Source organism: Candidatus Eisenbacteria bacterium, from assembly GCA_016235265.1.
In the GTDB taxonomy this organism is placed as follows: domain Bacteria; phylum Eisenbacteria; class RBG-16-71-46; order RBG-16-71-46; family JACRLI01; genus JACRLI01.
This window is the reverse complement of sequence record JACRLI010000023.1, coordinates 120,658-177,819: the sequence shown is the minus strand read 5'-3', so window position 1 is coordinate 177,819 and position 57,162 is coordinate 120,658. Positions and strand designations below refer to the sequence as shown.

The 57,162-nt window shown below is 70.3% G+C and carries 50 protein-coding genes (1 of these 50 only partly in view); 23 read left to right on the top strand and 27 right to left on the bottom strand.

What is annotated here, in order from left to right; all coding sequences use genetic code 11:
• Positions 1 to 333 precede the first annotated feature (333 nt).
• Positions 334 to 987 (bottom strand): choice-of-anchor E domain-containing protein, encoded by a 654-nt coding sequence (locus tag HZB25_13165; protein ID MBI5838182.1) that lies wholly within the window; start codon positions 985 to 987, stop codon positions 334 to 336.
• A 367-nt stretch (positions 988 to 1,354) separates the two neighbouring features.
• Between HZB25_13165 and sdhA the strand changes: the two genes are divergently transcribed.
• Complete coding sequence (sdhA, locus tag HZB25_13160) at positions 1,355 to 3,169, top strand: succinate dehydrogenase flavoprotein subunit (protein MBI5838181.1); 1,815 nt, start codon at positions 1,355 to 1,357, stop codon at positions 3,167 to 3,169.
• Positions 3,170 to 3,189: 20 nt separating this feature from the next.
• Positions 3,190 to 3,939 carry a succinate dehydrogenase iron-sulfur subunit gene (gene sdhB, locus HZB25_13155; protein MBI5838180.1) on the top strand — a complete coding sequence of 250 codons (750 nt, stop codon included), beginning with the start codon at positions 3,190 to 3,192 and terminating at the stop codon, positions 3,937 to 3,939.
• On the opposite strand, the gene HZB25_13150 is transcribed toward sdhB, so the two are convergent.
• Positions 3,917 to 4,309: a hypothetical protein gene (locus HZB25_13150; protein MBI5838179.1), complete on the bottom strand. Its 393-nt coding sequence runs from the start codon at positions 4,307 to 4,309 to the stop codon at positions 3,917 to 3,919. The genes sdhB and HZB25_13150 overlap by 23 nt on opposite strands.
• Between HZB25_13150 and HZB25_13145 the strand changes: the two genes are divergently transcribed.
• From HZB25_13145 to HZB25_13125, 5 genes are all read left to right on the top strand, one after another.
• Positions 4,272 to 5,378: a hypothetical protein gene (locus HZB25_13145; GenBank protein MBI5838178.1), complete on the top strand. Its 1,107-nt coding sequence runs from the start codon at positions 4,272 to 4,274 to the stop codon at positions 5,376 to 5,378. The two genes, HZB25_13150 and HZB25_13145, sit on opposite strands and share 38 nt — an antisense overlap.
• Positions 5,375 to 6,436 (top strand): A/G-specific adenine glycosylase, encoded by a 1,062-nt coding sequence (locus HZB25_13140; GenBank protein ID MBI5838177.1) that lies wholly within the window; start codon positions 5,375 to 5,377, stop codon positions 6,434 to 6,436. Before HZB25_13145 ends, HZB25_13140 begins: the two co-directional genes overlap by 4 nt.
• A 360-nt stretch (positions 6,437 to 6,796) precedes the next feature.
• Positions 6,797 to 8,104 (top strand): hypothetical protein, encoded by a 1,308-nt coding sequence (locus tag HZB25_13135; GenBank protein ID MBI5838176.1) that lies wholly within the window; start codon positions 6,797 to 6,799, stop codon positions 8,102 to 8,104.
• 131 nt (positions 8,105 to 8,235) lie between these two features.
• A complete protein-coding gene (locus HZB25_13130; protein MBI5838175.1) occupies positions 8,236 to 10,989 on the top strand; it encodes a glucosidase in 2,754 nt (917 codons plus the stop codon).
• A complete protein-coding gene (locus HZB25_13125; GenBank protein ID MBI5838174.1) occupies positions 10,986 to 12,911 on the top strand; it encodes a glycogen debranching enzyme family protein in 1,926 nt (641 codons plus the stop codon). Before HZB25_13130 ends, HZB25_13125 begins: the two co-directional genes overlap by 4 nt.
• Before the next feature lie 126 nt (positions 12,912 to 13,037).
• Here HZB25_13125 and HZB25_13120 read toward each other — a convergent pair whose 3' ends face one another.
• From HZB25_13120 to HZB25_13075, 10 genes are all read right to left on the bottom strand, one after another.
• Complete coding sequence (locus HZB25_13120; GenBank protein MBI5838173.1) at positions 13,038 to 13,889, bottom strand: ABC transporter permease subunit; 852 nt, start codon at positions 13,887 to 13,889, stop codon at positions 13,038 to 13,040.
• Positions 13,886 to 14,299 carry a hypothetical protein gene (locus HZB25_13115; protein ID MBI5838172.1) on the bottom strand — a complete coding sequence of 138 codons (414 nt, stop codon included), beginning with the start codon at positions 14,297 to 14,299 and terminating at the stop codon, positions 13,886 to 13,888. Before HZB25_13115 ends, HZB25_13120 begins: the two co-directional genes overlap by 4 nt.
• Positions 14,296 to 14,832 (bottom strand): nitrous oxide reductase accessory protein NosL, encoded by a 537-nt coding sequence (locus tag HZB25_13110; GenBank protein MBI5838171.1) that lies wholly within the window; start codon positions 14,830 to 14,832, stop codon positions 14,296 to 14,298. Before HZB25_13110 ends, HZB25_13115 begins: the two co-directional genes overlap by 4 nt.
• Positions 14,825 to 15,742: an ABC transporter ATP-binding protein gene (locus HZB25_13105; GenBank protein MBI5838170.1), complete on the bottom strand. Its 918-nt coding sequence runs from the start codon at positions 15,740 to 15,742 to the stop codon at positions 14,825 to 14,827. The genes HZB25_13110 and HZB25_13105 overlap by 8 nt, the downstream gene beginning before the upstream one ends.
• Positions 15,733 to 17,151 (bottom strand): nitrous oxide reductase family maturation protein NosD, encoded by a 1,419-nt coding sequence (gene nosD, locus HZB25_13100; protein ID MBI5838169.1) that lies wholly within the window; start codon positions 17,149 to 17,151, stop codon positions 15,733 to 15,735. The genes HZB25_13105 and nosD overlap by 10 nt, the downstream gene beginning before the upstream one ends.
• Positions 17,148 to 17,756: a hypothetical protein gene (locus tag HZB25_13095; GenBank protein MBI5838168.1), complete on the bottom strand. Its 609-nt coding sequence runs from the start codon at positions 17,754 to 17,756 to the stop codon at positions 17,148 to 17,150. Before HZB25_13095 ends, nosD begins: the two co-directional genes overlap by 4 nt.
• Positions 17,757 to 17,868: 112 nt before the next feature.
• Entirely contained in the window at positions 17,869 to 19,791 is a 1,923-nt protein-coding gene (gene nosZ, locus HZB25_13090; GenBank protein ID MBI5838167.1) for a Sec-dependent nitrous-oxide reductase, read from the bottom strand.
• A gap of 21 nt (positions 19,792 to 19,812) precedes the next feature.
• On the bottom strand, positions 19,813 to 20,283 hold the full coding sequence (locus tag HZB25_13085; GenBank protein ID MBI5838166.1) for a cytochrome c: 471 nt from the start codon (positions 20,281 to 20,283) through the stop codon (positions 19,813 to 19,815).
• Positions 20,284 to 20,297: 14 nt separating this feature from the next.
• Entirely contained in the window at positions 20,298 to 20,858 is a 561-nt protein-coding gene (locus HZB25_13080; GenBank protein MBI5838165.1) for a hemerythrin domain-containing protein, read from the bottom strand.
• Between the two features lie 241 nt (positions 20,859 to 21,099).
• Entirely contained in the window at positions 21,100 to 22,134 is a 1,035-nt protein-coding gene (locus HZB25_13075) for a c-type cytochrome (GenBank protein MBI5838164.1), read from the bottom strand.
• 272 nt (positions 22,135 to 22,406) lie between these two features.
• Between HZB25_13075 and HZB25_13070 the strand changes: the two genes are divergently transcribed.
• A complete protein-coding gene (locus HZB25_13070) occupies positions 22,407 to 23,123 on the top strand; it encodes a Crp/Fnr family transcriptional regulator (protein MBI5838163.1) in 717 nt (238 codons plus the stop codon).
• Between the two features lie 14 nt (positions 23,124 to 23,137).
• Positions 23,138 to 23,446 (top strand): hypothetical protein, encoded by a 309-nt coding sequence (locus HZB25_13065; GenBank protein MBI5838162.1) that lies wholly within the window; start codon positions 23,138 to 23,140, stop codon positions 23,444 to 23,446.
• Between the two features lie 18 nt (positions 23,447 to 23,464).
• On the opposite strand, the gene HZB25_13060 is transcribed toward HZB25_13065, so the two are convergent.
• From HZB25_13060 to HZB25_13050, 3 genes are all read right to left on the bottom strand, one after another.
• A complete protein-coding gene (locus tag HZB25_13060; GenBank protein MBI5838161.1) occupies positions 23,465 to 24,292 on the bottom strand; it encodes a c-type cytochrome in 828 nt (275 codons plus the stop codon).
• Between the two features lie 242 nt (positions 24,293 to 24,534).
• Entirely contained in the window at positions 24,535 to 25,842 is a 1,308-nt protein-coding gene (locus HZB25_13055) for a DUF1015 domain-containing protein (protein ID MBI5838160.1), read from the bottom strand.
• 106 nt (positions 25,843 to 25,948) lie between these two features.
• Positions 25,949 to 27,037, bottom strand: coding sequence for a hypothetical protein (locus tag HZB25_13050; GenBank protein MBI5838159.1), 1,089 nt, complete (start codon positions 27,035 to 27,037; stop codon positions 25,949 to 25,951).
• Between the two features lie 188 nt (positions 27,038 to 27,225).
• Between HZB25_13050 and HZB25_13045 the strand changes: the two genes are divergently transcribed.
• The 6 genes from HZB25_13045 (at position 27,226) to lysC (ending at position 35,653) form a co-directional block, all read left to right on the top strand.
• The gene (locus HZB25_13045) at positions 27,226 to 29,706 is read left to right on the top strand and encodes an immune inhibitor A (GenBank protein ID MBI5838158.1); all 2,481 of its coding nucleotides are present in this window, start codon (positions 27,226 to 27,228) and stop codon (positions 29,704 to 29,706) included.
• A 230-nt stretch (positions 29,707 to 29,936) separates the two neighbouring features.
• Entirely contained in the window at positions 29,937 to 31,166 is a 1,230-nt protein-coding gene (locus HZB25_13040) for a pyridoxal phosphate-dependent aminotransferase family protein (GenBank protein ID MBI5838157.1), read from the top strand.
• 16 nt (positions 31,167 to 31,182) lie between these two features.
• Complete coding sequence (locus HZB25_13035) at positions 31,183 to 32,307, top strand: GNAT family N-acetyltransferase (GenBank protein MBI5838156.1); 1,125 nt, start codon at positions 31,183 to 31,185, stop codon at positions 32,305 to 32,307.
• Positions 32,307 to 33,284: an NAD-dependent epimerase/dehydratase family protein gene (locus tag HZB25_13030; protein MBI5838155.1), complete on the top strand. Its 978-nt coding sequence runs from the start codon at positions 32,307 to 32,309 to the stop codon at positions 33,282 to 33,284. The genes HZB25_13035 and HZB25_13030 overlap by 1 nt, the downstream gene beginning before the upstream one ends.
• Before the next feature lie 32 nt (positions 33,285 to 33,316).
• Positions 33,317 to 34,231 carry a phosphatase PAP2 family protein gene (locus HZB25_13025; GenBank protein ID MBI5838154.1) on the top strand — a complete coding sequence of 305 codons (915 nt, stop codon included), beginning with the start codon at positions 33,317 to 33,319 and terminating at the stop codon, positions 34,229 to 34,231.
• A gap of 48 nt (positions 34,232 to 34,279) precedes the next feature.
• Positions 34,280 to 35,653: a lysine-sensitive aspartokinase 3 gene (gene lysC, locus HZB25_13020; GenBank protein MBI5838153.1), complete on the top strand. Its 1,374-nt coding sequence runs from the start codon at positions 34,280 to 34,282 to the stop codon at positions 35,651 to 35,653.
• A 22-nt stretch (positions 35,654 to 35,675) separates the two neighbouring features.
• Here the strand turns inward: lysC and HZB25_13015 are convergent, their stop codons facing one another.
• Together HZB25_13015 and ispG are read right to left on the bottom strand one after the other, a co-directional pair.
• On the bottom strand, positions 35,676 to 37,121 hold the full coding sequence (locus tag HZB25_13015; protein MBI5838152.1) for an MFS transporter: 1,446 nt from the start codon (positions 37,119 to 37,121) through the stop codon (positions 35,676 to 35,678).
• 7 nt (positions 37,122 to 37,128) lie between these two features.
• On the bottom strand, positions 37,129 to 38,364 hold the full coding sequence (gene ispG / locus HZB25_13010) for a flavodoxin-dependent (E)-4-hydroxy-3-methylbut-2-enyl-diphosphate synthase (GenBank protein MBI5838151.1): 1,236 nt from the start codon (positions 38,362 to 38,364) through the stop codon (positions 37,129 to 37,131).
• A gap of 297 nt (positions 38,365 to 38,661) precedes the next feature.
• Here ispG and HZB25_13005 point away from each other — a divergent pair, with 297 nt between their 5' ends.
• The gene (locus tag HZB25_13005; GenBank protein MBI5838150.1) at positions 38,662 to 39,084 is read left to right on the top strand and encodes a hypothetical protein; all 423 of its coding nucleotides are present in this window, start codon (positions 38,662 to 38,664) and stop codon (positions 39,082 to 39,084) included.
• An 81-nt stretch (positions 39,085 to 39,165) separates the two neighbouring features.
• Here HZB25_13005 and HZB25_13000 read toward each other — a convergent pair whose 3' ends face one another.
• Positions 39,166 to 40,080 (bottom strand): DUF1684 domain-containing protein, encoded by a 915-nt coding sequence (locus HZB25_13000; GenBank protein ID MBI5838149.1) that lies wholly within the window; start codon positions 40,078 to 40,080, stop codon positions 39,166 to 39,168.
• A gap of 171 nt (positions 40,081 to 40,251) precedes the next feature.
• Here HZB25_13000 and HZB25_12995 point away from each other — a divergent pair, with 171 nt between their 5' ends.
• Positions 40,252 to 42,282 (top strand): hypothetical protein, encoded by a 2,031-nt coding sequence (locus HZB25_12995; protein MBI5838148.1) that lies wholly within the window; start codon positions 40,252 to 40,254, stop codon positions 42,280 to 42,282.
• A 59-nt stretch (positions 42,283 to 42,341) separates the two neighbouring features.
• Here HZB25_12995 and HZB25_12990 read toward each other — a convergent pair whose 3' ends face one another.
• Together HZB25_12990 and HZB25_12985 are read right to left on the bottom strand one after the other, a co-directional pair.
• Positions 42,342 to 42,851 (bottom strand): methylated-DNA--[protein]-cysteine S-methyltransferase, encoded by a 510-nt coding sequence (locus HZB25_12990; protein ID MBI5838147.1) that lies wholly within the window; start codon positions 42,849 to 42,851, stop codon positions 42,342 to 42,344.
• A 13-nt stretch (positions 42,852 to 42,864) separates the two neighbouring features.
• A complete protein-coding gene (locus HZB25_12985) occupies positions 42,865 to 44,307 on the bottom strand; it encodes an MFS transporter (protein MBI5838146.1) in 1,443 nt (480 codons plus the stop codon).
• 748 nt (positions 44,308 to 45,055) lie between these two features.
• On the opposite strand from HZB25_12985, the gene HZB25_12980 reads away from it, so the two are divergent.
• From HZB25_12980 to HZB25_12960, 5 genes are all read left to right on the top strand, one after another.
• The gene (locus HZB25_12980) at positions 45,056 to 45,661 is read left to right on the top strand and encodes a hypothetical protein (protein MBI5838145.1); all 606 of its coding nucleotides are present in this window, start codon (positions 45,056 to 45,058) and stop codon (positions 45,659 to 45,661) included.
• A 123-nt stretch (positions 45,662 to 45,784) separates the two neighbouring features.
• The gene (locus HZB25_12975) at positions 45,785 to 46,300 is read left to right on the top strand and encodes an archaeosortase/exosortase family protein (GenBank protein ID MBI5838144.1); all 516 of its coding nucleotides are present in this window, start codon (positions 45,785 to 45,787) and stop codon (positions 46,298 to 46,300) included.
• Positions 46,263 to 46,808 (top strand): hypothetical protein, encoded by a 546-nt coding sequence (locus tag HZB25_12970; protein MBI5838143.1) that lies wholly within the window; start codon positions 46,263 to 46,265, stop codon positions 46,806 to 46,808. Before HZB25_12975 ends, HZB25_12970 begins: the two co-directional genes overlap by 38 nt.
• Before the next feature lie 84 nt (positions 46,809 to 46,892).
• Positions 46,893 to 47,315, top strand: a complete 423-nt coding sequence (locus tag HZB25_12965) for an OsmC family protein (GenBank protein MBI5838142.1) — start codon at positions 46,893 to 46,895, stop codon at positions 47,313 to 47,315.
• Between the two features lie 155 nt (positions 47,316 to 47,470).
• Positions 47,471 to 47,974 (top strand): cupin domain-containing protein, encoded by a 504-nt coding sequence (locus tag HZB25_12960; GenBank protein ID MBI5838141.1) that lies wholly within the window; start codon positions 47,471 to 47,473, stop codon positions 47,972 to 47,974.
• A gap of 35 nt (positions 47,975 to 48,009) precedes the next feature.
• On the opposite strand, the gene HZB25_12955 is transcribed toward HZB25_12960, so the two are convergent.
• The 3 genes from HZB25_12955 to HZB25_12945 all read right to left on the bottom strand — a co-directional run bounded on the left by HZB25_12955 (position 48,010) and on the right by HZB25_12945 (position 53,307).
• Positions 48,010 to 48,213: a cold-shock protein gene (locus HZB25_12955; protein ID MBI5838140.1), complete on the bottom strand. Its 204-nt coding sequence runs from the start codon at positions 48,211 to 48,213 to the stop codon at positions 48,010 to 48,012.
• 256 nt (positions 48,214 to 48,469) lie between these two features.
• On the bottom strand, positions 48,470 to 50,056 hold the full coding sequence (locus HZB25_12950) for a PAS domain S-box protein (GenBank protein ID MBI5838139.1): 1,587 nt from the start codon (positions 50,054 to 50,056) through the stop codon (positions 48,470 to 48,472).
• Positions 50,057 to 50,490: 434 nt separating this feature from the next.
• Positions 50,491 to 53,307, bottom strand: coding sequence for an insulinase family protein (locus tag HZB25_12945; protein MBI5838138.1), 2,817 nt, complete (start codon positions 53,305 to 53,307; stop codon positions 50,491 to 50,493).
• Between the two features lie 277 nt (positions 53,308 to 53,584).
• On the opposite strand from HZB25_12945, the gene HZB25_12940 reads away from it, so the two are divergent.
• A complete protein-coding gene (locus HZB25_12940; protein ID MBI5838137.1) occupies positions 53,585 to 53,752 on the top strand; it encodes a hypothetical protein in 168 nt (55 codons plus the stop codon).
• Positions 53,753 to 53,890: 138 nt separating this feature from the next.
• Here HZB25_12940 and HZB25_12935 read toward each other — a convergent pair whose 3' ends face one another.
• The 4 genes in view from HZB25_12935 to nrfD are tightly spaced (each overlapping or abutting the next) and all read right to left on the bottom strand, a layout consistent with a single transcriptional unit that may run on beyond the window.
• Positions 53,891 to 55,153: a hypothetical protein gene (locus HZB25_12935; GenBank protein ID MBI5838136.1), complete on the bottom strand. Its 1,263-nt coding sequence runs from the start codon at positions 55,151 to 55,153 to the stop codon at positions 53,891 to 53,893.
• Positions 55,150 to 55,638, bottom strand: a complete 489-nt coding sequence (locus HZB25_12930; GenBank protein MBI5838135.1) for a cytochrome c — start codon at positions 55,636 to 55,638, stop codon at positions 55,150 to 55,152. The genes HZB25_12935 and HZB25_12930 overlap by 4 nt, the downstream gene beginning before the upstream one ends.
• A complete protein-coding gene (locus HZB25_12925; protein MBI5838134.1) occupies positions 55,628 to 56,134 on the bottom strand; it encodes a DUF3341 domain-containing protein in 507 nt (168 codons plus the stop codon). Before HZB25_12925 ends, HZB25_12930 begins: the two co-directional genes overlap by 11 nt.
• Positions 56,131 to 57,162: the 3' portion of a polysulfide reductase NrfD gene (nrfD, locus tag HZB25_12920; protein ID MBI5838133.1), read on the bottom strand. The gene runs 318 nt beyond the window's last position; only the last 1,032 of its 1,350 coding nucleotides appear in the window; its start codon lies beyond the right edge, outside the window; its stop codon occupies positions 56,131 to 56,133. The genes HZB25_12925 and nrfD overlap by 4 nt, the downstream gene beginning before the upstream one ends.

Below are 57,162 nucleotides of genomic sequence, written 5' to 3'. Positions count from 1 at the left end.
GGCATAAAGCGAGATCTCCCCAGATAAGAGCACTGGCCTTCCCTGCACGACCGCCGGATCTACGCCACCGACCTTCGGTCACAAGAGCTTCACGGTCACTGGCCCGCTCGCCCTGGTCGGCATCGCCTTCTATCCGGTTTCTGTTCGTCGGCCTGCAGGTTCGTTCCCCGCTTCCTTCAGCGCTCCCCTCACGGTCGGCACCTTGCGGTTCCCTTGGGTCCCTGTGACCAAGTTCCCGGAGGACTTCCACCTCCAAGTCAGTGCCCATGCTGGGCGTACCAGCAAGACGGGCCCGGGGGGTTCCCCCGGGCCCGTCGATCGGTGGCGCCGCGCCTACCGGTACTGCCGCCGCAGCGTGCCCCACGTGGAGGCGGCCACCCGAGTGGTTCTCAGGTAGGTGTAGGTCACGGTCACCGCGCAGCCGGCCGCCGTGGTGACGATGTTCCGGTTGTTCTCTCCGACGCTCGAAAGCGAGGCGAAGCCGGTGGCGCGGCAGGGCAACGAGACGTTACCCAGCCCGCTGAACATGGAGATGTCCGCCCCGCCCACCAGGATCGCGGAGGCGGTGCCCACCGCCACCACCGGGCCCAGGGTCACCCCCGAGGTGCCGGCGTAGTCCAGCCAGCCGTCGAAGACTCCCACGGAGGCGGTGCGCTCCACCGCGGCGGATGCGGAGACGATTCCGGAGTTGTCGGGGCGCAGCACCTGCACCACCGCCCGGGAGGAGTCCCGCATGCTCGCCCCGGCGATGGACGACAGGTTCTCGAACATGAAGCCGGCCACCAGGCTGTCGCGCACCGAGACCGTGACGCTCTGCAGCACTCCCATGGCCGGGTTGAACCGCGGGATTTCCACGGCGTACGCCCAGCTGGTGGTCTGGACCGGGAGCGTGGCGCTGTAGCTCAGCGTGAATGCCCGGACAGGGGCAGCCACGGCGCCCGCGGCGAGGCAGGCGAGCGCGAGAATGTGCGCATGACCGGATCTCATGGCGCCCCTGGTGCCCCCCGTGGTGAGGTTTCACAGCAACAGAACAAGTAAGTATACAACAGGTTATCGAATCGGCACGCATGCGTCAAACTCCCCCCGGCGGTGGGAGAGCCCGCCCGGCGCCCGCGGGCCGCAACGGAGGGAACTTCCCGCGAGCCGCCAACCCGTTCAAGTGGGAGCATTTCGAGGAGGTTGCCCCTCCCCGTCGGGTCTGCTAATTTCGTGCGACATTGCATACCGCCGTCGTTTCCGGCCCGCCCGGCGCCACGCCGCCCGGACCCGCCGGGGCGGCACGTGGACGCGGCGGGCCGCCCGTGCACGGGGAAACCGGCGCGCGCGTCCCGGGGCCAGGGTCAGGGGAGATCGAATGGCGCAGAATCACTTTCTGGTGGTCGGAGGCGGTCTGGCGGGGCTGATGGCCACCATCAAGCTGGCCGAAGCCGGGCACACGGTGGACCTCGTCTCGGTGGTGCCGGTGAAGCGCAGCCACTCCGTGTGCGCGCAGGGCGGCATCAACGGGGCCGTGAACATCAAGGGTGAGAACGACTCGCCCGAAATCCACTTCGTGGACACCTGCCGCGGCGGCGACTTCCTGGCCCACCAGCCGCTGTGCAAGGGCATGTGCTACGCGGCGCCCGGGATCATCTACCTGCTGGACCGCATGGGAGTGATGTTCAACCGCACTCCCGAGGGCAACCTGGACTTCCGCCGCTTTGGCGGCACCCTGTACAACCGCACCGCCTTCGCGGGCGCCACCACCGGCCAGCAGATGCTCTACGCGCTGGACGAGCAGGTGCGCCGACACGAGGCCGCCGGCCTGGTGCGCAAGTTCGAGCACCACGAGTACCTGGGCATGGTGCGCGACGATTCCGGGACGTGCCGCGGCGCCGTGGTGCTGGACCAGCGCAGCATGAAGATCGAGGCCCTCACCGCCGACGCCACCATGCTGGCCACCGGCGGCCCGGGCATGCTCTTTGGCCGCTCCACCAACTCGGTCATCAACACCGGCTCCGCCGCCGCCTCGGCGTTCCTCGAGGGGGCGGTGTACGCCAACGGCGAGTTCATCCAGGTTCACCCCACCGCCATCCCGGGCGAGGACAAGCTGCGCCTGATGTCCGAGAGCGCCCGCGGCGAGGGCGGCCGGGTGTGGGTGCCGCGCAAGAAGGGCGACCCCCGCCCGCCGCGCGAGATTCCCGAGGCCGAGCGGTGGTACTTCCTGGAAGAGAAGTATCCCCGCTACCGCAACCTGGTGCCCCGCGACGTGGCCTCGCGCGAGATCTTCCACGTCTGCTTCGACCTGGGCCTGGGAGTGGGCGCGGGCATGCAGGTCTACCTCGACCTCACGCACATTGACGCGCCGACGCTGCGCCGCAAGCTGGGCGGCATCCTGGAAATCTACGAGAAGTTCATGGGCGAGGATCCCACCCGGGAGCCGATGAAGATCTTTCCGGCGGTACACTACTCCATGGGCGGCCTGTGGATCGACTACGAGGCCGGGGCGGACGGAATGGTGCGCACGGACAGCCCGCGCAACCACCAGACCAGCGTGGCGGGCCTGTTCGCCTCGGGCGAGGTGGACTACCAGTACCATGGCGCCAACCGCCTGGGGGCCAACTCCCTGCTGTCGTGCGTGTACGGCGGCGACCTGGGCGCCCGCGGCATGATGAGCTACGCGGCCGCCGCGAAGGCCGGGCACAGGGAAACCCCGGCGGCGGCCCGGGAGGGCGCGGTTTCCAAGTGGACGAAGCGCTACGCCGAGCTGGGCCGGATGCAGGGCGGCGAGAACCCGTACTCCCTGCACCGCGAGCTGGGCGAGTGGATGAACAAGAACGTGACCATCGTGCGCCACAACGACAGGCTGCGCGAGACCGACGCCCACATCCTGGAGCTCATGGAGCGGTTCCGGAAGGTGAACGTGCTGGACGCCGCGGGCTGGGCCAACCAGTCGCTGTCGTTCGTGAACCAGCTGTGGCACATGCTGGAGCTCGGGCGCGTGGTGACCCAGGGCGCGCTGCGGCGCGACGAGAGCCGCGGCGCCCACTACAAGCCCGAGTTCGACAAGCGCGACGACGTCAACTGGTCGAAGACCACGCTGGCGACCTGGAGCGCGTCGGGCCCGCAGTTCGAGTACGAGCCGGTGGACCTCAGCATGGTCCAGCCGGTCGCGCGCAAGTACGATTAGCGGGGAAAGGAGCGCAGGACGTGAGCACGGCCACGGTAGACTTCCGCATTCAGCGCCGCGATTCCGCCGGATCGCCCCCCCGCTGGGAGGAGTTCCGGGTACCGCTGGTGCCGGGCATGAACGTGATCTCCGCGCTTATGGAGATCCGCCGCAACCCGGTCACCAGGGCGGGCTTGCCCACCACACCCCCGGTGTGGGAGTGCAGCTGCCTCGAAGAGGTGTGCGGCGCCTGCACCATGGTCATCAACGGCGTGCCGCGGCAGTCCTGTTCCGCGCTGGTGGAGAGCCTGAAGCAGCCCATCGAGCTGCGCCCGCTGAGCAAGTTCCCGGTGATCCGCGACCTGGCGGTGGACCGCTCGAAGATGTTCTCCGCGCTGAAGCGGGTGAAGGCCTGGATCCCCATCGACGGCACCTACGACCTGGGGCCGGGGCCGCGCCTGAGCGCGGCGCAGCAGGAGTACGCCTACCTCTACGCGCGCTGCATGACCTGCGGCTGCTGCATGGAGGCCTGCCCGCAGTACCACGAGGGCAGCGACTTCATCGGCCCGGCGCCGATGGCGCAGGTGGAGCTGTTCAACACCCACCCCACCGGGGCCATGAACCGCGCCGAGCGGCTGGACCAGATCCTGGGACCGGGCGGAATCAGCGACTGCGGCAAGGCGGAGAACTGCGTGCGGGTGTGCCCCAAGGAGATCCCGCTCACCGACGCCCTGGCCAACCTCTACCGGGCGTCCACGGGTCACTGGCTCAGGAGTCTGTTCCGGAAGTGACCCCGGCGAGGACCTCGGGCAGCAACCTGGTGAAGGCCGAGCGCGTCCAAACTTTGTCCACCCCGGCCTTGACGGCGGCTTCCCGCAGGTCCATGCGAACGTGGGGCAGGAACCCGATGATTTCCACGACATCCTTCAGCGGGCCGGACTTGATCCGGGTCGTCTCCCCCAGCGGGTCCAGGGCGGGATCCTGCAAGTCCAGCACCAGCACGCACGGCTGGTGCAGCGCGCACAGGCGGGACAGCGAATCGCCCGCCTGCGCGAGCACCGGCTCGGGAATGCCCGAGGCGGCCGCGCAGGCCTCGACGCGGCCCACGAAGAAGATGTCGGTGATGCCCAGGACCACCCTGCGGGCTCGCGCGCTGCTCACTCGTACCTCCCTCGGTGACGGTTCCCCGGGACCCCGTGTCGCGGGACACCCGTATCCGCCAGTTCAACGCCTCCGGGCCCTGGCGTCAAGCACGCTCGCGGCGCTCGCCCTGCTGGCCTCGGCCGCGCCCGCGCCGGCGCTGGAGATCTACAACAGCGAAGAGCAGCGCATGCAGCGCCTGGCCGGATTCAGTGACGTGGCGCTGCTGGCCACCGTGGCCCAGATTGACACGTTTTCGATGGCCGACCCGGTGGGCGAGCGCATGCTGGCCACCCGCGTCACGCTCCAGGTGGAACGTCAGTTCATGGGCCCTGCGGTCTCCGCCCCCTTGCTCATCGGCGGGCCGGATGTGCTGGCCACCAAGAACGAGAACAACCCGATCCTGGACCCGTTCACCTACATCACCCGGGACACCGGGATCCGCCCCGGGGCCCGCGGGATCTACATGCTCCGGGTGGACCCCAGGAATCGCCTCCTGCAGCTCGTTCCGGGCGGCGTGTTCGAAGTGAAGAACGACACCATCGTGGTGGAATCACGCTGGGGCGGCCGGCGCTGGGCGAAGAATGTCGCCAAGCCGCTGGTGGACGAGGGTGTGGACGTGGGCGCGCACATCCAGGTGGACGACGTCGCCCGCTGGCTGGAGCTGCTCCAGCAGCGCCGGCTGATGGGCCTGGAGCAGCGCCGGGCCACGTTCGTCGCCGAGGCGGTGCTCCTGGGGTACATGCCGCTGTGCAACCTCCCCCCCGACGTACGCTGCTTCCGCATGGGTGTGACGCGCGTCTTCCAGGTGGACCGGGACTCGCTGGCCCGCTGCGACACCCCGCGCGACGCCAGCCCGTTCCAGGACACCGACGTGGCCCAGGGCTACGTGGTCGGCGCCCAGCTCGGACAGCCCATCAAAGTGATGCTGCCGGGGTACTTCGTGGACTGGATCGGCCAGCGCGTGCTGCTGCTGCTCGAGCCCGGTCCCGCCGGCTCGAACATCTGGATCCCCGCCTACGACGGATTCGGCGCGCAGCCGGTGCAGGGCGACGCGCTGGTCCGCACCGCTCTCAAGTACACGCCGTGAGTCCCGCCCGGGGCGTCTCCCCCCGGGCCGCCACCGGGTTCCGGCGCGCGCTCCACTCCTGGTATCGCCGGCATCATCGCCCGCTCCCGTGGCGCGGGACCCGCGATCCCTACTCAGTGTGGGTCTCCGAGGTCCTGCTGCAGCAGACGCGGGTGAGCACCGTGCTGGAGCGCTACCCTGCATTCCTGGAGGCCTTCCCCGACATCGCTTCCCTGGCGCGCGCCCCGGAGTCCCGGGTGCTGGCCGCGTGGTCGGGGCTGGGCTACTACCGGCGCGCGCGCATGCTGCACCGCGCCGCGCGGCTGCTGCGGGACCAGCACGCGGGCCGCTTCCCCGGGGAATTCGAGGCCATCGCGGCACTGCCCGGCGTGGGGCGCAGCACGGCCGGCGCCATCTACTCCATCGCCTTCGACCGCCCCGCGCCCATCCTCGACGGAAATGTGGCGCGGGTGCTGCAGCGCCTGCACGCCGCACCCGGCGGCGGCGCGCCCGCCCCGGCGCGGCTCTGGGCCATGGCGGAGGCGCTGCTGCCCGCACGCAGCGGCCACGTGCACAGCCAGGCGATGATGGAACTGGGGGCGATGGTATGCACCCCCCTCGCGCCGCGCTGCGGGGATTGTCCGGTGGCCCGCTGGTGCGGCGCGCGCGCCCACGGCCTGCAGCAGCGCGTGCCGGCGCCGCGTCCCCGCGCGAAGGGCGTCGCGGTGGACGAACACGCCGCGGTGGCGTGGCGGGGATCGAAGCTGGTGCTGGAGCGACGGCCGCAGGGCGGACAGCTGGACGGGCTGGTAGGACTGCCGCTGGCCGGATCGCGCACGGCGCTGCTCGGGCGACTGGGGCGCGGCGCGCGCGTGAGCGGGGAGCTGCCCATGGTGCGCCACTCGATCCTCAACCGGCGCATGCGCACGTTTGTCTGGGAGGCGGAGCTGCCGACCGGAGCGCGGCTGGCACCGGGACTCGAGACCTTCACACCGGCGCGCATCTTCGAACAACCCCTGGATGGGACTGCGCGGAAGGTGCTGCGGGCGCGGCTGGAGGCGGAACGCCCGCGTCAGTAAGTAGATAGCTGCACTCGCGAATCCAAAGGCCCCCCGTGGCCGCTCCGGCACGATCCGGGCGCCCGAGTCACGAGCCCCCCGGGATACACCTCCGTCTCCCCGGCGATACGCGAACGGCGCCGCGGCGCGCGGTTCCCCGCCGTCGCGCCCGCACCCGCCATCGCACAAGCGGCACCGGCCCATCGCGTTGGAGGCCACGCCCGCAAGCCATCCCGTCTCTGGCACGGCCCTTGGAATGGCAAGGAAGCCGGCGCCCCCCCGGCTCGCGCCAACACCGCCCGGGCCGCGGCGGTCCCCGCCTCGAGGATCCCGCCGCCTCCCCGGGCCCAGCCATCCGGCCCATCGCGAAAGGAGTTCCCGATGATCCCAGTCTCCCGGCGCGCCGCGCGCGTGCTCGCCGCCGCGGCCTTCACGGCCGCCCTGGCCTCCCTTGCGGGATGCATCACGCCGCAGGGCGAAGGCCCGGCGTTCGGGCCCCAGGTGTCGTACGACCCGCTCCACGGCGCCGCCCAGCCCCCCAAGGGCGTCGCCAGCGAGCGCTGCCCGGTGCCCCGCTCCCCGTCCGGCCTGACCTCCGTGGACTTCCAGGGTCAGCAGCTCACGCTGTGGCCTTTCGCCGACCGCACCTTCGACGGCGCGGGCGAGGACCCCGTCAACCTGGTCTTCGCCGGCCAGGCCGATCCGCGCCAGATCCGGGCCGCGCTGCTGGCCCTGGACGGCAACCGCACCGCGTATGGCTTCCCCGACGTGTACCCGTTCAACGCCCGCTGGACCGACTCCAACGGCGACGCGATGCTGGCCTTCGCGGGGCTGGAGGGCTGGGCCGGCGGCGTGATCCAGCTGCAGCTCGGCAACTACGCGCCGGTGCGCGCGCACCTGCGCCTGTTCCGGACCGGAAGCCTGTTCGCGCCGGCTGGCGGCCCGCGCGGGACCTGGGCCGTCGGCAGTGCCCACTTCGAAGTGATGATCCCGGGCACCGCGGATCACCAGGTGCTCAGCTGGGAGCTGGCGGAACAGCTGGTCACCGTGGACCTGATGCGCACCGGCCTGCTGCACCCCACCGCCCCGGTGGGACAGACCGGGCAGATCAACCCGGCGCCCGGCTACCGGGCCATCCCCGACGTGATCTACAACCAGCTGCCGCCGGAGCTGATCGCGGCGATCGGCGGCCCACCGCAGCCCGCCCCCGGTCCGGTGCCCATCGCCACGGACGGCCGCGCCACGATCCTGCACCTGAGCGCGGCCGCCCCGGTCACGCCCGACCAACGCTCCGAAGACCTCACGTTCACCTACAGCCAGGTGGTGCCCAAGCCCATCTGCAACCCCTCCGGCGCGAGCTTCGTGCTGGTGGAGGGTCCGGTGGACTTCCACAAGCGGGCCTGGGTGGACGAGCGAGGCACCTACCGCTTCAAGTCCGGCTACTCCGGCAAGCTGAGGATCACCCCCCTCGACATCACCACCAACCCACCCTCGCCCGCCGGGGCGCCCTACGAGGCGACGGTCGGCGAGTCGCAGGAGGGGCAGCTGGACGCGCGCGGGGGCAGCCTCCACGCGGACACCCGCCGCATGGCGCCGCAGGCCGGCGGCACGGAATTCCTGATCCAGGTGATGAAGGTGGCCACCCACGGACCGAAGGCGGTGCGGTCGGTCACGCGGTGCAACCCCTGATCCGATCCGTCGGAAGGATCGCGCGGCGCCGCGGGGATGCCCGTGGCGCCGCGGCGCATTACGCGCCCGCAGACCCTTCGGCTATACTCCCCCCGGCCGCGACCGCAGGACGCAAACTGAGGACGGAGACGATGCAGGAAGAAGTCCGCCGGCTTGCCGAGGACGCCCGGCGCGAAAGAAACTGGAAGCGCTGGGGGCCCTATCTCGCGGCCCGCCAGTGGGGCACGGTGCGCGAGGACTACTCCGCGGCCGGGACCAGCTGGGACTACTTCCCGCACGACCACGCGCGCAGTCGCGCCTATCGCTGGGGCGAGGACGGCCTGCTCGGCGTCACCGACCGCGAGTGCCGCCTCTGCTTCGGCCTGGCCCTGTGGAACGGGCGCGATATCATCCTGAAGGAGCGCCCCTTCGGCCTCAGCGGCACCGAGGGCAACCACGGCGAGGACCTGAAGGAGTGCTACTTCTTCCTCGACTCCACCCCCACCCATTCGTACATGAAGGCGCTGTACAAGTACCCGCAGGCGGCGTTTCCGTACACCAGGCTGGTCCAGGAGAGCCTCCGGCGCACCGCGGCGGATCCGGAGTTCGAGCTGGCCGACGCGGGCGTGTTCGACGGCGGGCGTTACTTCGACGTCTTCGTCGAGTACGCCAAGGCCGCCCCCGACGACCTCCTGGTGCGCATCACGGCCGCCAATCGCGGCCCCGACGCGGCGGCGCTGCACCTGCTTCCGGGCCTGTGGTTTCGCAACACCTGGGCCTGGGGACGGGGCGGCGAGGAGTATGCGCCGAAGCCCTCGCTTCGGCTCACGCCCGAGCGCGGCGTGATCGCGGACCACGCCACCCTGGGCCGCTTCCACCTGCTGGCCGGACGGGGACCCGACGGCTCCGCGCCGCGGTGGCTGTTCACCGAGAACGAAACGAACATGGGCCGGCTGTTCGGCGCGCCTTCGGCCTCGCCGTTCGTGAAGGACGCGTTTCACGAGTTCCTGGTGAACGGGCGCGTGGAGGCGGTAAACCCGGCCGGGGTGGGGACCAAGGCGGCGGCGCATTATGCTCTCGAGATCCCGGCCGGCGGTGCGGTGGAATTGCGCCTGCGGCTGTGCGTCGGGGAGGGCGGGGCGGCCGCGGGCGCGGCCGCGGAGGCCCCGGATGCGGAGGCCGCGCTCGGCGCGGCGTTCGAGGCCGTGTTCCTCGAGCGGATCCGCGAAGCCGACGAGTACTACGCCGCCACGCTGGAGGCGGCGCTCACCGACGCCGAGCGGACGGTGGCGCGACAGGCGGCAGCCGGGCTGCTGTGGTCGAAGCAGTTCTACGGCTACGTGGTGCGCGAGTGGCTGGAGGGAGACCCGGCGCAGCCGGCGGCGCCGCCCGGGCGCTCGCAGGGGCGCAACCACGAGTGGTTCCACCTGCACAACCGCGACGTCGTCTCCATGCCCGACACCTGGGAGTATCCGTGGTATGCGGCGTGGGACCTGGCCTTCCACATGATCCCCTTCGCCCGACTGGACCCCGTGTTCGCGCGCGAACAGCTGGTGCTGTTCCTGCGCGAGTGGTACATGCACCCCAATGGACAGCTGCCCGCCTACGAGTGGGCACTCTCGGACGTGAATCCCCCGGTGCACGCCTGGGCCTGCTGGCGGGTGTACAAGCTGACCGGCCCGCGCGGCGGGCGCGACCGGCTGTTCCTGGAGCGGACGTTCCAGAAGCTGCTGCTGAACTTCACCTGGTGGGTGAACCGCAAGGACCTCCACGGCCGGAACCTCTTCACGGGGGGATTCCTGGGCCTGGACAACATCGGGGTGTTCGATCGATCCCGGCCGCTGCCCACCGGGGGCCACCTGGAGCAGGCCGACGCCACCGCGTGGATGGCCTTCTACTGCACCACCATGCTGGCGATGGCCCTGGAACTGGCCGACGGGGATGCCGCGTACGAAGACGTGGCCTCGAAGTTCTTCGAGCACTTCGTGGCCATTTCGGACGCGATGAACTGCCTCGGCGGCACCGGCCTGTGGGATGACCAGGATGGGTTCTACTACGATCAGCTCCACGTGGACGGGCGGCATATCCCGCTGCGCGTTCGCTCCATGGTGGGCCTGATCCCGCTGTTCGCCTGCGAGGTGCTGGAGCAGGAGGTGCTGGACCGGCTGCCCGGCTTCAGCAGGCGGCTGCGCTGGTTCCTGGAGAACCGGGGGGACCTCGCGGGGCATGTCGCGTACATGGACTCGGCCGGCGGCAACGGCCGGGTGCGCCGCCTGCTGGCCGTCCCGTCCCGCGAGCGGCTGGAGCGCGTATTGCGCTATATGCTCGACGAGAGGGAGTTTCTCTCCCCGCACGGGATCCGCTCGCTCTCGCGCGTCCACCGCGATCATCCGTACGAATTCAACACCCCGGACGGGGCGCACCGGGTGGCCTATGACCCGGGCGAGTCCACCACGGGGCTCTTCGGTGGCAACTCGAACTGGCGCGGGCCGGTGTGGTTTCCTGTGAACTACCTCCTGGTGGAGGCCCTGGAGCGCTATCACTACTTCTATGGCGACACGCTTACCGTGGAGTGCCCCACCGGCTCGGGGCGGCGCATGACGCTGGCCGGTGTGGCGCATGAGATCTCCTCGCGGCTGACCTCGCTGTTCCTGCCCGCCGCCGGGGGCCGTCGCCCGTGCCATGGCGCGGACCCGCGCTTCGCGTCCGACCCTCACTGGCGCGACCTGGTGTGGTTCTACGAGTATTTCCACGGCGACGACGGGCGCGGCGCCGGGGCCAGCCACCAGACCGGCTGGACCGCGCTGGTGCTGAGTCTGCTCGAAGGGCAGGCGCGGCGGCGCGGCGGCGCGGCCAAGGACACCGGGCAGCCCACGGGCCCGGGAGGCCGGAAAGGACGCACATGAACCTCTTCGCCGAGTGGCTCGAGGCCGACGGCCTGGGCGGGTTCGCGTCCGGGACCGTCTCGGGGATCCGGACCCGCCGCTACCACGCGCTGCTGCTGGCGGCGACCACGCCGCCCACCGGGCGCATGGTGCTGGTGAACGGGTTCATCGCCACCGTGGAGACCCCGGCGGGCACGTTCCAGCTGGGCGCGCAGCGCTACGCCCCGGATGCGGACGACCCGCCGGACTTCGCCGCGCGCATCGAGAAGTTCGCCCACCGCCCCTGGCCGAGCTGGACTTTTCGCCTTCCCGACGGCACCAGGATCGCGCAGGAGATCCTGGTGCGCCGCGGCTGGGCCGCCGCGGGCGTGACCTGGCGCGTGCGCGGACGCAGGCGCGGCGTGAAGCTGCGCGTCCGTCCGCTGCTCTCGGGGCGGGACGCGCACGCCACCCACAACGAGAACGCGGCGTTCCGCTTCGACGCGAAGACCGCGCGACGCCGCGTCACGTGGGCACCCTACGACGGAGTGCCCGCGGTGGTGTCCGTCGCCGACGCCGCGTACTCCCACGAGCCCGCCTGGTACCGCGGCTTTCAGTACGACCAGGAGCGGGATCGGGGCCTCGACTTCACCGAGGACCTCGCCAGCCCCGGCGTGCTTGCCTGGGACCTCTCCGCGGGCGAGGCCGCCTGGGCGCTGTCGGCCGAGGGGCCGGGCATCGCGGGACCGCCGCGGGGCGGCAGCGCGCCCGCGCTGCTCGACGAGATGCGCGCCACCGAAATGCGCCGCCGCGCAGCCTTCCCGTCCCCGCTGCACCGCGCCGCGGATGATTACCTGGTGCGGCGGGGGCGCGGCCTGACCGTGGTGGCGGGCTACCCCTGGTTCACCGACTGGGGCCGGGACACCTTTATCTCGCTGCGCGGCCTGTGCCTCGCGGGCGGTCGTCTCGCGGACGCGCGGGCCATCCTGCTGGAGTGGGCCGGCGCCGTCTCCGAGGGCATGCTCCCCAACCGCTTCACCGACGAGGGCGACACCCCGGAGTTCAACTCCGTGGACGCCTCGCTCTGGTACGTGATCGCAGTGGGCGACTATCTCGACGCCATGAAGGCCGCGCGGAAGCGCGTGCCGCAGGCGGAAGTCACGCGGCTGCGCAGGGCGGTGGAAGCGATCCTCGCGGGCTATGCGGGCGGCACGCGCTTCGACATCCGCCTGGACTCCGACGGCCTGGTGGCCGCCGGCGTGCCCGGGGTGCAGCTCACGTGGATGGACGCCAAGGCCGGTGACTGGGTGGTCACACCGCGCATCGGCAAGCCGGTGGAGATCCAGGCGCTGTGGATCAACGCGCTGCGCGCGGCGGAGCGGTTCACCGACCGCTGGCGCGACACGTGCGCGCGCGGCCTGGAGAGCTTCCGGGCGCGGTTCTGGAACGAGGCGGGCGCACACCTCCACGACGTCGTGGATGTGGACCACGTCCCCGGCACCGCGGACGCGGCGTTCCGCCCCAACCAGCTGTTCGCCGTGGGCGGGCTCCCGTTTGCGCTGCTGGAGGGCGAACGGGCCCGCCGCGTCGTGGATGCCGTGGAAGCGCGCCTCTGGACGCCCATGGGTCCGCGCACGCTGGCGCCGGGCTCCCCGGGGTACGCGCCCTTCTACGTGGGCGACCGCGTGACGCGCGACGGCGCGTACCACCAGGGCACCGCGTGGCCGTGGCTCACCGGACCGTTCGTGGAAGCGTGGGTGCGGGTGCGGGGCGGGACCGTGGCTGCGAAGCGGGAGGCGCGCCGGAGGTTCCTGAAGGAACTGCTCGCGAAGATGGAAGTCGGCCCGGGCCTGGGGCACGTCACCGAGGTGGCCGACGCGGAGGCCCCGCACACGGCGCGGGGCTGTCCGTTCCAGGCGTGGTCGGTGGGGGAGCTGCTGCGGCTGGAGAAACTGCTGGGCTGATGGAGCGCGACCGCGCCGTGCGTCCGAGCCGCGCGTCCCGACCGCGCGACCGCGCCGTGCGTCCGGCGCCGCCCAGATCGCCGGTGCCGGCATGGCGCACGTGCCCCGGCCAGGCCGGGCGGCGCCCTACCAGTCCCGGCGGCGGAACACCCACGCGGCCACCCACAGCGGCAGCGCGGTCTCCAGCACCAGCACCGTGAGGCCCAGGGCGACGCCACCCGCGCCTCCGAACATCTTCACCAGCACCGCCGAGGTGGGGCCGAACAGCGCGCCGGATCCCACCGCCAGCGTGGTCAGCACGCGGGCGAGGTCCACGGGGTTCAGCAGCAGCGCCGGAAACAACACCGACTGCAGCGGCAGGCCCCGCAGCATGGCGGTGGCCCCGAGCACCGCCAGATCGTAGGCCACCGCCATCAGCAGCCACAGCAGCAGCGCCGCCGACATCGCCTTGAAGCGGTCCGGCCACAGCGCCCCGATGCACAGCGCCGCCGCCACGGTGAGCCAGCCCAGCAATTGCGAGAGGCCGCACAGCACCAGGAATCCGGCGGCCTGGTCCCACCCGGCATTCAGGGCCACCACCAGCCCGCCGCCGCCGAAGCCCAGCGCCTGCGCCGCGCTCAGCGCCGCGGAGAGCCCCAGGAACTTGCCTGCCAGCACTTCCCCGCGTGACACCGGCTGGGCCAGCAGCAGCGCCAGCGACTCGCCGCTGCCCGCCACGCTCATCGTGCCCAGCATCAGCCCGGTCAGCGGCACCACCAGGAGCACCAGGTTGAGCAGGCTCAGCGTGACCCGGGCGAAGCCCTGGAAGCCCACCTCGCGGCCCTGCGCCAGGCCGAAGAAGCTCAGGCCCAGCACGAACAGCGCGAACAGCGCGGCGAAGGCGAACAGCCAGCGGGTCTCGAGCGCGCGCCGGAACTCCTCGCGGGCCACCACCCTCACGCGACGCAGGCCCTCCCGGCCCTGGAGGCTCCCGCTCATCGGTGACCCTCCACCAGGTGCGAGCCCGTGACCCGCAACCGCCCGGCGGGCCGGCCGTCCACCTGCCACGCGAAGTCCTCCCCGGGAAGGTCCGCCGGGAATTCCCCGCTCCATGCGCCCCCGGGCGCCAGGTCCAGCGGACCGATCAGGCTTTCGTATCCGGCCAGCGCGAGGCGCACCGAGCTGCGACCGCGGTTGACCACGCGCAGCAGCACGCGGCTGCCCTTGGGCACCGCGGACATGGATGGCGTGACCGAGCCGTCGCGGATCTCGAGATCCAGCCGGGCCACGGGGGGAGCCGTGCGCGCCTCCACCGCCCGGGCCGCGGGATGCGGCACGCGCACCCACCATGCCGTCCCCAGGGCCGCGGCCAGCACCAGGCCCGCCAGCAGCGCGTACGACCGCCTCACGGCGCGCCTCCCGGGGCCGCCGCGAGGAACTGCGGCCAGGCCTGCACGCGGCCACCGGTCTGCGCGGCCAGATCCTCCGCGGCGCGCCGGTCCAGGAACGCGGCCAAGCCGCCGCCCATCGGGGTCGGAAAGTGACCCTGGACCACCCACATCGAGTCGGCGGCGTGAAGCGCGGACTGGTCGTAGTCGGGCAGGTAGTGGCGGATCGCGCCCGGCGCCCTGCCGGATCCCGGCGCGGCGGCCAGCTGGCGCTCCTCCCGCACCAGGCACTCGATGGCGTCGTAGCAGCGAACCTCGCCGTCCTGGATGCGCTCGCACGCCAGCCGCAGGTCCTGGATCTCCATGCCGCACGCCGCGCACGGGGTGCCGCGCGCGATGGGGCGCGGGCCGGCAGGCCGGGACCCGCAGCCGGCCAGCGGGAATGCGATGCCGCAGGCCAGGAGCAGCGCCGCACAGCGCGCCACCCGGATGCGCGGAATCCCCGTGCGGCCCGGCCGCGCGCCACGCCGGGAATCCCGGACCCGGTCAGTCATCGCGGCGTCCCCCGCGCACCACGGCGAGGAAGAGCTCCTCCAGCGTGGGCCGCAGCAACTCGAAGGAGCGCACCGCCACGCCCGAGGCGCGCAGGGTCTCCAGGGCCTCGAGGTGCCGCCCGCCGGGCGGGTCGAGCACCAGCCGCCCGCGATCGAGGACCTCCACGCGCGTGCCCGCGGCGGCGAGGACGGCGCGCGCGGCGTCGGGCGCCCCGTCCACGTCCACCTGCAGGCGCGTCGCGCCCGCCTGGCGCCTCCGGAGGTCTTCCAGGCGCTCCAGGCCGGCGGCGCGGCCATCCACGAGGATCAGGACCCGATCGGCCACCCGCTCCACCTCGGCCAGGAAGTGCGAGCACAGCAGCACGGTCTTGCCATCTCGCTGCAGGTTCTCCACCAGCGTGCGGAATTCCCAGGTGGCCTCGGGATCCAGGCTCGCGGTGGGCTCGTCCAGCACCAGCAGCGCGGGATCGCCCAGCAGGGCCTGTGCCAGCGCCAGTCGCTGCACGTAGCCGCCGGAGAGCTCCACGGCGCGGCGCGAGGCGTGCGAGCCCAGGCCCACGCGGTCGAGCGCGCGGCCCACATCCCCGGGGCCGAGCCCGCGCAGGTCCGCGAAGAAGCGCAGCACCTCGGCCACGGTGCGTCCCGGGGGGAACTCGGATTTCTGCGGCACGTAGCCCACGTTCGCCCGCGCCCGGGGATCCATGGGCGCCAGCCCGGGCGAGCCCACTTCCACCGTTCCCGCATCCGGGCGCACCAGCCCCAGCAAAATCTTGAGCGTGGTGGTCTTGCCCGCGCCGTTGGGGCCGATGAGCGCGAACGTCTCCCCCGGCGCGACCTCGAAGGACAGCTCGCGCACCGCGCGCACCGGCCCGTAGCTCTTGCTCAGCCGCTCCACGCGGATCATCGCCACGGCGCGGCCCTCCAGGCACCCGCCAGCCCCGCCCCCAGAATGCCGGCGAACAGCGCCGCCGCGGCCCACGCCGGCCGCGGGCGCTCCGGGGCCGCGCGCCGGTGGTCCGCGGCCTGCCCCGTGGCGACCACCGCGCGCACCGACGGGAAGCGGTCCAGGGCCTCGCTGGGGCGCAACGCCGGGAACACCCGCTCGGCCACTCCCAGCGCCGCCACCGCGGGGCTCTTGGAGAGCACCGCGAGGTCCGGGAACTGCTTCGAAAGGAACGCGAACGCGGTGACCGGCGCGTACGGCACGTCGCTCACGCCGTCGGCATCGAGGTCGTAGGGCGCGTTGTCGCTCCAGTAGTTCCCGGCGCGGCCGTCGTCGAAGGCGTTGTCGGTGGTGCGCATGTCCAGGGCCACCGGGTAGTCGTCGTGGATGAAGTTGTTCTGCCAGAACTTGTTCTCCGCGCACGAAGAGTACAGCAGCAGCCCCCAGCCGTTGTCGGCGAGCAGGTTGCCGCGGAAGCGGTTGCGGTTGGAGTTGTCCATGAAGACCGCGATGGTGTTGTCCACCAGGCGGTTCCGCTCGAAGGTCCCGTTGGAGCAGTCGCGCAGCAGCAGGCCGTAGGTGCGCGGGCCCCGATTGTGGAGGAAGTCGTTGTCCGAGACCTGGAGGTGGTTGGAGAACATGATCGCGCAGCCCGCGACGTTGCGGGCGAACAGGTTGCCGTGGAGGCGGTTCTCCTGACAGTACATGGTGTGCAGGCCGTAGCGACCGCAGAACTGCAGCCGGTTGTCCTCCACCACGACGTCGCTGGTGAACGAGAGGTAGATCGCGTCGAGGAACCGCTCCACCGCGCAGCCCTCGATGCGGATGCCGGAGCTGTACCACAGGTGGATGCCGTTGCCCTCCCCCGACTCGTCCAGCGGCGCGACGCGCCCGGTCACGCGGCACCCGGTGATGAGCGCGTCCTTCACCCGCTCGCCGTAGATCCCGTAGAGCACGTCGCGCACCACCATGCGGCGCAGGCGGGTCCCGGAGCAACGGAGCAGGTGCACGCCGGCATCAATGGTGATGACCCTGCGGCCGCTGCCCCGGATTTCGAAATCCTCCAGCCGCACGTCCGTGGCGGCCACCACGATCACCGTGCCCCGGCCGCCGCCGTCCACCACCGCCCCCGGCTCGCCCCGCAGCGTCAGGGGAATGCGCACGTCGAGCGGGCCGGCATGCGCGCCGCGCGCCAGCACCACGGTGTCCCCGGGCGCGGACGCGGAGATCGCCGCCCGGGCCGCGCCGGGGGCCGCCTCCGCGCGCCGCACGGCTGCCCGCGCCCCGCCGCCCGCCAGGGCGCACATCAGCGTGGTGAGCGCCACGGCGCCGAGCACGCGGGCGGACGGGGTGGGCAGCCGCACCGTCTTCCTCACCCGCGCGGACCCCCGGCCCGGCGCGCGGCGCGCCGCTCCAGCAGCACCACCACCGGCCCCAGGAGCCACGCCAGGCCGAGCAGCAGCGTGCCGGGGCCCGGAACGCTCAGCACCCGGAAATTGGCCATGTGCCTGATCCCGATCAGTGGCGGCGTGAAGATGGGCAGCTTGATCGGGGCGTGTGGATTGAGGTCGTGACCGTAGTGGTACAGCCAGCGCGCGAAGTCGAAGAACATGTAGGCGGAGAAGCCGGTGAACGCCAGCCAGCCCAGGAGCGCCACCCATCGCCGGTTCACCAGCGCCGCGACCAGTGCCATCAGCCCGAAGAGCGTGAGCGCCTGCGGCAGGTAGCGGAACTCGGCGAAATCGGCCGCCGAGATGGCCTTCATCCCCACGTAGTGGTTGAGCGTGTTGATGCTCTGCAGGTCGCCGCGAATGTCGTTGGCGAAGATGGTCAGCTGCAGTCCCTCGCGGTACTGCGGCGCCCACAGCTTCATGATCCAGATGGGAAGCACCGGCAGGAAGAAGACCGGCAGCAGCACCAGCGCCGCCAGCCAGATCCATCGCCGCTGGTTTCCCGCGAATGTCCCCGTGAGGTAACTCAAGGTGTTCTCCTGGTCACGCGACCCGTGTTCCCGGCGCTGTGCCGGCCGCCGCGCCGGCCCCCGACTTCGGGCGAAGGGCCCGCCGGCACCGGGTCCGGCGGGCCCGAAGGCCTCAGTGTCGCATCAGCGCAGCCACTTCGCTGACGCGTTGGGCGCTGGGACGCTGCAACGAGCTCACCTTTGAGCCCGGCGGGGCGACCTCGATGTAGCCCTGCATCTCCTGGTGCAGCGCACTGCAGAAGTTCGAGCAGTAGAAGGGCGTCACGCCGGACTTCCCGGCCACCCAGCGCATGGTCTTGGTCTCGCCGGGATCGACCTGCATGTCCTTGCTCGAGAACAGGATTCCGAAGCCGTGCGCGATGTCCTCCTCCTGCTCCACGTTGGTGACGTGGAAGTACACCGTGTCTCCCTGCACCACGCGCAGCACGTCCGGCGTGAAGTGCGAGCGCACCGCCACCATGTACACGTCCACGCGGCGGCCCTTGCGCTCCACTCGCGCCTCCTCCGGGCGCTTGATGGCGCGGGGGTTGTGATTCTCGTCCATGGGGTAGTACTTGATCGGCTTGACCTTCTCGGCGCGGATCATCTGCGCATAGTGGGGCTCGAGGTAGGTCGGGAAGTCGTACAGCAGCTCCATCTTCGGCCCGCGGAGGTCAATCAGCTGCGCGGCCTCCGGGTGCGCCGGGCCCACCTGCAGATAGCGGTCCTTGGACAGCTTGTCGAGGGCCACCACGTACTCGCCCGTGGGGTGGCGCGTGTCGCCCTCGGATGCCATGAGGTGGCCGATGGAGTAGTAGACATCAATGTCATCCACCACCTTCCACGGCGGCCCCACCTTCCACTTGGCGATCTTGGAGTCGAGGAACAGCGAGGTGTACGCGAAGCCCTTGCCGTCGAACTGGGTGTGCAGCGGCCCCAGGCCCACGGGCACCCTGGCTTCCAGGCAGTCGGCGTACTTGAGGACCGGAATGCCGTCCTTCTCGCCGTCAAACTGCCCCGCCGCGATGGCCGCGGCGATCTTCTTGAAGCTGAACACGCTGACCTCGGCCTGCAGCTTGCCGGCGCAGCAGATGTACTCGCCGCTGGGATCCACGTCCACGCCGTGCGGGCTCTTGGGCACCGGCACCAGGTAGACGATCCCCTTCACCGTGGCGGGGTCCAGCACCGGGGCGCCGCCGATCTGCCGGGCCTTGCCCTCGTCCACCGCCTTCTGCGCGGCACGCCAGTCCACGGCGGCGACGTAGTCCATCTCGTTCTGCGAGGCCTTGGTCTCCAGCGAGTCGAAGGCCCCCTCGCTGTTGTAGCAGGTGAAGAACTCCCACCCGTGGCTGGGGCCCTTGCCCGCGTCGGCCAGGTCCCAGTCGAAGGGCGGCATGAGGATCTCGAAGCCCAGGCTCATGTGGCCGCTCTTCGGATCCACCTTCACGCCCGCGATGATGCCCTTGAAGTTCTTCCCGTAATCCTCGACGCGGCTGTAGCTGCCCACCGGCACGGGGGCCGAGAAGCGCGACGCCGCGAACACATACTCGGTGTTGGGCGTGGGGAACGGACACGCGTGCGCGGCCGAAACGTTCGGAATGGGCCCGAAGATCTCGTGGGTGACGAAGTCCCTCAGGTCTATGCGCGCGATCCGTGCGTTGGGCATGTCGTTGATGAACAGCCAGCGTCCGTCGTAGTCGCCGTCGGTCTCGGACAGCCCCGGGTGGTGCGCGTCGCCCCAGGTGTAGCCCTTGAGCATCTCGCGCGACTCCTCGTCCACCCCGTACCCCTTGGCCGGCTCGGGGGTGAATACCGGGATGGTGGTGATGTGACGGCAGGATGGCATCCCGTACACGAACACCTGGCCGGAATGTCCGCCCGAGAAGAAAGCGTAGTAGGCGTCGTGCTCGCCGGGCTTCACGTACACCTTTTGCGCGGCCGAGGCGAAGTTGCCTGCGCCTCCCTTGGCGCCGCCCGAACAGCCCATCCACGAGAGCGCGGCCCACAGGGTCAGCGCCCCCGCAGCGGCGAACCAGGTCCAGCGGGTCTTGAGCATCACTCCTCCTCCGGGTGGGGGTCAGCGGGCCGCGGCGGGCTCGCGGTCCTTCTTCTTGAAGAACTCGATCACCGCGCGGGCCTCTTCCTGCGTCAGGCCCTGGTTGGGCATCTGCAGCGCAAACTGCGTGAACAGCTGGCGGGAAATCGGATCCTCCTTGATCATGATCTCGGGGTGCAGGATCTGGTTCTCCATCCACTCCGCGGTGCGGCGGCCGGTCACGCCCTTCAGATCCGGGCAGTTGAGCTTCCGGCCGAACGCGTGGCACGCCGAACAGCCCTTCTTCTGGAACAGCTGTTCTCCCTGGGCCGCCCTGGAGTCGTCCATGGGCGAGGCGAACGCGCGTGGGCCCCGGTCGTACTTCGAAACCGGGGGCGTTCCACCGCCCTGCGCTTCCTTCGCGGTGCCCTCCTGCTTCTGACCGCCGCACCCGGCGGCCGCCAGACCCGCCAGCGCGCTCGCCAGCAGCGCCCATCTCCAGCAGACCTTCACCCGGCTCCTCACTTTCAGTCTTGGCCCGCCGGGTCGTCCCGGCGCGCCGTGCCCAGTTCCAGGACCGCCAGCCCCGCATCCAGCGCCTCGATCCCCGCGGGATCCAGGACGCTCTGTGCGACTCGGAACACGGCCCGCTCTTCCTTCCGGATGTGGATCCGCAACAGATCCACCAGGTCGGCCACCAGCACCCGCACCTGCCCGTCCCGCGGCTCCGACGGAGCCTCGCCCAGCAGGAACCGCAGTCGCGAGAGCATGCCGCGCAGTTCGACGTGGTCGGCCGAGAGTGGCTCCACGCTGTCGCGGGCCTCCGGCATCACGGCGAGCAGCGCCGGAAACAGCAACTCGTCCTCGGCGGCCATGTGGGTGTCGAACTGCCGCAGGAGCATCTCGGCGAAGCGATGGAGGGCCCCGTCGCTGGGAAGGGCGCGTGCGGCGCGCCTGCGACCGCCCAGCGCCTCCTCCTCCAGCTCCGCGACCTGCTCCAGCACCCGCCGATGGTCGTGGCGCAGCCGGTCGAAGAAGCCGGGAGCGGTGTGGCCGGGCGCGCGGGATGCATCGGGGAGAGGCGACATGGAGGCGATTGTGACGGGAAACGGCCCCCGCCCCCATGACGGGGGTCAGCGCGGAGGCAGGATCAGCGCGGGCGTTGCAACGTCGCAACTGCTTGGGATTACAGCCGACTCAAGGCCGGGGCGGGCAGCGCGTATGATGGCGGTCATACCGCCGGGAGCGGGGATTTCCGGAGGGAAGGAGAACGGGGCGGGGCGGATCCCGCGATCCGTCCCGCCCCGCGCCGGCACGTGCGACGCTTGCCTAGTCCACCAGGCTGGTTCCCGAGGTCGCCGGCAGGCGCGGCAGCGTCTGCCGGGGGAACTCCCCGGTGAGGCCCTCGAGGAATGCGACGATGTCGGCGCTCTCCGCGGGCGTGAGGTCCTTGTCGAGCTGTGTCTTCGCCATCACCGTCACCGCTTCCCGCAGCGTCGGGACCGACCCGTTATGGAAGTACGGCGCCGTGAGAGCGACGTTCCGCCACGTCTGGACGCGCCACAGATTGCGGTCCTCCTCCTTCTTCGTCACCCCGAAGCGGCCCGCGTCGGCCTTGAGGTCGTACTTGGCCACGGAGGCGGCGACCTCGTTGGTGGGGAACTTCTGGTAGAAGCCCTGGCCGGACTCCAGTACCGGGCCCGCGAAATTCGGGCCGCTGTGGCAGCTGACGCAACCGATCTTCTCCACCAGGTCCTTGCCGCGCACGGCGGCGGCGGAGAGCGCCTTCGCATTCCCGCCCAGGTACCGGTCCACCGGGCTGTTCGGCGTGATCAGGGTGCGCTCGTAGGCGGCGATGGCGCGGGCCACGTTGTCGATGGTGAGCGCGTTCCTGCCGCCGAACACCCGCTGGAATTGCCGGCGGTAGCCGGGCGCCGCGGCGATGCGCTTGATCACCAGCGAGTGGTCCGCCATTCCCATTTCGACCGGGTTGACCATCGGCCCCTTGGCCTGGTCCTCGAGCGTGCTGGCGCGGCCGTCCCAGAATTGCACCGACATGAAGGCCGCATTCCACACCGTGGGCGCGGATCGCCCGCCCTTCCTGCCGTCCACGCCGACCGAGTTGGGCCGGTTGTCCTCGCCCCCGGCCATCACGTTGTGGCAGGAGTTGCACGACACCGTCCCGGTGAGCGAGAGGCGCGGGTCGAAGAACAGCTGCTTGCCGAGTTCCACCTTGGCCGCGCTCATGGGGTTGCCCGCGGGCACCGGCGGGCTCTTCGGCAGCGGCTCCATCGCCAACGCCGCGGTCACCCACGCCGCCACTCCCAGTGCCATCAAACCACCCGGCAGAATCCTGCCCTTCATCTGCGCACCTCCCTCGGACTGTTCCCCTCAACCACCCGGCGACACGCTTCGGAAACGCCGGAAGTCGCGCACTCCCCGTTTCGCGCGGACGCGCGGGCCCTGAGGGCGCGCTCCCGGAGAGGCTTCGCCAGGGAGTCTAGCGCATTCCGGACGCCCCACGACACCCGGCCCGGGAGCCGGTGGCGCCGGGCGCCCGGACGTGCTAACTCTCTCGGCGTCAAAGGATGGCCGCTCCGGCCGGGCAGGCCGTCCTCCCATCCGCGGGAGGCACATTGGGTCCCGACATTCGCTCCGAACGCCTGCTGGCCCTGTTGCGGGGTGTACCCATGTTCCGCGGGCTGCCCCCCGACGACCTGCGCCGCGTTGCCGGGGTCACCTCGGTGCAGGATCTCACTCGCGGCGACTATCTGTGGCACGAAGGCGATCCCTCGGACCACCTGTGCATCCTGGTCCGCGGCCGGGTGAAGATCGTCAAGCACGGCCAGTCGGGCGACATCATTCTGGAGATCTTCGGGCAGGGCGAGCCGGTGGGGGCCATCGCCGTGTACAACTGCATGGCCTACCCTGCCGACGCGGTATGCCTGGAGCCGGTGACGGTGCTTCAACTGGCCCGGCGCGACTACTTCGAACTGCTCGATCGCAGCCCCGGCTTCGCGCGCACGCTGCTGCTGGAACTCACGCGGCTCACCGTGAGTCTGACGCGCAAGATCGAGGAGATGCGCGGTCAGCGCGTGGAGGTTCGCGTGGCGCAGCTGTTCCTCACCCTGGCGCGGCGCATGGGCCGCCCCGGCGCCACCGGCACGGAGGTGCCGATCCACCTGTCCCGGCAGGAGGTGGCCGACCTGGTGGGCACCACCGTGGAGTCCGCCATCCGCGTGATGTCGCGCTGGGGCCGCGAGGGCACGCTCATCACCGGCGACGGGTGCTTCGTGATCCCGGACCTCGAAAAGCTGCGCGAAGTGGCCCACGCAGCCACGGAAGAACCCTGAGCCGGGAGCGCCCCGTGATCCGACCGACCCCTGAGATTCGCCTGCCGCTGGAGGGCCTTCCCGAATGGTGCGTCCGCGGCTGGCGGACGGAGGACGCGCGCTCGCTGACCCTGCACGCCAACAACCCGGCCGTGGCGCGCAATCTGCGCGACTCCTTCCCGCACCCCTACCTGGAGGAGCACGCCCGCGAGTGGATCCTCGCCGGGCGCGCCGCCGACCCACCCACGCACCTCGCCATCGCGCACCTCGACGACGCCGTCGGCGGCATCGGCGTGCACCCGCAGCAGGACATCTTCCGCTACTCGCGCCTGCGCGCCGAGTGAGCCCGCTTCCAATCCCCGCTAGGGCATCGAGCGGATGTAGGCCTGGAGCTGGCTGATGCCGGCGCTGGAGATCATCGGGTAGGAGGGCATGCTCTCCTTGCCGTAACGCACCGCCTCGTACACCTCCCCCGACTTGCCCCGCACACCCTCGCGGCAGCGCGCCGTGCCCCGCCCGGTCGAGCCGTGACACTGCATGCAGTAGCGGAAGTACAGGTCCCGCCCCGTGGCAGGCGCCGGGAGCGCCGCCAGCCAGGCCTGGATGAGCGTGGCCTGCTCCTGGGTCACCCCGGGCAGGCGGGCCATGGTGTAGGTCCCCTGGCTCACCGCCGACCAGGCCGGAATGTCCACCGAGGGATATGCGGACGGCGCGAGCGCGGCGAGCCCCGGCCCGCTCGTCCCGCCCTCGGCCGCGGAACCATGGCAGCGCGCGCAGTAGTATGAGTACAGCCCGGGCCCGTCGGTGGGCAGGGCGAACCGGGCCAGGAACAGCTCGATTTGGGAAATCTCGGAGTCGGCGAAGGCAGTGTAGGCCGGCATGTCACCTCGGCCGTGGCGCACGATTTCCGCGATGTTCCTCGCGCCCTGAATTGCCGGCCCCCGGGCCGGGAGTCCCTGCGCCGAATCGCCGTGGCACGTGGCGCACTGCTGCGCGTAGAGCCGCGCCCCCTTGGAGACCGCGGAGAGTGTGTCCTGCACCACGAGGCGCGGTTTGGGAGCCGGAAGCGGCTCGGGATCGAGCAGGCGGCAGGCGGTGACCGTGAGCATCGCGGTCAGGACGAAGGCCAGCGGCAGGGGGACGTGGCGGAGGGCGGTCCTGAATGTCGGGCGGGAAGTCTCGGATGTCATCCGGAAAATTCTCGCATGAGGAGCGCCGCGGGCACAACCTGCGATCCGGGGACAAAGAAATAGGGTGGGCTGCTTTCGCAACCCACCCAGGACACCGGACGCTGGCCGCTTATCGTCCGGCATCTTTTCCTGATCATCTGGTCTACTTGCGAACCACTCATCGCCCGCATTCGACGATACAAAAGTATACCATTCCGGGGGTGTCTGTCAACAAGAATCTTCACCATCCCCGCCGGGGATCGCTATTTTCTTTCGTGTCTGTGTAAGACGAAGCCAGTACTGACTTTAGGGTAGAAGTACGTGGACTTCTGGGGCATTCGAAGCCCGGCTCGGGCCACCGAGAAGACCGATTCGATGGGCGTGGGGCGCAGGAGAAACACCGCCTGCGCATCGATTCGCAGTTGCTCCAGGGCGGGACCGGCGTCGTGCAGGTAGCGCAGGTTCGCCTGCCGCCGCAGGGCGTCCTCCCCGATGCCCAGGGCCTGGTGCAGCACCGCCTCGTGCAGGACCGAGACATCCAGGTCGCGCAGCGGGCCGGGCAGGCCCGCCAGGGCCTCCGGGGCGCTGCCGGGCAGCAGTTCCAGGTCCCACAGGGTGTCGTCGCCGCGGCGCGCGAAGCCCAGCAGGCGGCCCGGGCGCGCCGGTGCCGCGCGCTCCCAGCGCTCCACGTCGGCGGGCTGGTCCCACCGGCCCGCTGCCCGCACGAGGAAGAAGCGGCGCAGCGTGTCCTCGAGCGCGGCGAACCGGCCGGCCTCCAGGCCGTGCACCACCCGGTGGGTCGGCAGGATGCTCAGGCCCGGCTGAGGCACCGGGGCGAAGAACGCCACGCAGTAGGCCGCCGTGCCCGGATCCTCGCCGCGCTCGCGCATCTCCGCCAGGTGCCGCAGCGCCGACTCGTAACGGTGGTGCCCGTCGGCGAACACCAGCGGCTGGCCGTGCAGCGCCCGCATCACGGTCTCGCACGCCTCCGGCTCGTCCATGCGCCACAACTCGTCGTGCCCGTGATCGTGCCCGCCGCGCGTCGCGCGGGCGTCCCACGGGCGCGTCATGGCGGCCTCGAGCGCGGTGCGCACGTGGCCGCCGGGGTCCTCGAACAACGCGAAGACCGGGCTCAGGTTCACACGCACCTCGCGCAGCAGCCGGTAGCGGTCCTCGCGCGGCCCCGCCAGCGTGTTCTCGTGGGCCATCACCTGCCGGCCGAAGGGCTCCAGGCGCAGCAGACCCAGGAAGCCGACCCGCTCGGCCACCCCCGAGCCGTTGCGTCGGTAGGCCTGCCGGTACGGGTAGAACGCCGGGTGCGGGTCCTGCACCAGCGCGCCCTCCCCCAACCACGCCTCCAACTGCTCGCGCGAGGCGCGGTAGCGGCTGTCCGGCTGACCCGGATGATCCTCGGGCAGGATCAGGCGCACCACGTTGTGCGGGTGACGCTCGCGCAGCCCGGCCACCTCGGCCGGGCTTTCGATGACATCGTAGGGCGGCGCGATGACCCGGCTCAGGTCGCGGCGCTCGCCGGAGAATCGCAGGGCTCGGAAGGGTCGGACTTCGGGCATTTCCTCTCTCCGGGAATTCCGACGCCGGGCAGTCACTCGAGCCTGCCGCGGCGCGTGTTCCGTGAACTCCTGCCGGGAGCGGGCCTCGACGCCCGCCCCGCAGTCCTCAGGGTGAGATCATCGGCCGGGAAAACCACATCTTCGCCACGCGCTCGGCGGGCTTGTGCTGCGGCGTGAACGTCCGGTCGGCCGGACCTCCGGCGTCGTCGTGTTTCGGGTGCCACTTCCACAGGCATACGCCCGCAAACCACGGCCGGTCCCAGAACACCCGGAACAGCGCCTCGTAGCAGCGCTCCTGCAGGCCCATGTCCGCGGGGCCGTCGGGGTCCCATTCCCACGGGCGCGTCGCGGCGCTGCGGCAGCTCTTGTAGCCGACCTCGGTGAACAGCACCGGCCGTCCCCAGGCGCGCGCCGCGCCCTCCAGGGGTTCACGCCAGCGCTCCCACCCGCGCTCCAGTTCCGCCCCCGCCGGCGAGGGGAACTCCGAGAGGGGGTAATACGCCTGCACGCCGATGGCGTCGAGCGCGTCCCAGAAGGCCACGCTGTCCACCTCGCCATCCCAGTTCGCGGCGTAGGTGAGCCGTCCGTGATACACGCGGCGCACGGCGGCGATGACCGCACGCCAGTCGCGCTCGCGCGAGGCCGTGCCCTTCAGTTCCACGCCCACGCACAGCATCTCCATGCGCTCCCGCTCCGCCAGCGCGGCGTAGTGGGTGATGAACGCGGTGTACTCGCGGAACCACGCCTGCCAGCCGCGCGCGTCGCGCATGCGAATCTCGCCACACCAGCGGCCGCCGTGCAGCCACACGTGCGGCTTGAGCATCACCTTGAGCCCTGCGCGGTGGGCCAGGCGCGCGGTCACCGCGAGACCGGTATCCGTCTCCCCCCAGTAGGGGCCAAAGCCCAGCACGCTGCGGGAATTCACGCGGATTCGCGGCTCGTCCACCGCGCGCTGCCACCCGAAGGGAGTCTGCGAGATCCAGCCGGCGCCCAGGGCCGTCACCGGGGCCAGGTCGGCCGCAACCACGGGGCGGCCCCCCTCCCAGCACACGCCGCGGACCCGCTCGGCGGCGGGCACGACCGGGGGCGGGCTCGAGACGGGCGGGGACCCGGCCCTCGCCGGGGCGGCGGTCAGCAGGATCGCGAGCACGGCGCCGAAGTGAAGTGCCCGGGGTTGCAGCCGGGGCGTGGGCAAGTTGGTTTCCTCCAGTGGATTCGATGCATCCGCGGCGCGGAGTGTTCGCGGGCCGGGCCCAAGTCGCAACCCGAACCCGCAGCCCGAACCCGTGTCGCGGGCCGGGCCCGGGATGGTATACTGCCGCGTCCGACTTGCCCAATCCCATCTCCCTGCACGGCAGGCCTTTCACATCACCGAGGTTCTGCATGTCCCGATCCGGCCTGATCCTCGCGATCTGCCTGTGCCTGCTCTCTTCCGCGCCAGGGCGATGCGCCGGCGGGGTGACTCGCTCCTGGCAGGTCTCCCTCGAAGCTCCCGGCTCCCACGAGCGGTTGATGCTGGGCGGATTCGACGTCGCCCACGTGCGTCCCGGCTACCGGGCGCTGGTCCTGGCCGACGACGCGGAGGCCGCGCGGCTGGCGGCCACGGGCTTCGACCCACTGTTGCTGGACGCCGATCCCGGGAGGACGCTGTCCGCGCGCGCGGCGACGGATCTCCAGGCCGGAGGGTCCGCACGGGGCATGCCCGCGTCCCCCGAGACGGTGCCCGCCTTCGGCGCCGGCACCATGGCCGGCCACTTCACCACCACCGAGATCAAGGGCTTCCTGGACTCGCTGGCGGCCACCGACACGCACGGGATCTTCTCCAGCGTGGACACCGTGGGCTGGTCCTACCGCCACCGGCCCATCTGGGGGGTGCGCGTCACCGGCCCCGGCGCCGGGCCGAAACCGCGGGTGTGGTACAACGCGCTGATCCACGCGCGCGAGCCCGGGGGCATGGAGTCCCTGCTCCACTTCCTGGGGCGGCTGCACGAGGGCTATGGCGTGGATCCCGACCTCACGTATCTCGTGGACCGGCGGGAGCTGTACTTCGTGCCGCTGCTGAACCCCGACGGCTACGCGGTCAACGAGAGCATCTACGCCAGCACCGGCTCGGTCGGGCTGTGGCGCAAGAACACCCGTGACAACGACAGCAACGGCATCCTCAACGGCCAGGACGGCGTGGACCTGAACCGCAACTTCGGCGCCAAGTGGGGCTACGACAACGCGGGCAGCAGCCCCACGCGAGCCAGCGAGGCCTATCGCGGCCCGGCGGCATGGTCGGAGCCCGAGACGCGGGCCGTCCGCGCGTGGTGCGACTCGCTGCAGTTCACCAGCGCCCTGAGCTTCCACGCCTACGGCGGGCTGGTGCTGTTCCCCTACGGCTACGTCAACCTGGTGCCCCCGGACTCCTCCTCCTTCTACGAATGGGGCCAGGACTTCGCCGCCGACAACCACTCCACCGTGGGCAATCCGCCGCGCACGCTGTACGTGGTGAACGGCGACGCGGACGACTGGCTGTATTCCGAGGTCACGGAGAAGAGCCGCGCGTGGCCCGCCACCGCCGAGGTGGGCGACGCCAACGACGGCTTCTGGCCGCAGCCTTCGCGCGTGCTGCCGCTGGCCCGGCAGCAGGTGCGCGGGGAGATGGGCACCGCCTACCTCGCAGGCAGGTTCTTCCGGCTCCAGGGCGCGCCGGTGATCGCGGGCGACGGACGGGTGCACCCCGGGGTGCGCGCCACGATGCGGCTGCAGGTGAAGAACCGCGGCCTCACCGAGACCGGCACGGGCCCGCTCACCGCGACGCTGCGCAACCTCGACGGCCTGGCGGCGGTGCTGGACAGCGTGGCCACGTACGTTCCGCCCCCCCCCGGCACGATCGCCGCCCCGGTGGACTCCGGTTTCGTGGTGTACGCCGGGCCGGCCGTCCCCCCCGGTCGGGTGCTGAACTTCCAGGTGGTCTTCTCCGACGTCGAGGGCTACTCCGGCACCGACTCCTTTCAGGTCGTGGTGGGCACCCCGGCGGTCCTTTTCGCCGACAGCGCCGAGGCAGGCATGGCGAGCTGGACCGCGAACGGCTGGAACACCACCACCGCGCAGGCGCACGACGGGCTGCGCAGCTTCGCCGACAGCCCGGGCATCTACTACCTCGCGAACGCCGACACCCGCATGACGCTGGCGCAGCCCCTGGACCTCTCCGCAGCCCCGAACGCGTACCTGTTCTTCTGGACCCGCTGGGATATCGAGGCGGGGTTCGACTGCGGCACGGTGGAGATTTCCCCCGACTCGGGGGCCACCTGGTCCGCACTCCCCGGGCGATTCACCCGCGCGGGCGCCGGCAACCTGGGCGGCTTTTCGGGAGGCGCACAGCCGCTCGACGCCCCGGTCTACGACGCCTACCGGCACGAGTTCGTGGAGGAGCGCGTGGACCTCTCCGCCTATGCGGGGCCGGGCGGCCGGCCGGTGCTGCTCCGCTTTCGGCTGCGTTCCGACGGCGGCACTCAGCGCGACGGCTGGTACGTGGACGGGATCCGCGTGGTCGCCTTCCACGACGGGTCCCCCACCGCGGTCCGCGAACCGGTGTCACCGCCGGCCTTTCGCGCGGGGCGCGCGGGCCCGAACCCCACCCGCGGCGGCGCCCGGTTGGAGTTTGTGCTCCCCATCGCCGGCCAGGTGCATGCCGAGGTGCTGGGTGTGGATGGCCGGAGGATCGCCCGCCTGCCCGGCGGCCCGATGCCGGCGGGCACACACTGGCTGGAATGGGACGGCAGGAGCGCCGGCGGCGCCCCGGCTCCCCCGGGGATCTACTTCCTGAGGCTGCGCTTCGGTCAGGAAGTCGCCGTGCGGAAGGTGGCCGTGGCCCGGTGAGACCGCGGTCCCAACCCCCGCCGGCCCACCGGCCGCGGTTGCGGATTTTTCGGAATTCGTTTCTGCGCAACGGCTTCCAATGTTGAATTGACACCGTCCGGGGACCGGGTTACATTACTTGCCTGGTCAAAATCTGGCCCGCGAATGCGCCTCCACCAAGTTCGCGATCCGACCGAAGTTTCACCTCGACGGAGCGCCCGGCCGTTCCCCGGGGATCCGGGAGTATTTGCATGCCGCAAGCCACCAAGGGTGACCAGGTTACGACCGCCAAGATCGCGGACGTGTTCCGCAAGGCGAAGTCCTTCACCAAGGCCGCCGAAGCGCGCGCCGCGGGCCTGTACCCTTACTTCCGCGCCATCCAGGAGTCCCACGACACCATCGTGGTGATTGACGGCCGCGAAATGGTGATGGTCGGGTCCAACAACTACCTCGGTCTCACGCACGATCCGCGCGTCCTGGAGGCGGCGGAGGAAGCCTCCCGCCGCTACGGCACCGGATGCACCGGCAGCCGCTTCCTCAACGGCACGCTGGACATTCACCTCGAGTTGGAAGCCGAGCTGGCCGCGTTCTCGGGCAAGCAGGCGGCCATGATGTTCTCCACCGGCTTCTTCACCAACCAGGGCGCGATCGCCACGCTGGTGGGCCGCAGCGACGTCGTGATCATCGACAAGCTCGACCACGCCTCCATCGTGGAAGGCTGCATGCTCTCCATGGGCCAGACCGAGCGGTTCAAGCACAACGACCTGGCCGAACTGGAGCGCATCCTCGCGAACCTGGAACCGCGCAAGGGCCGCCTGATCGCCGTGGACGGGATCTTCAGCATGGAGGGCGACATCGCCCCCCTCCCGCCGATTCTCGAGCTGTGCCACAAGTACGGAGCGCGGTTGCTGGTGGACGAGGCCCACTCCACCGGGGTGCTGGGCGCCCATGGCGCGGGCACCTGCGAGCACTTTGGCGTGGCGGCGCAGACCGACGTGATCACCGCCACCTTCTCCAAGAGCTTCGCCTCCATCGGCGGCTACGTGGCCGCGGATGCGGACGTGATCGATTACCTGCGCCACCACTCCCGGCCGTTCATCTTCAGCGCGGCCATGCCGCCCTACGCGGTGGCCACGGTGCGCGCGGCCCTCAAGATCATCCGCGAGGAGCCCGAGCGCCGCGAGAATCTCTGGAAGAACGCCCGCTACATGATGGAGAACTTCCGCCGCCTCGGCTTCGACATCGGCGGCTGTGAGACCCCCATCGTCCCGGTGATCACCGGGGACACGCACACCACGCTCGTGGTGTGGAAGCAGCTGTTCGAGGAAGGCGTGTTCACCAACCCGGTGGTCAGCCCCGCCGTGCCCGAGAACCAGTGCCGGATCCGCACCAGCTACATCGCCACCCACACCCGGGAACAGCTGGATTTCGTGCTCGACAAGTTCGAGAAGGTCGGCAGGCGGATGGGGCTCATCCACTAACCCGGAGCTGCCCGACATGACAGTGGAAGTCCGCCCGGTCCGCGACAAGCGCGACCTCGAGACATTCGTTCGCCTCCCCTGGGACATCTACCGCGACGACCCCAACTGGGTGCCGCCGCTGCTTTCCGACGTGCGCTTCCAGCACGACGCCAGCCGCAACCCGTTCTTCGAACGCAACCACCTCCAGGACTTCGTCGCCTACGACGGCGGCAGGCCCGTGGGCCGCATCTCCGCGGTGCACAACGTGGTGTCCAACGAGTTCTGGGACGACAAGATCGGCTTCTTCGGGTTCTTCGAGAGCGTGGACCGCCAGGACGTGGCGCGGGCGCTGGTGCGCGAAGCGGCCCGCTGGCTCGAGGGCCGGGGCCTGACCTCGGTGCGCGGCCCGATGAACTACTCCACCAACGACGACATCGGCGCGCTCATCGAGGGCTTCGACCGCCCGCCGGTCCTGCTCATGCCGTACAACCCGCGCTACTACCCGGAGTTGCTCACGTCCACCGGGCTCACGAAGGTCAAGGACGTGGTGGCCTACGTGATGGAGCCCATCGTGCTCCCGGAGCGGCTGGAGCGCGGCGCGGAGCTGGTGAAGAAGCGGCGCAGCATCACGGTGCGCCCGCTCAACATGAAGAAATTCGAGGCGGAGCTGCAGGCCATCCAGGACATCTACAACAAGGCGTGGGAGCGCAACTGGGGCTTCTGCCCCATGAGTGCGCGGGAAATCGAGCACATGGCCGAGCAGTTCAAGGCCGCCGTGGACCCCAACCTGGTCCTGTTTGCCGAGATGGACAACCAGCCGGTGGCGTTCCTGCTGGCCTTCCCCGACCTCAACATCGCCCTCAAGCACGTCAACGGACGGCTGTTCCCGTTTGGACTGTTCAAGTTCCTGTGGCACAAGCGCAAGATCCGCTCCGGCCGCGTGCTCACCCTGGGCGTGAAGGAGGGCTACCGCAAGCTGGGGATCGACGCCCTCCTGATGTTCGAGGTGACCCGGGCCGCCCAGCGCATCGGCTACACCATGGGCGAGTTCTCGTGGATCCTCGAGGACAACCTGATCGCCCGCACGCCGCTGGAGAACCTCGGGGCGAAGGTGTACAAGACCTACCGCATCTACGAAGCGCCGGTGGAGCGCCTGCGCTGATGGCGCGGGCGCTGGTCACCGGGGGCACGGGGTTCGTCGGGGGCGCGCTGGCCATGGAGCTCAAGCGCTCCGGCTACGAGCTCGACGCCCTGGTGCGCCCCGCCGGCAAGCGCGCCCTGCTCGAATCCCTGGGCGCCCGCCTGGTCCCCGGAGATCTCTCCGACCGAAAGGCCCTCGAGGAGGCGGTGCGCCACGCCCACGTGGTGCACCACGTCGCGGCGGTGGTGCGCGCGCGCGACCCCCGCGAGTTCGAGCGCAGTAATGTCGAGGGCACCCGGCTGCTGCTGGAAGTGTGCGCCTCCCGGCCCGGCGGCGCGCCTCGCGTGGTGCTGGTGAGCAGCCTCGCAGCCGCGGGCCCCTCGCCCGACGGCCGCCCGCTCACCGAGGACGACACGCCCCATCCGGTCACCGCCTACGGTCGCAGCAAGCTGGCCCAGGAGCGGCTCGCCGGGGAGTTCCGCGACCGGGTGCCGGTGATTGTGGTGCGCCCGCCCGTGGTGTACGGTCCGCGGGATACCGGGGTGCTGGTGCTGTTCCGGATGGCCATGCGCGGCTTCAGCCCGCTGCTGGTCGGGGGCACCGAGCGCAGTTGCATGATCCACGTGGATGACCTGGCCGCCGCCCTGCGCCTGGCCGGAGAGAAGGGCCCGCCGGGCGCGGTGTACTTCGCCACCGACGGCACCGACCACCACACCTTCGAGATGGCGAAGGCCATTGCAAAGGTGCTCGGCCGCCGCACCCTTCCGCTGCCCGCGCCCCTGGTGGTGGCGCGCGCGGTGGCCCGCGTGAACCGCTGGCTTACGCCGCGCGACCTCACACCGGTCCTGGACCCCGACAAGGTGATCGATCTGTCGCAGCGTTTCTGGGTGTGTTCCGACGCGCGCGCCCGTCGCGAATTGGGGTATTCTTCGCGCTGGGACCTGCAGACGGGCCTGGAGCAGACTGCGAAGTGGTACCGGGACGAGGGATGGCTGTGACGGAACCCACGAGGACGGCCGGGGCGGGACGCGTGAGCGACGCGAAGGAGTGGCACGGGAAGACCGGGGAGGCGGTGCGCCCGGCGTTCGCCGTTTCACACCTGGAGCCCGCGGACATCGCGGTCGGGGTGTACGTCCTGTTCACCACGGCGGTGCTGACGATCCACCCGCACTCGGTGCCGGGCGCGGGCCTGTCCCTGGCGCTGCGCGCGCTGGTGCTGGCGCTCCTGGCGCTGCTCGCCACCGGGCGCTTCCCGGTCCGGCTGCAGTGGCTGCGCGACTTCTATCCCATCCTGCTGACCCCGTTCTTCTACGAGGAAATCGGCCACCTCAACCGGGCCTTCACCGTGGGATTCCACGATGCCATGGTGGTCGGCTGGGAGCACGCGGTGTTCGGCGGCCAGCCCAGCGTGACGCTGCGACAGGTCTTCCCGCAGGTATGGCTCTCCGAGTACCTGCACCTGGCCTACCTCAGCTACTACTTCCTGGCCCCGGCGCTGGCCCTGGTGCTGTACCTTTCGCGCCGTCGCGCCGAGTTCCGGGTGTACATGGGCACGATGTCGGTGAGCTTCTTTCTGTGCATGACCATCTTCATCTTCTTCCCCGTCACCGGCCCGTTCCACTACTTCGTCCCGCCGCTGCCGGGCGCGGTGGGCCGCTGGCTGCCCCACGTCGTGCACTGGGTGTTGCGGGGCGGATCCTCGCTGGGCAGCGCCTTCCCCAGCTCGCACGTGGCCGTATCCATGACGGTGCTGTTCATGGCGTGGCGTTACAGCCGGACGACATTCTGGGTCCTGCTGGCGCTGGTGCCGGCGCTGTCCGTGGGGGCGGTGTACGGCGGCTTCCACTACGCCATCGACGCGGTGGCCGGCCTGGCGCTGGCGATGTTCGTGTACGCGGTGGTGCCGGGCATCCTGGAGCGCCGCGGGGGCATGCGCGCGCGCTGACTTGGCCGCAGGGGCCGAGCCGCCGGCCGGATTCGGGGAGCCTCTTCCATGATCGTGATGAAGTTCGGCGGCACCTCGGTGCGCAACGCCCGGGCCATGTCCGCCGTGGCGGAGATCGTGGCCGCCGCGCGCCCACGGAAGCCGCTGGTGGTGGTCTCGGCGGTCTCGGGCGCCACCGACATCCTGCTCAAGGCGGCCTTCGCCGCCGGCGAGGGCCAGGGGAAGGACGCCGGGGCGGCCGTGGCCGCGCTGCATGAGCGCCACGTCGGGATCGCGGACGACATCGCCCCCGCCGGCGAAGCCCCGGCGCTGCGCGCGGCGATCGAGCGGGAGATCGAGGAACTGGCGCTGCTGTTGCGCAGCGTGTCCACCCTGGGCGAGCTGACTCCGCGCAGCCTGGACGCCGCCGCCGCCTTCGGCGAGCGGCTCTCGTCCCACCTGGTGGCCGCCGCGATGCGCAAGCGCGGCCTGCCCGCGGAGCGTGTGGACTCGCGCTCCTTCGTGGTCACCGACGAGGCCTTCACCTCCGCCGCGCCCGACACCGACGCCACGCGCACGCGCTGCCGGACCATGCTGCTCCCGTTGCTCGACGCGGGCACGGTTCCCGTGGCCCAGGGCTTCATCGGGGCCACCCCCGCCGGCGTGACCACCACCCTGGGCCGCGGCGGCTCCGACTACTCCGCCGCCCTGCTGGGCGCGGCCCTGGACGCCGAGACCATCCAGATCTGGACCGACGTGGACGGCCTCATGACCACCGACCCGAGGGTGGTGCCCGGCGCGCGACGCATCCGCGTGGCCTCCTTCGACGAGGCCGCCGAGCTGGCCTACTTCGGCGCCAAGGTGCTCCACCCGGCAACGGTGCTGCCCGCCGTGGAAAGCGGCATCCCGGTGGAGATCCGCAACACGCTCAATCCAGCCTGCGAGGGCACGCGCATCGTGCCCGTGGCCCCGCCCTCGCGCAGCCCCGTGAAGTCCATCGCCTTCAAGCGCGGCGTGACGCTGGTGAATGTCACCTCCACGCGCATGCTGATGGCTTTCGGCTTCCTGCGCGCGCTGTTCGAGGTGTTCGACCGCCACCGCACCTCGGTGGACGTGGTGACCACCTCGGAGGTCTCCGTCTCGGTGACCCTGGACCGCACCGAGCGCCTGGACGAGATCCGCCGCGACCTGGGAGCGTTCGGCCAGGTGTCGGTGGAGTCCGCCCAGGCCATCGTGTGCGTGGTGGGTGCGAATCTGAAGTCCACGCCGGGCGTGGTGGCGCGCATCTTCGGCGCGCTGGGCCCGGCCGAGCTGCGCATGATCAGCCAGGGCGCTTCGGAGATCAACCTGACGTTCGTGATCGAGGAGCGGGAAGTGGACGGGGTGGTGCGGAGGCTGCACGAGGAGTTCTTCGGGGACGCGGATCCGGAGGTGTTTGCGTAGAACCGCGCTCTGCGACGCATGCTCATCCCGGCGCCCCGGCCCGGGGAACCTCCGCAGGGTAGCCACCTGCATCTCCATCCACGTTGCCCTCCACCATCCCCCGTAACCGCCCCTCCTCCACCTCCCGAGTGTCGCACTGCACCCACAGCTGGTCGTGCGCGTCCACGCTGACGTCCTTGATCCCCGGGACCTTGCGCAGCTTCTCCGCCAGCGTGGCCTCCTCCGCGTGGGTCATGCGCGCCAGCGCGAAGTGAATCACCTTGAGATGTGCCGCCTGCCGCAGCCCTCGGTTCAGGAATAGACTCACCACCGCAAGTCCCACGATGCCCAGCGCCAGGAGGTGGGGCGCCTTCACGCCCAGCGCGCCCGCGGTGAGCCCCCCCAGGAACGCCCCCATGAACTGCGATCCGTTGAACAGCCCCAGCGCGGCGCCGCGGATGGAGGTGCGCGTCAGGCGTGTGAACAGCGACGGCAGCAGCGGCTCCAGGATGGCGAAGCCGGCCACGAACAGGATCAGCGCGGCGACCAGGTCGCCCCGCTCGGGCGGCGCGTTGAGCGCCAGGTAGGTGCCGGCGGCGACGGCCACCCACGCGAAGAACACGAACAGGTCCGGGCGGGGAAAGCGGCGCTGGAGGGCGGCGGCCACGAACATCACCACCAGCCCGGCCAGGATGATGGGAAGGTAGGCCTGCCACAGATCGCGCGGGATCACCGCATGCGCCAGGCGCAGCGGCACCACCACGAACAGCGCCGTCAGCGTGAAGTGCAGCAGGAACACCTGCGCCGTGAGGCGCGCCAGCGGGGCCTCGCGCAGCACTCCCAGGTACTCGCGCAGGCCCTCGCCGCGGCGGTCGTGGCTGGCGGCCTGCCGGATGCGCGGCGGCTCGGGCAGCAGCAGCATCGCCGCCAGCGCGCCCACCGCGCAGAGCACGCCGCTGCCCCAGAACACGGCCGGCAGGCTGAAGTTATGCGTGAGAACCGGGCCGGTCACCACGCCCAGCCCGAAGGACACCCCCACGATGGTGCCCAGCCACGCCATGGCCTGGGGCCGGGTGTCCTCGTCGGTGAGGTCGGCCACGTAGGCGAGCATGGTGGAGGCCACCGCGCCCGCGCCCTGCAGGAAGCGCCCGGCGATGAGCGCGTAGATGTCGTGGGCCGAGGCGCACACCGCGCAGCCTGCGGAGAAGACCACCAGCCCCAGCGCGAACACGTTGCGCCGGCCCAGCCGGTCGCTGGCGGCCCCGAAGGGCACCTGGAACAGGCCCTGGGTGAGCCCGTAGACTCCCACTGCCAGCCCGGTGAGCGCGGCGGTGCTGTGGGCCATGTCCATGGCGTAGGGGGACAGCATCGGCAGGACCAGGGAGAGCGAGAGCAGGCGCAGACAGTAGAGGACGAACAGGAGCAGCAGGTGGGTCCTGCGCCTCCCGGCCACCGGGCGGGGGCCGGCGCCCGCGGGCAGGGCGGCCACGTCCCTCTCAGCGCTCCCCGGCGCGGGCCACGCCGCCGTAGCGGCGCTCGACATAGCCCGCGAGCAGCTCGAGGAACTCGCCCGCGATATTCTCGCCCTTGAGCGTGACGGTCAGCTTCCCGTCCACGAACACCGGGGCCTTGGGGTCCTCGCCCGTGCCGGGCAGCGAGATGCCGATGTCGGCGTGGCGCGACTCTCCGGGCCCGTTCACCACGCAGCCCATGACCGCCACCTGCAGGGTCTCCACGCCCGGGTAGCGCCGCTGCCAGTCGGGCATGCTCCGGCGGATGTGGCCCTGGATCTCCTCGGCGAGCTGCTGGAAGAAGATGCTGGTGGTGCGCCCGCAGCCCGGGCACGAGGTGACCTGCGGCTCGAAGTGGCGCAGGTCCAGCGATTGCAGCAGCTGCCGGCACAGCCGCACCTCCTCGGTGCGATCCCCGCCCGGCGACGGCGTGAGGCTGGCGCGAATGGTGTCGCCGATGCCCTCCAGCAGCAGCGGCGAAAGCGCGGCCACCGTGGCCACCGCGCCCTTGGTACCCATGCCCGCCTCGGTGAGCCCCAGGTGCAGCGCGTACTCGCAGCGCGCCGCCAGGTCACGGTACACCTCCAGCAGGTCGCGCACCCGCGAGACCTTCACCGAGAGCACGATGCGCTCCGCCGGAAGACCGAATTCCGCCGCCATCGCCGCCGAGCGCAGCGCACTCTCGCGCAGCGCCGCCAGCGTGACCTCGCGCGGGCCCAGCGGCTCGGCCAGCTTCGCGTTGGCATCCATCATGGAAGTGAGCAGCGCCCTGTCCAGCGAGCCCCAGTTCACCCCGATCCGCACCGGCTTCCCGTGCTCCACCGCCACCGCGACCATCTGCCGGAAATTCTCGTCGCGCCCCCTGCCCACGCCCACGTTTCCGGGGTTGATGCGGTACTTATCGAGCGCCGCCGCGCACTCCGGAAAATCGCGCAACAACTGGTGCCCGTTGAAGTGAAAGTCCCCCACCAGCGGCACATCCAGCCCCCGGTCGCGCAGCCGCATCCGGATCTCCGGCACCGCCCCCGCCGCCTCGCGCGTATTGACCGTGACCCGCACGATCTCCGAGCCCGCAATGAAGAGCCCGGCAGCCTGCGAAGCCGTGGACAGAGCGTCGGCAGTCTCCGTGTTGGTCATGGACTGCACGACCACGGGATGGCCTCCACCCATGGTGACGGAACCGACAGAAACGGGATGGGAACGACGGCGCGGAAGAGGCATTCAGGTGTTCTCCGGGACGCAGGGACTCCGGGCTGCGCGAAGCGGGGCGGCGCCCGCAGTCTCGAGTCAGGATAGAACCCGGCGGCCGGATTCACAAGCCTCGCGGGCAGCCGCAGCGAGGCTGAGCAGGATGCTCAGCCGAGCGTGCCGCGGAGAGAATCTACAGGCCTCGGGCTCCCGGAGGGCGCGAAATGTGTGCCGCGGTCAAAATCCCCGGCCCCCAGCTTCCGGAGGACGCGAAATCCGTGTACCATGGCCGTGGCTTCTGTCTGTTCCTTCTCAACCATGGAGGGCCTCATGAGGCGCACGGCCGCCGTGGCGTTGATCCTGAGCCTGCTGATGCTCCTGGCGGGCTGCGACGATGCCACCAACCCATCCAATGACACCTTCACCGACAAGCTGACCCTGGGCACCGGAATGAGCGGCTTCAACATCACCGGCGAGACGACCGCGTTTCACATCGCGGCCGCGTCCGTGACGATCTACTGGCGACTGGAGAGCAACCTCGACATCGGTGGCTCGCAGGTGCGGATCCGGATGGAGAGCATCTCGGGCGGGGTCTACACGCCGGTGGACAGCGCCAGCTACGGGAACCCCCAGACGTACGGGCACATCATGGTGTCCTCCTACCCCTGGACCCGCACAGGGGCGTTCCGGGCGGTGGGGATCATCCAGTCCACCGGTCGCGTCGTGGGGACGAAGGAGTTCGCGGTCCACTAGACCCGGGCCGGGCGGCATTCAGACGGGGCACCGGGCGGCGTGCGCGCCCGGTGCCCCGTGTCGTTGTCGGCCGCAGGACACCTAGTGGTAGTGCGCGTTCATCTCGCCGGCCCGTATGGCCACCTTCAGGCGGTTGCCCTTGGGCGGATAGGGGCAGTTGTAGTGGTCAGACACGGCGCACGCGGGGTTGTAGGCGGTGTTGAAGTCCAGCACGTACAGGCCCGACTGCATGCGCGTGACGTCCACGTACCGCCCCAGCGGATAGGACTGCTTCCCGCTGGTGGCATCCGTGAAAAACACTCCCAGGTCGTTCTCCCCCACGCCCGGCTCGAGCAGCCGCACCGCCTCCAGGCGGCAGGGGCTCCGGCCCACGGTGAAGTCGAACCAGCCCAGCCGCACCGCGTGCCGCTGGTTTCCCCGGGTGGAGAGGATGATCGTGGTTTCGGGCCTCGGGCTCGCGGTGAGCGGCAGCTGGAAGCGGTACGCAAAGTCCACCGGGAAGAACTTCAGGCCCTTGTAGTCGCGGTAGCGCGGGCTCTTCGGGTCGAAGACGATGATGGCCGGGAACCGCTGGTGCGAGAGCCGCAGCGTGTAGCGGCCCAGGCCCACGGCGCTGGGGCCCACCCGGGCCTCGCGGCGCTCCGCGTCCTTCACCTTGAAGGTCGCGCCGGCGTCCACGGTGGCCACCTGGAACGAATCGCCGGCCACGGTCACCTGCAGGTGGTGCGGCTTCACGGCCGCGTCCGCGATGACCACGTCGTTGTCCGCGGCGCCGCCCACGGTGAGCGTGGTCCGGGTGCCGAAGTCCTTGCGCTGGACGGTGGCCAGGTAGGAGGTGGGCGCGGACTTGAGCCAGCCCTCGGTCTGCCTCCGGTCGCGCAGGATGGCGGCCTTGAGCGTCTCGGCCTCGGCCGGCGCGAGCTTCGCGGGCCCGGCGGGAACGGGTGGGGCGGCAGCGGTGGCGAGGACGAGCAGGGCGGCGAGCGCTGGGAGCATCCAATTCCTCCGTGAATGTCTGTGGGGCCCGTGGCGGGCCGCGGGTGCGCGAAGTGGGCCCGGGCCGGCCGGCCCCGACCGATCCCCGGACCGACTTGACCTTGTGGGCGCGCACGGGCATAGTAACGGCTCTTCCGCCCTCCATGCTGGCCCATGGAAACCACTTTGCCAATGCGTTTTGCCGCGCTGTCCGCCGCCCTCCTGCTCGCCGCCTCCCTGGGCGGCGGCACGGGTGTGTCCCCATCCGCGGCGGCGGAGCCCGCGTCCGGCGTTTCCCTTCCCGGCCCGCTGGGCACGCCCGGCGCCCTGGGCTTCCGGTACTCCCGGGACTACACCACCGGCAGCCGCATGGGCCTCACGGTCACCAACTACGGTTTCTTCGGGACCAACCTCACCGACCGCACCCCGTCCATGGAGTACCCGCTGGGCAGCGGCATGGAACACCTGGTGCGGGCGGGGCTGTGGGTGGGCGCGCGCACGCTGCCGACGGGCTCGGACACGTCGTTCCAGGCCACCGCGCACGTCTCCACCGGCTGCGTGGACGGGATGTATGGCGGCACGCCCGGCAGCGCCGGCGGAACCGAGTGGGCCCCCGCGGGCAACAACCTCCTGCGCCGCAGCCGCCTCGAGAACGACAGGAACTACAGCCGCACCGCGGTCTCGGAACAGGACCTGATCGCCGAGTACAGCGACGACGCGCGCGCCCCCATCACCGGGCTCGAGCCGCACGTGCCGCTGCAGTTGAAGACCCGGGTGGAGACGTACAGCTGGAGCTTCGACCTGGCGAGCGCCTTCGTGGTGGCGCACTTCAAGATCACCAACACCGGCGACCTGCTGCGCAACGTCTACGTGGGGCTGTACTCGCAGCTGGTGTCCAACAACAAGCTGCTGTACTCGGGCTGGCTGCCCAACGCGGGCACCGGCCCGCGCACCTGGTTCTACAGCACCAAGCTGGACTACTCCGACAGCCTGAAGCTGGTGGAGGAGCATTTCTGCGCCGCCGAGGGCCACTGCATCACCGAGGAGGTCAACCCCTACTGGGCGGGCGTGAAGTTCCTGGGCTCGCGGACCGTCTCGCCGCGCGCACAGCCGCACTGGCAGTGGTGGCGCTACGATCCGGCCTCGGACCTGAGCAAGTACGACGCGTTGCGCTACAGCCGGATGGCCGACACCGCCCGCGCCGAGCCCACCTCCAACATCCTGCTGGGCAGCGATTCCCCGGTGGAGATGTTCACGCTGGGCCCGTTCCCGGTGTTGGAGCGGGACTCCAGCATCACCGTGGACTTCGCGTTCGTGGCCGGGCGGGGGCGCGAAGCGCTGGAGTCCCACGCGCGATTCGCGCAGCTGGCCTTCGACCTGAACTACGTGCTGCCCACGCCGCCACCCTCGCCGAAGATCAGGCTGATACCCCGGGGCAATGCGCTGGACGTGTACTGGGACGCCTTCCCGGAGGGCGTGGCGGACTCCACCAGCCTGCGCACGGACAAGCACGACTTCGAAGGCTACCGGCTGTACCTGGGCGAGGATCCCGAGAAGATGCCGCTGGTGTTCCAGGCGGACGTGGCCGACAGCGTGCCGCCCAACACCGGATTGGAGCGCTGGCGCCTGCCGGAGCCGCGCCGTTTCGGGGACGATACCACGGCGTACACCTACCGCTACCGGGTGGAGGGCATGCGCGACGGCTTCAAGTACTTCGCCGCCATGACCAGTTTCGACAAGGGCGACGCGCGGGTGCCGAGCCTGGAGAGCGGCATCAGCCAGAACCTGGCCATGGCGTTCCCGGGGCCCGATCCCGCGGCCACGGCGGCACAGGGGATCAGTGTCTTCCCCAACCCCTACCGCGTGGAAGCCCGCTGGGACGCCGCGTCCCTGGCGCGAAATCACTATCTGTGGTTCGTGGGCTTGCCGGCCCGGGCGAAGGTGCGCGTGTACTCGCTGGCGGGGGACCTGGTGAAGAGCTTTGACTTCGACTCGTCCACCTACCGCGGCCAGGGCGCCCGCGGCGTGTACGACCCCGGCAACACCGGCGGCCTGAAGGCGCCCGCGTTTTCCGGCTCCATGATGGCCTGGGACCTGATCAGCGACAGGGACCAGGCAGTGGCCACGGGACTCTACCTGTACTCCGTGGAGGACGTGAAGACCGGCCAGCGCCACGTGGGGAAGTTCGCGGTGATCAAGTCGGACCGCGAGACGGGCTTCTAGGGCCGCCCCCCACCACCCGGGGGCCCGGGCTCCTGTCGCGCAGCGCCGGCGCCCCGGGCTCAGAACAACGCCATCTGCGGCCCATCCAGGTCCACGCCTTCCAGGCGCAGCAGCTTCTCCTTGCGCGGGAGCCCGCCGCCGAAGCCGGTCAGCGAACCGTCCGCGCCGATCACGCGGTGGCAGGGCACGATGATGGCCACCGGGTTGCTGCCCACCGCCCCGCCCACGGCGCGTGACAGTTCCACGCCGCCCAGGTCCCGGGCAAGCTCCCCGTAGGTGCGGGTCTTCCCGTAGGGAATGGTGAGCAGGATCTCCCAGACCTGCCACTCGAAGTCGGTGCCGCGGAGGTCCAGCTGCAACTGGAAGCGCTTCCGCTCGCCCTTGAAATACTCGCCCAGCTGCCTGCGGGTCGCGCGCATGTGGACCTCGGCGTCGCTGTCGCCACGCGGGGCCGCCCTGGGGCTGGAGGGCGCGCGGTTGAGGAAGGCCAGGCGCAACAGGCCATTCTCGGTGGCCTCGAGCTCCAGCGCCCCGACCGGGGTGGCGAGCAGGTGGCTGATCACCGACATTCCGGGCCCTCCCTCACACTCCGACGAGCTCTTCCTCGGGCCTTCCCGAGCGCGGGCGGGCCGGCGGGCGGATGGCCCCGGTGGGCGCCGACGGCCCGTGGCCCGCGGATTTCGAAGTCGGCTTCGCGTTCCACACCCGGGTCATGATCAGCGCCCCGGCGATGGAGAACGGGATGATGCACAGCACCCACACCTGCGCGTTGGCCGCCTGGTGGGTGGCGGACGGCGCCACGCCGTCCCAGCCGTACGTCTTGAGGATCCAGCCCATCCAGTAGCCGGTAAAGCCCGCGGCGACGTACTGGATGCCGTCCAGCATGCCCGCCGCCGTGGCGGCCGCCTTGCGGCCGCCGAAGTCCATGGAAGCCGTGCCCGAGAGCATGCCGTGCACGCCGAAGATCCACATGCAGCAGAACCCGATCAGGAAGGTGGCCATTCCCGCGCTGCCGGCGTAGCCCAGCCACAGCAGCGAGAGCGCCTGCGCGATGTAGAACAGGAACGCCACCGGGGGCCTCCGGGAGTGGAACAGCTTGTCGGACATCCAGCCGCATAGCAGGCCGCCGCAGATGCCCCCCAGCGTGACGCCGAAGCCGGCCCACCAGAACATCGCGGTGCCCTTGCCCACGTGGTGCACCTCGGAGAGGAACTCGGTGAAGTAGAGCATCAGCCCCTGGCGCACGAACCCGGTGCAGAATTCGGCGGCGGCGATGGTGACCAGCACCGGGTTTGTAAGCACCATCTTCGCGATGTAGGCCAGGTTCACCGGGGTCTCGTCGCCCGAGGAGGCGTCCGCGGTGTGGAAGTCCGCGTGGCCCGCGTGCGAGGGCCGGTCGCGCACCACCAGCAGGTCCACCACGTACATCAGTGCGATGGCCAGCGACGGGACCAGGAACACCCAGTACCACGGGAAGTGCGCCAGGATCCAACCGCCGAAGGAGATCGCCAGGAAGTAGCCGCTGGAGATCATGATCCCGAAGATCCCGCCGAACACACCGCGCTCGCGCACGTGGAACCACGCCGCGTTCACCTTCACCACCGAGAGCGCGCCGAAGCTCTGGAAGTACATGTTCACCGAGTACAGCAGCGACATCCCCACGATGAGCTTGGTGGCCCAGCCGTTGAGGAACAGCAACCCGATGGCGAGGTTCACCGCCGACGCGCCCAGCGCACCCACCAGGATGGCCTTGCGCCCGCCGATGCGGTCGGCCAGCGGGCCGTTGAAGATCACGCTCAGCGCATAGGTCCAGAATCCCGCGGTGGCGATGATCCCCATCTGCGCCTTGTCGAGATGGAACATCTGGCCCATGTCGCCCTTGACCACGTTGAAGTTGTAGCGGCCCATGTAGAACGTGGCGTAGGTGAGGCCGAGGGGAAACCAGTTGTAGAACCTGCGGAGCCTGAAGGCTGGACTGTGGTTCGGAGCGCCAGCGGCACTGGAACTCGGCACACCCGCGGTCATTCGGTCCTCCGGTCGGGGATCGGATGTCACACTCACTTTTCAGCGGAACGCCGCAACGGTACCGCGCCCGCGACCCCGAAACAAGCCCGAACCGCGGACGCGGCGATCCCTCCCCCGCCGGCGGGGGCGGATGCGTAGATCCCCATGTTTCATCCGTGTAAACTATTTCCGCGGATGGGGATGCACCCGACCCGCCACGCGGGGCCGGGCGCAGTCCGCCGAGGCATGCCAGGCCCCCGGAGGGCACTCGAATGCCCACGCCACGCCCGGGAGGCCATGGTCCCAGGCGCGGGGCTACTGAACCCGGATGGATGTGGGCTCCCCCGTTACGCAGGGTGCGCGAGCAGCCTGACGCCTCCCGGGGTAGGCTCCAGGCGTGGCTGCAGGGGAGTCCCCGGAGGACATTCCACTGCGCGCACCTTGAGTATCACTTGTTTGCCCTTGCATTCCCGGCGAAACCGAATATATTTGTCATTACTAGCTGCCAGACACCTTCGCAAGTCAGCATTCTCCTTTATGGCCGCAGTCATCTTCACTTCATCATACTCGCCCTGAGCATCCGTATACTGACAGTTCATTCTCCAATCTGACGGCGTCGGCTTCCGCGGCGCACCGGTATTCTGGCCGCAGGGAACCAGCCGGTTCCGCCCCGTTCGCGCGGCGGACCGGCTCCGTGACTCTGCCCGAGACGCGGTGGAAGGCCCACTTCCGACCCGCGGAGAGCGCCTGCTCTCGGAGGATGACTCTCATGCCCCTGCCCACTCGTGTTCATCTTGCCCCCACGGCAGCTGCTGTTCTCCTGGCGCTGACCGCCGCCGCAAGTGGCGCCGCCGCCACACCCCTGACCACCACGGTGAAATCCGAGATCCAGGACAACAAGCTCACCGTGACGATCACGAAGGGCTCGGATACCGTGAAATGGGACAATCTCGAGATCCGGTGCGGAAAGGATGATGTCATCGCCGACTACGCCACGGCCACGCCAGGTTGGGGCATCGCCGGATTCGAGCAGACCGGGAACGTGAAGTACCTCAAGCTGGTCACGCCACAGGACCCGGGCAACCTGGGACACCGGATCAAGCACGATGCGAGCGAGGTCATCGTGATCACCGGGCCCGAACAACGCGGAGGCGGCGGGATGGTGTATATGACTCTGGGAGACGACGCCCAGGGCAATGGCATACCGTCGGGCTCGGCCCACAACGGCCCGACCTTCCTCGCCTACCAGCCGTCGGCCGGCGAAGTCTGGCCGGCCGTGGGCTGGCCGGGGAGGATCCTGCTGGTTCTGCTGGCGATGTCCGGAGGCATCTACCTCCTGCGGCGGCGGGCTTCCACCGGCGCGACGCCCCGCTGAGCCTGCCACACAGGTCCCACCTCCCTGGCCGGCGCGCCTCCCTTCGTCGGCGCGCCGGCGGGGAGTTTCGTGGAAAGACCGGGAGGAATCCGGGGCATGGGAACGTCGGGCGCAGAGGCACGAGTGTCGTCGGAGAAGGAGAGCCGGCGCCGCGCCCTCAGGTTCGCCGCCCATTTCGTGGGGCTGTGGTTGCTCCTGGACGTCCTCACGTCCCTGGCGCGGCCGCTGCACGACCTGGTGAATCACGGCCTGGCGCGCCTGATGGCGCTGGTCCTGCCGCTCGTGGGGCTGCCCTGCGAAGCCCGGGGGGACACCTTCTACTTCCACGGAACCCGGGCGCGGTTGGACGATCCGTGCAACGGGATCCAACTGGCCACCATACTCGTGGCGTGGGTGCTCGCCAGCCGCACGAGCTGGCACCGGCGGGGGCTGGCAATGCGATGGATGCTCCCGACGCTGGCGGCCCTCAATCTGCTGCGGTTGTTCTCGCTGGTGGGCCTCACCGTCTTCCAGCCGGCGCTGGTCGACGTCGTGCATCTGTACGTCTGGCAGGTCGGCATGATGGGGGCAGTGATGGCCATGGCGGTCGGATGGCTGCGACGTGAACAGGCCGGCGCTCCGCGCCGCCCGCGCGGCTAGCTTCCTGGGCGTATCGTCGGTCATCTACGCGGCGCTCAGCGCGTGGCACGCCCCCTATGATGGGTTCCTGTGCGTGCTGGCCACACCGCTCCTGCGGTTCCTGTCCGGTGAGGCGAACAGCCTCGGCTGGATGGGCGACGGCATCGGGTGCACCCGGGCCGGGGACGGCCGGGTGTTCCCGTTGGGGGACCTGTCGGCCCTCTGGGCCCAGCTGCCCATCTACCTCGGGCTGTGCGCCACGGCTCCCCGTCGCGCCCTCGCGCACGCGGCCGGGCTCGGGGCGGGCGTCGCAGGGTTGATCTGCCTGCAGGTCGTCACGATCACCCTATTCGGAATACTGGCGTGCTGGCAGCGGAGCCGCCCGGGGGTGGAGCTGGTCGCGGCCGCCTACGCCGTGCTGACCAGCCTGCATTGGGTGGCACCGGCAGCGCTGTGGCTGGTCCAGTTTCCGCCCGGGATCTTCGGATCGGCGAATTCCCGCCCCCGCAAGCTCCCCCTCCCGCGGTAGGTGCACCCGTATTGTCACGGGGCGCCGGTCGTGACAAAGTTGCCCCGACCCGATCGGTCGGGACCACTTTGAGGGAGGTGTGGGATGAGATGCGAAGTGCGCTTCAACCACGGCATGAGCTTCACCGGGATCGGCGAGACCGGGCACGGCGTGCTGATGGACACCAAGGCCGAGGCGGGCGGCTCCGACGCCGCCGCCACGCCCAAGGAGCTGGTGCTCCACGCGCTGGGCGGCTGCACCGGGATGGACGTGGTGTCCATCCTGCGCAAGATGCGCGTGAGCCCGGCGTCGTTCCGCGTGGTCATCGAGGCCGAGCTGCAGGAGGAGGCCCCGAGGGCGTTCCTGGCGGCGCACCTCGAGTATCAGTTCGAAGGGCAGGACCTGCCGCTGGAATCGCTGCAGCGGGCGGTCGAACTTTCGCAGGATAAGTACTGCTCCGTGAGCCACACGCTGCGCAAGGGGATGGCGCTAAGCTGGTCCATCACCGTGAACGGCGAGAAGAAGTAGGTCAGGCAAGAATGCCTGACCTGCGCTTCCGGCAGGCATGGGAGCCTGATCCGCACTCCCGGCAGGCATGAGAGCCTGACCCGCACTCCCGGCAGGCATGAGAGCCTGACCCGCACTCCCGGCAGGCATGAGAGCCTGCCTTACACTGAGATCTCATGCACGCCGACGCCGCCCGCTGGATCGAACACCTGCGCCTGGAGCGCCACCCCGAGGGGGGGTGGTTCCGCGAGACCTACCGTTCCCCGGCACGCCTGGAGATCCCGGGCGCCCCGCCGGGCAGCCCGATGCGTTCCCTCGCGACGTCCATCTATTTCCTGCTGGAGGGGACCGATTTCTCCGCCTTCCACCGCCTGCTTTCCGACGAGGTGTGGCACTTTCATGCGGGTGGCGCGGTGCTCCTGGTCGCCATCGACCCCGCCGGGCGGCTGCGCAGCTTCACGCTGGGCAGCGACGCCGGGCGGGGTGAGACGCCCCAGGTGGCGATCCGCGCCGGGTGGTGGTACGCGGCCCGCCTGGAGGACACGGATTCCTACGCCCTCACGGGCTGCGCCGTCTCCCCGGGCTTCGAGTACCAGGACTGGGAGCTGGGGAGTCGGGAGGAACTACAGTCGGCATTCCCGCAGCACGGCCGGGTGATCCAGGAGCTGACGCGCGGGTAGGTGCGGCGGGAAGCCGGACTGTGTCGTTCGGCCGGCTAGGCCTTGCGGACGTTCGCCGCCTGCAGGCCCTTGGGACCCTGCGTCACGTCGAACTCGAGCGCGTCACCCTCAGCGAGCGTCTTGAAGCCCTCGCCCGAGATGGCGGAGAAATGGACGAATACGTCCTCGCCGCCGTTCGACTGGGTGATGAAGCCAAAGCCCTTTGCCTCGTTGAACCACTTCACGGTGCCACTTGCCACTTGCAACTCCTGAGGTATCCGGGTCCGAAGACCCGCTCTTGCCACGCATCACGCCGCGGCAGCGTCCGGTCTGCATGACCGGTGCTCCGATTGCCCCGGGCTGGCCGGCCAACAAAAAACCGCCAGAGTAGTCTCTGGCGGAGATTGAACGGTGACGGCACATCCACTGGCAACCGAAGACAAGGGGACTATATCCCGGATGCGGGGGGAAAGATAGTCAAATCCGCACGGGGGCCATCCGGACCACCTCCCCGGCCTACCCCGCCCCCAGCGCCTCCCGGCACTTTTCCGCCAACTCCCGCAGCGAGAACGGCTTCTGGATGAAGTGCAGGCCGGCGTCCAACTCGCTGCCGTGCACGATCACGTCGGCGGGATAGCCCGACATGAACAGGCAGGCCAGCCCCGGCTGCAGCCCGGTGATCCGCGCCGCCAGGTCGCGGCCGTTCATCCCCGGCATGATCACGTCGGTCAGCAGCAGGTGGATGTCCCCGGCGTGGGAGGCCGCCTGCCGGATCGCATCCTCCCCGGTGCCCGCGGCCAGCACGGTGTAGCCCAGCCGTTCCAGCATCGCGCGGCTCATGGCCAGAATGGCGGGCTCGTCCTCGACCAGCAGGACCGTCCTGCCGATCCCCTGGCCGGCCGAGGTGACCTGGGCGGGCACGGTCTCCTCGGCATCCCCGGCATGCCGGGGCAGGAAGATCTCGAAGCGGGTGCCCTTGCCCGGCTCGCTGGAGGCCTGGATGAACCCGCCGTTCTGGTTCACCACGCCGTAGACCGTTGCCAGCCCCAGCCCGGTGCCCTCGCCCACCCCCTTGGTGGTGTAGAACGGTTCGAAGATGTGGTCCAGCGTGTCCGCGTCCATCCCGCAGCCGTCGTCGCTCACGGTCAGCACCGCGTAGTCGCCGGGGGCGGCCCCGCGGTGCTCGGCGCACCAGGCCTCGTCCAACGTGGCATTGCGCGTCTCGATGGTCACGCGCCCCGGGCCAGCGCCGATCGCATCGCGGGCGTTCACGCACAGGTTGGCCAGCACCTGGTCGAGCTGCGCCGGGTCCATCCGGACCCGCCACAGGTCCACCCCCGGGACCCAGTCCAGGCGGACATGCTCGCCGATGAGGCGCCGGAGCATGCCGAACATGCCGGAGAGGGTGTCGTTGAGGTCCAGCACCCGCGGGGCCACCGGCTGCTTCCTCGCGAACGCCAGGAGTTGTCGCGTGAGCCCGGCTGAGCGCAGCGAAGCCCTGTGGATCTGCTCGATGTCCGCGCGCATGGGGTGCGCGGAGCCTGCCTGGTCCAGCACCAGCTCCACGTGGCCCAGGATCACGCCCAGCATGTTGTTGAAGTCGTGGGCCACGCCCCCCGCGAGCCTTCCCACCACCTCCATCTTCTGCGCCTGCAGCAGCTGCGCCTGCAGCCGCTCGTGCTCCTTCTCCGCCCGCTTGCGCTCGCCGATGTCCTCCACCACCGCGATGTGCTGCCGCGGGGTCTCCCCGGGCGCCCACATGGGCGAGACGGTCAGGTTGGCCCACACCACGGCGCCGTCCGGGCGCAGGTAGCGCTTCTCCATCGAGAAGTTCCGGATGCGTCCCTGGCGCAGCTCCTCCATGCGGTCCACGTCCGGGGGAAGGTCGTCCGGATGGGTGATGGACATGAAGTCGGTGCCCACCATCGAGGCCGGGGTGCGGCCCACGATGTCGGCGAAACGCTGGTTCACGAGCACGAACCTGCCGGTGTTCGTCTCGAGCAGGGCCACGCCGACGGCGGCCTGCTCGAAGATGGCCCGGAAAACGGCCTCGCTCTCGCGCAGCGCCTCCTCGGTGCGCCGGCGCTCGGTGATGTCCAGCATGGAGGTGAGGAAGAGCCCGGGGGAGCCATCGCCGGCCGGCAGCATCACCGCGTTCATGGAGATCCAGTAGATGGAGCCGTCCTTGCGAACGGAGCGCATCTCGCGGTCCCGGACCGCGCCCTTTTCGCGCACCTCCCGCAACAGATCCAGGCGATCCTGGGGATCGGCGTAGCGCTCCTCGGCCGGCACGCGGAGGAACTCCTCGAGGTCGTCGAAGCCCGCCATGCGCAGGATCTCGCGGTTCACGTGGAGCAGCCGGCCGTCCAGCGTGGATACGCTGATCCCGATGTTCACGTTTTCCAGCAGCTGCCGGTAACGCGCCTCGCTCTCGCGGCGGGCGTCGTGCAGCTCCTGCTCGAGCTGGGCGCGCGTCTTGCGCGGCTTCCTCACGGTGCGGCCTCCTGTGAATCGAGCCTCGCGGAGCGGACCGGCGGCTATTCCACCGGCAGGCTGTCCAGGTCACCGGCCACGATGACACTCACCTTCGCCGGGTCGAAGTGCCTCCGGATGGCCTCGTTCACCTGCGCCAGCGTCACCGCCTGGATCTCCCCGGGATAGCGGTCGAGGTAGCCGGGCCCGAACCCGAACTTCTCCGCGTAGGCCAGCTGTTGCGCCACTCCGGTGTTGGTGGCCAGGCGCACCTTGAAGTTGCCCGCATAGAAGCTCTTCTGGGCGTCCAGCTCGGCCTGGGTGACGCCGTCGCGGCAGAACTTCGCCAGCTCGTCCCTGGCCGAGGCCATCGCCTTGTCCAGGTTCTGTGGCGCCACGGCGATGTCCAGGCCCCACGTGCCCTCCAGCAGGTCGGCGCCGAAGAAGCGGGAGTACAGGTTGTAGGTGAGCCCCTCGGTGTCGCGGATGCGCCTCCCGGTGCGCGAGGTGAGCGCGTCCAGGCCGAACACCGCGTTGGCGAGGATGCAGGGGTAGTAGTCGGGGTCCAGGCGCCGCACTCCCCCGTACATCCCGAGCAGCAGGTCCATGTTGGCCTTGCCGCGCATGGTGACCGCCCGGCGCTGGGGCGGGCCCGGCTGGGCGCGCGGCAGGTCGAGCACGGGCGGCTCACCCTCCACCAGGCCCGCAAACTTCTCCTCCACCAGCTTCACCACCGCCGCTGCGTCCACGTCGCCCACCACGGTAAGCACCAGGCTCCCGCCGCGATACCGCGAGGTGTAGAAGTCGCGCACGTCGGCCGCGGTGAGCTTCTCCACCGAGGACGCACGGTCCAGCACGCCCGTGGGCCGCAGCGGATGGCCGTCGGGGAAGACCACCTGGAACAGGGTCTCCTGCGCGCGCGCGCCGGTGTTCTCCGCCTGGCTCAGGAGCTGTCCGCGGCGCTGCAGCTTCAGCTTCCGCAGCTCCTCCTCGGGGAACGAGGGGTGCAGCAGCTGGTCGGCGAGCAGGTCCAGCAGGACGGGCAGGTCGCGGGACATGCCGTAGGCGTCGAAGTTGAGGTCGTACACGCCGGCGGTGAACCCCATCGAGGCGCCCAGGCTCTCGAGCTGGCCCGCCAGGTCGAGCTTGGAGCGGGTGGCTGTGCCGCGAGAGAGCATCCCGGCGGTGACGGCCGCCAGCTCGGGCTTGTCCGCCGGCGCCAGGATGGAGCCGGCCCGCAGCAGCCCGGAGATGGCCACCGTGGGCGCCCCCGGGTTCGGCAGCACGTCCAGCACCAGCCTGCGCGGCCACGCCCGGCGCACCGTGCGCCCGGCGAAGCCCGGGGGCGTGGAAACGGTGCCCCCCACCGAGCTGCCCACCGACACCTCCGGCAGCATCAGCATGCCCCACGGACCGGGAGAGCCACCCTCCGCGGCGCCTGACTGCGCGGGCTCCTGCGGCCTGGCGCCGGGGGTGCCGCCCTCCAGCGCACCGGTCTTCAAGGGCTCGCCCTGCTTCGGCACGAACCAGCCCGCGGTCAGGTGACCGGGAACCAGGTACTTGCGCGCCACGCGCTGCACGTCGGCCGGGGTGACCTTGCGGACCACGTCCAGGTAGTCCACGAACCACTGCCAGTTGGCGGAGGCAACCGCCTCCCCCAGGCCGGCGGCCATGCCGTAGACGCCGTCCCGGCTGGAGGCCAGCCCCACCTCGATGCCGCGCACCGCCCGGTCCACCTCGGCTTGGGAGACCCCGGATACCCGCACCGAGTCCAGCGCCGCGAGGATCGCGGCCTCGGTCTTCGCGTGGCCGGCTCCCGGGGCCAGCTCGGCGTAGGGCATGACCAGGTAGGGATCGCGCAGGGCGTAGTTGCGGCAGTCCACCTCGTTGGCCAGCCCGGTCTCCACCAGGGCCTGGTAGAGCCGCGCGTTGCGCCCGCTGCCCAGGATGGTGGCAAGGACATCCAGGGCGTGCCAGTCGGCGTCCAGGGTGCCGGGCCGCGGATAGGCCAGGATCACGTAGCCCACGTTGCCCGGCCGGGACACCGTGACGCGGCGCTCCCCCTCCTGCTCGGGCTCCACCGTGATCACCTTCGGGATGGGCGCGGGCGCCTTGGGCATCTTCCCGAAGTACCGGTCGAACATGGCCAGCGCGGCGTCGGGCTCGAAGTCCCCCACCAGGATGGCGGAGGAGTTGTCGGGCCAGAAGTAGTTCCGGTAATGGGCGCGGAGCTGCTCGGTGGACACGCCCTCGATGTCCGAGCGGTACCCGATGGTGTCCCAGTGGTACGGGTGCGCCACGATGGCCGCGCCTACCACCGCCTTGGACAGCGCCTCGCCCGGGCTGTTCTCGCCGATTTCGTACTCATTGCGCACCACGGACATCTCGGGCTGGCGCTCGGAGTCCAGGATCTTCGCCGTCTGCATCCGGTCGGCCTCGACCTGCATGGCCAGTTCCAGCCGGTCGGAGGGCACCGTGGAGTAACCGTTCATGCGGTCGTTCCAGGTGGTCATGTTGGTGCTGGAGAAGTCCACCCCCACCTCGCGCAGGGCCACCTGGATGGTCTTGTGCCCGCCGGCCTTCCAGAAGTGCTCGGTGCTCTTGTTGAACAGCATGTGCTCGAGCAGGTGCGCGCTGCCGGTGCAGCCGGGGAACTCGTTTCGCGACCCCACGTGGTAGACCACCATGAAGGTGGCCACCGGTGCATTGTGCCGGGGAACGAGCAGGATGGGCATGCCGTTGGAACGCAGCCGGTACTCGGTGACCGGCCCCTTCCGGGCGACCCGCTCCACGTTCGCGGGCAGGGCCGCGCGGGCCGGGGCGGGGATGGAAAGCGGCGCCGCGAGGAGCGCCAGGAACGCGATCGGGAGCAACCTGCGCATGAAAGCCTCCTGGGAGAGCATCAGCGGGAAGCAGGCCGGGATGACCGGGCCGCCGCAGGGGCGGACGGCCCCCCCGGACAGGCCTCCAAGACGTCGGGAGCGGGTCCTCGGGGACGGCAGGGAACCCCCGCATCATACCCCCGCACGGGAAATTCTTGAATCCGGGACCACATTTTCTTGAATCCCGCCCCGGCGCGCGGTAGAGTGCGCGCGGGAGCTTCACTTGCATCTTGGGTCGCAGCGTTTCCCTGCCCCGGGACGGGGCGCGGAGGGATCCATGGAAGGAAGCGGGACGGGCGCGGTCACGCCCGCGGGGACTCGCAGGTTCGGCTGGCCGACACTGGCCGAGTTCGTGTGGTTCGCGTACCTGGCATGGGCGCTGCCCAGCTTCTTCGCGAAGTACGGCCCGTCCATGCAGCGCTGGTTCACCGGCCACCTGCACTAGCCCGGCGCGGGCACCCCGGATCTGACCCGGAAATCCGACATCCGGTTCGCAACAGCAAGGCCCGCCGTCCAGCGACGGCGGGCCTTGCTGTTGCGGGATCGGGTCGCCCCCGGCCCGGTTGCCAGGATGTCCCCCCGGCTAGTGGGTGTCGCTCCCCGGGCCGTAGGGGTCCACGGCCGGCAGCGGCGGGAACACCGAGACGAACCACAGGTAACACAGCGAGAACAGCCCCAGCACCCCGCCCGCCACGAGCACCTCCACGAAGCCCAGCGTGACGTGCTCCGGGGAGGCCTCGGGCGCCGGCGCGATGAACACCAGGCGCTCCAGCCACAGGCCCGTCAGCATCAGGCAGGCGAAGAACGACAGGCTCTTCGGGTTGGACTTGGCGGCCTTGGTCATCATGGACACGAACGGCACCAGCCACACGCACACCACCGAGGCGATCGAAACCGGCAGCCACGGCGACTCCGCACCCAGGCGGGCCTGCATCCAGCCGGTCTCCTCGGGCAGCTTGGCGTACCAGATGGTCAGGTACTCGGCCCAGTGCATGCTCATCCAGAAGGTGCAGAACGCGAACACCAGCAGCCCCACGGAGTGCATGGTCCGGGGAGTGATGGTCTCCTCCAGCTTCCACTTGAAGCGGACCACCGAGGTGATCACCGCGGTGACGCAGATCGCGCCCAGGAACGTGCCGATGAACCCGATGCCCGGGAAGAGCGTGCTCACCCACTCGGGCTCCATGGACATCACCAGGTCCACGGAGAGCAGCGTCATGGAGATGGCGTAGAAGATCACCACCATCGGCGAGAGGCGCATCAGGGTGAGGCGGTTGCGCTCCACCTCGACGTCCGATCCGCCGAACCCGCGCGCCCAGCCGCGGTAGAGGCCGCGGAGCTTCCCGGGGACCTTGGACTGCAGCACCGCCATGTCGGGCCTCAGCGCCAGGCGCATGAAGGCCAGGTTGAACAGGGTCACGGCCAGCATCACCAGGCCCTGGCGCAGCTGCACGCTTTCGAGATTCAGCCAGTGCGGCGCGGGCTTGTACTCCTCGTGGATCCAGGGGTACACGTGGCGCGCGCCGAGGAACAGGAAGGCCAGGAACAGCAGGTAGCCCGCCGGCTGGAAGGCGCCCAGGCCCTCCATGATGCGCACCACCGGGGCGGCGAAGCGCCCGTTGGACAGGCGCGTGACCGCCGACCACACCACGCCCGCGATCGAGATGCCGTAGAAGAACATCACCGCCACGAAGTAGGCCCGCCATGCGCGCGCCGGGTCGCGCGTGAGCTCGAAGGCGAACATGGCCGCGCCGGCCGCCACCATCAGCAGCAGGATCGCGGACAGCCCGCGCGGGGTGTCCTTGGGAAGCGTCAGCGGGAGGCCCGCGGCCTTGTGGTGGCTCATTTTCCCTGCAGCTTTCTCACGTAGTTCACCACGTCCCAGGCGTCCCGGGCCTTCACCCCGTAGCCGTAGGCGGGCATCAGCACGCCCCCGTGGCGGATGTACACATACATGAACCCGTCGGTGCGCCCCTGCGACAGCGGCAGGGTCAGGTTGGCCACCCCGGGGAACCGGGCCGCCACCGGCCCGTTGCCCAGCCCCGCGGGCCCGTGGCACACCACGCAGTAGCGCTCGAACTCCGCCTTCCCGGCCGCCTCGGACTGCGCCGTGCGCGGCACGGGGTTCACCAGCTTGTCCGCGGCCTCACGGCGGAGCCCCGGATCCACCTTGCCGGTGCGCGGCACGGTGGAGTCGGCCGGGGTCAGGATGACCCGCTGCGGGCGCAGGCCCGGGCTGCGCAGCATGTCCCCGCTCCAGGGGAACGCGCCGGCGGGCCCGGCGGCGGCGAGCGCCGCGCACGCGGCCAGGATCGCGAGCCTAGCCTTCAAGCTTGACCTCCTCCGCGCCGTGGGACTTCAGGGCCTGCGCGGCGGCGTCCCACTTCTCGCGCGGCAGCGCGATCCAGATCCCGATGCGGTCGTTGGAGAAGCGCGGGTCGTAGCCCAGGCGAAGCCGCGTGTGCGGAAGCTTCGAGAGGAGGATGAAACCCACCAGCGTGAAGATGGCCGACAACAGCACCGTCAGCTCGAACATGATGATCACGTAGGCCTGCCACGCCCACACGTACTTTCCGCCCACCACCAGCGGCCAGTCGGCCGCGGTGCCGAAGGTGAGCAGCACGGCGCAGGTGAAGCCGGTGAACGAGCCGCACATGGTGATGTACTTCAGCGGGCTGCGCTCCGGCTCCAGCGCCTCCTCCAGCTCGTGGTGCGGCGCCGGGGCCATCACCTCCAGCTTCGGGTAGCCGGAGCCCTTCAGCGCGCGGATGGCGGCGGCGGCCACGCCCATGTCGTTGAACACGCCCAGCACGCCCTGCGGCTTCATTTCCCGGACCCCCGCTTCGCGTTCAGCGGCAGGACTTCCTTGGTCTCGGCCACGGCCATGATCGGCAGGAGCCTCGAGAACAGCAGGAACCACATGAAGAACCAGCCGAAGCTGCCCACCAGGATCCCGATCTCGATGATGTAGGGCCGGTAGCGGTCCAGCGTGACCGACGGGTCGAACGACTGCGTCAGCGTCTGGGCCACGATCACGAACCGCTCCATCCACATGCCCAGGTTCACGAACAGCGAGATCACGAACAGCGCGGTCAGGTTGCGCCGCACGCCCTTGAAGAAGAGCAGCAGCGGGATGACGGCGTTGCAGGTGATCATGATCCAGAACTCGACCGCCATGGGCCCGAAGGCGCGGTTGAGGAACACCTGCTGCTCGATCACGTTGCCGTGGTACCACACTAGGAAGAACTCGAGCGCGTAGGAGTACGCCACGATGAGCGAGGTGAACAGGCACAGCTTCGCCATCTTGTCGAAGTGGTCGAGCGTGACCCAGCGCTCCAGGCGGAAGATCCGGCGCAGCGGCACCATGATGGTGATCACCAGCCCCACGCCCGAGAAGATGGCTCCCGCCACGAAGTACGGGGCGAAGATGGTGCTGTGCCAGCCGGGGTTGACGGACATCGCGAAGTCCCACGACACCACCGAGTGCACCGAGATCACCAGCGGGGTGGCGAAGGCCGCCAGGTACACGTAGGCGGCGTTGAAGTGCTTCCACTCCCGCGAGGTGCCGCGCCAGCCCAGCGACAGGATGGTGTAGAGGAACTTGCGCAGCGGGCGGGTCTCGCGGTCCCGGGCCGCGGCGATGTCCGGGATCAGGCCGGTGTACAGGAAGATGGAGCTGACGGTGAAGTAGGTGCTCACCGCGAACACGTCCCACACCAGCGGAGAGCGGAAGTTCACCCACAGTTCCCGCTGGTTGGGGTACGGCACGGCGAAGTAGATCATCCAGGAGCGCCCCACGTGGATGATCGGGAACAGCCCGGCGGTCATCACCGCGAGCACGGTCATGGCCTCGGC

Coding starts and splice junctions, on each gene's coding strand:
- HZB25_13030 (MBI5838155.1), top strand. CDS start 32,307: ATGGCGCGGGCGCTGGTCACCGGGGGCACGGGGTTCGTCGGGGGCGCG.
- HZB25_12960 (MBI5838141.1), top strand. CDS start 47,471: ATGCACGCCGACGCCGCCCGCTGGATCGAACACCTGCGCCTGGAGCGC.
- HZB25_13130 (MBI5838175.1), top strand. CDS start 8,236: ATGCAGGAAGAAGTCCGCCGGCTTGCCGAGGACGCCCGGCGCGAAAGA.
- HZB25_13045 (MBI5838158.1), top strand. CDS start 27,226: ATGTCCCGATCCGGCCTGATCCTCGCGATCTGCCTGTGCCTGCTCTCT.
- lysC (MBI5838153.1), top strand. CDS start 34,280: ATGATCGTGATGAAGTTCGGCGGCACCTCGGTGCGCAACGCCCGGGCC.
- HZB25_12985 (MBI5838146.1), bottom strand. CDS start 44,307: ATGACCGCGGGTGTGCCGAGTTCCAGTGCCGCTGGCGCTCCGAACCAC.
- HZB25_13035 (MBI5838156.1), top strand. CDS start 31,183: ATGACAGTGGAAGTCCGCCCGGTCCGCGACAAGCGCGACCTCGAGACA.
- HZB25_12925 (MBI5838134.1), bottom strand. CDS start 56,134: ATGAAGCCGCAGGGCGTGCTGGGCGTGTTCAACGACATGGGCGTGGCC.
- HZB25_13145 (MBI5838178.1), top strand. CDS start 4,272: ATGCCCAGGACCACCCTGCGGGCTCGCGCGCTGCTCACTCGTACCTCC.
- HZB25_13110 (MBI5838171.1), bottom strand. CDS start 14,832: ATGACTGACCGGGTCCGGGATTCCCGGCGTGGCGCGCGGCCGGGCCGC.
- ispG (MBI5838151.1), bottom strand. CDS start 38,364: ATGCCTCTTCCGCGCCGTCGTTCCCATCCCGTTTCTGTCGGTTCCGTC.
- HZB25_12965 (MBI5838142.1), top strand. CDS start 46,893: ATGAGATGCGAAGTGCGCTTCAACCACGGCATGAGCTTCACCGGGATC.
- HZB25_12940 (MBI5838137.1), top strand. CDS start 53,585: ATGGAAGGAAGCGGGACGGGCGCGGTCACGCCCGCGGGGACTCGCAGG.
- HZB25_12935 (MBI5838136.1), bottom strand. CDS start 55,153: ATGAGCCACCACAAGGCCGCGGGCCTCCCGCTGACGCTTCCCAAGGAC.
- HZB25_12980 (MBI5838145.1), top strand. CDS start 45,056: ATGCCCCTGCCCACTCGTGTTCATCTTGCCCCCACGGCAGCTGCTGTT.
- HZB25_13055 (MBI5838160.1), bottom strand. CDS start 25,842: ATGCCCGAAGTCCGACCCTTCCGAGCCCTGCGATTCTCCGGCGAGCGC.
- sdhA (MBI5838181.1), top strand. CDS start 1,355: ATGGCGCAGAATCACTTTCTGGTGGTCGGAGGCGGTCTGGCGGGGCTG.
- HZB25_13125 (MBI5838174.1), top strand. CDS start 10,986: ATGAACCTCTTCGCCGAGTGGCTCGAGGCCGACGGCCTGGGCGGGTTC.
- HZB25_13080 (MBI5838165.1), bottom strand. CDS start 20,858: ATGTCGCCTCTCCCCGATGCATCCCGCGCGCCCGGCCACACCGCTCCC.
- HZB25_12945 (MBI5838138.1), bottom strand. CDS start 53,307: ATGCGCAGGTTGCTCCCGATCGCGTTCCTGGCGCTCCTCGCGGCGCCG.
- nosZ (MBI5838167.1), bottom strand. CDS start 19,791: ATGCTCAAGACCCGCTGGACCTGGTTCGCCGCTGCGGGGGCGCTGACC.
- HZB25_13005 (MBI5838150.1), top strand. CDS start 38,662: ATGAGGCGCACGGCCGCCGTGGCGTTGATCCTGAGCCTGCTGATGCTC.
- HZB25_12995 (MBI5838148.1), top strand. CDS start 40,252: ATGCGTTTTGCCGCGCTGTCCGCCGCCCTCCTGCTCGCCGCCTCCCTG.
- HZB25_13000 (MBI5838149.1), bottom strand. CDS start 40,080: ATGCTCCCAGCGCTCGCCGCCCTGCTCGTCCTCGCCACCGCTGCCGCC.
- HZB25_13120 (MBI5838173.1), bottom strand. CDS start 13,889: ATGAGCGGGAGCCTCCAGGGCCGGGAGGGCCTGCGTCGCGTGAGGGTG.
- HZB25_12990 (MBI5838147.1), bottom strand. CDS start 42,851: ATGTCGGTGATCAGCCACCTGCTCGCCACCCCGGTCGGGGCGCTGGAG.
- HZB25_13060 (MBI5838161.1), bottom strand. CDS start 24,292: ATGACATCCGAGACTTCCCGCCCGACATTCAGGACCGCCCTCCGCCAC.
- HZB25_13135 (MBI5838176.1), top strand. CDS start 6,797: ATGATCCCAGTCTCCCGGCGCGCCGCGCGCGTGCTCGCCGCCGCGGCC.
- HZB25_13075 (MBI5838164.1), bottom strand. CDS start 22,134: ATGAAGGGCAGGATTCTGCCGGGTGGTTTGATGGCACTGGGAGTGGCG.
- HZB25_13040 (MBI5838157.1), top strand. CDS start 29,937: ATGCCGCAAGCCACCAAGGGTGACCAGGTTACGACCGCCAAGATCGCG.
- HZB25_13165 (MBI5838182.1), bottom strand. CDS start 987: ATGAGATCCGGTCATGCGCACATTCTCGCGCTCGCCTGCCTCGCCGCG.
- HZB25_12950 (MBI5838139.1), bottom strand. CDS start 50,056: ATGCTGGACATCACCGAGCGCCGGCGCACCGAGGAGGCGCTGCGCGAG.